The organism is Undibacterium sp. Ji50W (assembly GCF_049340445.1).
Classification (GTDB): Bacteria; Pseudomonadota; Gammaproteobacteria; order Burkholderiales; family Burkholderiaceae_D; genus Undibacterium.
Window position 1 is genome coordinate 57,672 of the sequence record NZ_JBMPOX010000009.1, and the last position, 57,332, is coordinate 115,003.

The 57,332-nt window shown below is 49.7% G+C and carries 49 protein-coding genes, 7 tRNA genes and 1 riboswitch (2 of these 57 cut by a window edge); of the genes, 37 read left to right on the forward strand and 19 right to left on the reverse strand.

The window, feature by feature from the left end:
- On the reverse strand, window positions 1-698 hold the 5' portion of the coding sequence (gene gudD / locus ACO0K9_RS14570) for a glucarate dehydratase (RefSeq protein ID WP_422986102.1). It extends 661 nt beyond the left edge of the window; only the first 698 of its 1,359 coding nucleotides appear in the window; it begins with the start codon at window positions 696-698; its stop codon lies off the left edge, out of view.
- A gap of 514 nt (window positions 699-1,212) precedes the next feature.
- Here gudD and ACO0K9_RS14575 point away from each other — a divergent pair.
- Window positions 1,213-2,751 (forward strand): phage tail sheath C-terminal domain-containing protein, encoded by a 1,539-nt coding sequence (locus ACO0K9_RS14575; protein WP_422986104.1) that lies wholly within the window; start codon window positions 1,213-1,215, stop codon window positions 2,749-2,751.
- Between the two features lie 62 nt (window positions 2,752-2,813).
- Here the strand turns inward: ACO0K9_RS14575 and ACO0K9_RS14580 are convergent, their stop codons facing one another.
- Complete coding sequence (locus tag ACO0K9_RS14580) at window positions 2,814-3,506, reverse strand: methylamine utilization protein (protein ID WP_422986106.1); 693 nt, start codon at window positions 3,504-3,506, stop codon at window positions 2,814-2,816.
- 171 nt (window positions 3,507-3,677) lie between these two features.
- Here ACO0K9_RS14580 and apbC point away from each other — a divergent pair, with 171 nt between their 5' ends.
- Both apbC and ribD read left to right on the forward strand, forming a co-directional pair.
- Window positions 3,678-4,766 (forward strand): iron-sulfur cluster carrier protein ApbC, encoded by a 1,089-nt coding sequence (gene apbC / locus ACO0K9_RS14585; protein ID WP_422986108.1) that lies wholly within the window; start codon window positions 3,678-3,680, stop codon window positions 4,764-4,766.
- A gap of 13 nt (window positions 4,767-4,779) precedes the next feature.
- Window positions 4,780-5,877, forward strand: a complete 1,098-nt coding sequence (gene ribD / locus ACO0K9_RS14590; protein ID WP_422986110.1) for a bifunctional diaminohydroxyphosphoribosylaminopyrimidine deaminase/5-amino-6-(5-phosphoribosylamino)uracil reductase RibD — start codon at window positions 4,780-4,782, stop codon at window positions 5,875-5,877.
- A gap of 61 nt (window positions 5,878-5,938) precedes the next feature.
- On the opposite strand, the gene ACO0K9_RS14595 is transcribed toward ribD, so the two are convergent.
- The 3 genes from ACO0K9_RS14595 to ACO0K9_RS14605 all read right to left on the reverse strand — a co-directional run bounded on the left by ACO0K9_RS14595 (window position 5,939) and on the right by ACO0K9_RS14605 (window position 7,177).
- A tRNA-Pro gene (locus ACO0K9_RS14595) sits at window positions 5,939-6,015 on the reverse strand.
- Window positions 6,016-6,132: 117 nt separating this feature from the next.
- Window positions 6,133-6,209, reverse strand: a tRNA-Pro gene (locus ACO0K9_RS14600).
- Window positions 6,210-6,292: 83 nt separating this feature from the next.
- Complete coding sequence (locus ACO0K9_RS14605; RefSeq protein ID WP_422986112.1) at window positions 6,293-7,177, reverse strand: pseudouridine synthase; 885 nt, start codon at window positions 7,175-7,177, stop codon at window positions 6,293-6,295.
- Window positions 7,178-7,393: 216 nt separating this feature from the next.
- Between ACO0K9_RS14605 and gltX the strand changes: the two genes are divergently transcribed.
- From gltX to ACO0K9_RS14630, 5 genes are all read left to right on the forward strand, one after another.
- Window positions 7,394-8,788 (forward strand): glutamate--tRNA ligase, encoded by a 1,395-nt coding sequence (gltX, locus tag ACO0K9_RS14610; RefSeq protein WP_422986114.1) that lies wholly within the window; start codon window positions 7,394-7,396, stop codon window positions 8,786-8,788.
- Window positions 8,789-8,852: 64 nt separating this feature from the next.
- Window positions 8,853-8,928 (forward strand) — tRNA-Ala (locus tag ACO0K9_RS14615).
- Window positions 8,929-8,959: 31 nt separating this feature from the next.
- Window positions 8,960-9,035 (forward strand) — tRNA-Glu (locus tag ACO0K9_RS14620).
- Between the two features lie 57 nt (window positions 9,036-9,092).
- Window positions 9,093-9,168: transfer RNA gene (locus tag ACO0K9_RS14625), tRNA-Glu, on the forward strand.
- A gap of 144 nt (window positions 9,169-9,312) precedes the next feature.
- Window positions 9,313-9,732 (forward strand): DUF1801 domain-containing protein, encoded by a 420-nt coding sequence (locus ACO0K9_RS14630; RefSeq protein WP_422986116.1) that lies wholly within the window; start codon window positions 9,313-9,315, stop codon window positions 9,730-9,732.
- A 70-nt stretch (window positions 9,733-9,802) separates the two neighbouring features.
- Here ACO0K9_RS14630 and ACO0K9_RS14635 read toward each other — a convergent pair whose 3' ends face one another.
- Window positions 9,803-10,855 carry a sulfate ABC transporter substrate-binding protein gene (locus tag ACO0K9_RS14635; protein ID WP_422986118.1) on the reverse strand — a complete coding sequence of 351 codons (1,053 nt, stop codon included), beginning with the start codon at window positions 10,853-10,855 and terminating at the stop codon, window positions 9,803-9,805.
- A 3-nt stretch (window positions 10,856-10,858) separates the two neighbouring features.
- Entirely contained in the window at window positions 10,859-11,167 is a 309-nt protein-coding gene (locus ACO0K9_RS14640; RefSeq protein ID WP_422986120.1) for a hypothetical protein, read from the reverse strand.
- A 105-nt stretch (window positions 11,168-11,272) separates the two neighbouring features.
- Between ACO0K9_RS14640 and ACO0K9_RS14645 the strand changes: the two genes are divergently transcribed.
- Window positions 11,273-12,832, forward strand: coding sequence for a thioredoxin family protein (locus ACO0K9_RS14645; RefSeq protein ID WP_422986122.1), 1,560 nt, complete (start codon window positions 11,273-11,275; stop codon window positions 12,830-12,832).
- Between the two features lie 148 nt (window positions 12,833-12,980).
- Here the strand turns inward: ACO0K9_RS14645 and ACO0K9_RS14650 are convergent, their stop codons facing one another.
- Window positions 12,981-14,558, reverse strand: coding sequence for an ABC transporter substrate-binding protein (locus ACO0K9_RS14650; protein WP_422986124.1), 1,578 nt, complete (start codon window positions 14,556-14,558; stop codon window positions 12,981-12,983).
- Window positions 14,559-14,910: 352 nt separating this feature from the next.
- Here ACO0K9_RS14650 and ACO0K9_RS14655 point away from each other — a divergent pair, with 352 nt between their 5' ends.
- Together ACO0K9_RS14655 and ACO0K9_RS14660 are read left to right on the forward strand one after the other, a co-directional pair.
- Window positions 14,911-16,491: a DUF1800 domain-containing protein gene (locus ACO0K9_RS14655; RefSeq protein WP_422986126.1), complete on the forward strand. Its 1,581-nt coding sequence runs from the start codon at window positions 14,911-14,913 to the stop codon at window positions 16,489-16,491.
- A gap of 103 nt (window positions 16,492-16,594) precedes the next feature.
- Window positions 16,595-17,848, forward strand: a complete 1,254-nt coding sequence (locus tag ACO0K9_RS14660) for a DUF1501 domain-containing protein (RefSeq protein WP_422986128.1) — start codon at window positions 16,595-16,597, stop codon at window positions 17,846-17,848.
- Window positions 17,849-18,006: 158 nt separating this feature from the next.
- On the opposite strand, the gene ACO0K9_RS14665 is transcribed toward ACO0K9_RS14660, so the two are convergent.
- The gene (locus ACO0K9_RS14665) at window positions 18,007-18,441 is read right to left on the reverse strand and encodes a hypothetical protein (protein WP_422986130.1); all 435 of its coding nucleotides are present in this window, start codon (window positions 18,439-18,441) and stop codon (window positions 18,007-18,009) included.
- Window positions 18,442-18,569: 128 nt separating this feature from the next.
- Here ACO0K9_RS14665 and ACO0K9_RS14670 point away from each other — a divergent pair, with 128 nt between their 5' ends.
- The 3 genes from ACO0K9_RS14670 to ACO0K9_RS14680 are packed head-to-tail and all read left to right on the forward strand — an operon-like array spanning window position 18,570 to window position 21,121.
- Entirely contained in the window at window positions 18,570-19,619 is a 1,050-nt protein-coding gene (locus ACO0K9_RS14670) for a methionine ABC transporter ATP-binding protein (RefSeq protein ID WP_422986132.1), read from the forward strand.
- Entirely contained in the window at window positions 19,619-20,278 is a 660-nt protein-coding gene (locus ACO0K9_RS14675) for a methionine ABC transporter permease (RefSeq protein WP_422986134.1), read from the forward strand. Before ACO0K9_RS14670 ends, ACO0K9_RS14675 begins: the two co-directional genes overlap by 1 nt.
- Before the next feature lie 30 nt (window positions 20,279-20,308).
- Window positions 20,309-21,121, forward strand: a complete 813-nt coding sequence (locus ACO0K9_RS14680) for a MetQ/NlpA family ABC transporter substrate-binding protein (protein ID WP_422986136.1) — start codon at window positions 20,309-20,311, stop codon at window positions 21,119-21,121.
- 95 nt (window positions 21,122-21,216) lie between these two features.
- Here the strand turns inward: ACO0K9_RS14680 and ACO0K9_RS14685 are convergent, their stop codons facing one another.
- The 3 genes from ACO0K9_RS14685 to gloB all read right to left on the reverse strand — a co-directional run bounded on the left by ACO0K9_RS14685 (window position 21,217) and on the right by gloB (window position 23,951).
- A complete protein-coding gene (locus tag ACO0K9_RS14685; RefSeq protein ID WP_422986138.1) occupies window positions 21,217-21,792 on the reverse strand; it encodes an elongation factor P in 576 nt (191 codons plus the stop codon).
- Window positions 21,793-21,906: 114 nt separating this feature from the next.
- Window positions 21,907-23,151 carry an elongation factor P maturation arginine rhamnosyltransferase EarP gene (gene earP / locus ACO0K9_RS14690; RefSeq protein ID WP_422986140.1) on the reverse strand — a complete coding sequence of 415 codons (1,245 nt, stop codon included), beginning with the start codon at window positions 23,149-23,151 and terminating at the stop codon, window positions 21,907-21,909.
- Window positions 23,152-23,168: 17 nt separating this feature from the next.
- Window positions 23,169-23,951 (reverse strand): hydroxyacylglutathione hydrolase, encoded by a 783-nt coding sequence (gloB, locus tag ACO0K9_RS14695; RefSeq protein ID WP_422986142.1) that lies wholly within the window; start codon window positions 23,949-23,951, stop codon window positions 23,169-23,171.
- A gap of 8 nt (window positions 23,952-23,959) precedes the next feature.
- Between gloB and ACO0K9_RS14700 the strand changes: the two genes are divergently transcribed.
- The 4 genes from ACO0K9_RS14700 (at window position 23,960) to ACO0K9_RS14715 (ending at window position 27,112) form a co-directional block, all read left to right on the forward strand.
- A complete protein-coding gene (locus ACO0K9_RS14700; protein WP_422986144.1) occupies window positions 23,960-24,733 on the forward strand; it encodes a class I SAM-dependent methyltransferase in 774 nt (257 codons plus the stop codon).
- On the forward strand, window positions 24,726-25,160 hold the full coding sequence (rnhA, locus tag ACO0K9_RS14705) for a ribonuclease HI (RefSeq protein WP_422986146.1): 435 nt from the start codon (window positions 24,726-24,728) through the stop codon (window positions 25,158-25,160). Before ACO0K9_RS14700 ends, rnhA begins: the two co-directional genes overlap by 8 nt.
- A gap of 77 nt (window positions 25,161-25,237) precedes the next feature.
- Complete coding sequence (locus ACO0K9_RS14710; RefSeq protein WP_422986339.1) at window positions 25,238-26,068, forward strand: AraC family ligand binding domain-containing protein; 831 nt, start codon at window positions 25,238-25,240, stop codon at window positions 26,066-26,068.
- 102 nt (window positions 26,069-26,170) lie between these two features.
- On the forward strand, window positions 26,171-27,112 hold the full coding sequence (locus ACO0K9_RS14715; protein WP_422986148.1) for a DMT family transporter: 942 nt from the start codon (window positions 26,171-26,173) through the stop codon (window positions 27,110-27,112).
- A gap of 245 nt (window positions 27,113-27,357) precedes the next feature.
- Here ACO0K9_RS14715 and ACO0K9_RS14720 read toward each other — a convergent pair whose 3' ends face one another.
- The gene (locus tag ACO0K9_RS14720) at window positions 27,358-28,158 is read right to left on the reverse strand and encodes a MipA/OmpV family protein (RefSeq protein ID WP_422986150.1); all 801 of its coding nucleotides are present in this window, start codon (window positions 28,156-28,158) and stop codon (window positions 27,358-27,360) included.
- Between the two features lie 720 nt (window positions 28,159-28,878).
- Between ACO0K9_RS14720 and ACO0K9_RS14725 the strand changes: the two genes are divergently transcribed.
- The 6 genes from ACO0K9_RS14725 to ACO0K9_RS14750 are packed head-to-tail and all read left to right on the forward strand — an operon-like array spanning window position 28,879 to window position 34,180.
- On the forward strand, window positions 28,879-29,913 hold the full coding sequence (locus tag ACO0K9_RS14725; protein WP_422986152.1) for a ferritin-like domain-containing protein: 1,035 nt from the start codon (window positions 28,879-28,881) through the stop codon (window positions 29,911-29,913).
- A gap of 17 nt (window positions 29,914-29,930) precedes the next feature.
- Entirely contained in the window at window positions 29,931-31,613 is a 1,683-nt protein-coding gene (locus ACO0K9_RS14730) for a PQQ-binding-like beta-propeller repeat protein (RefSeq protein WP_422986154.1), read from the forward strand.
- Between the two features lie 7 nt (window positions 31,614-31,620).
- On the forward strand, window positions 31,621-32,160 hold the full coding sequence (locus ACO0K9_RS14735; RefSeq protein WP_422986156.1) for a manganese efflux pump MntP family protein: 540 nt from the start codon (window positions 31,621-31,623) through the stop codon (window positions 32,158-32,160).
- A gap of 5 nt (window positions 32,161-32,165) precedes the next feature.
- A complete protein-coding gene (locus tag ACO0K9_RS14740; RefSeq protein WP_422986158.1) occupies window positions 32,166-33,428 on the forward strand; it encodes a PQQ-dependent sugar dehydrogenase in 1,263 nt (420 codons plus the stop codon).
- Complete coding sequence (locus ACO0K9_RS14745; protein WP_422986160.1) at window positions 33,425-33,649, forward strand: hypothetical protein; 225 nt, start codon at window positions 33,425-33,427, stop codon at window positions 33,647-33,649. The genes ACO0K9_RS14740 and ACO0K9_RS14745 overlap by 4 nt, the downstream gene beginning before the upstream one ends.
- Window positions 33,650-33,682: 33 nt before the next feature.
- Window positions 33,683-34,180, forward strand: a complete 498-nt coding sequence (locus tag ACO0K9_RS14750; RefSeq protein ID WP_422986162.1) for a lipocalin-like domain-containing protein — start codon at window positions 33,683-33,685, stop codon at window positions 34,178-34,180.
- 81 nt (window positions 34,181-34,261) lie between these two features.
- Here the strand turns inward: ACO0K9_RS14750 and ACO0K9_RS14755 are convergent, their stop codons facing one another.
- Entirely contained in the window at window positions 34,262-34,660 is a 399-nt protein-coding gene (locus tag ACO0K9_RS14755; RefSeq protein ID WP_422986164.1) for a VOC family protein, read from the reverse strand.
- Window positions 34,661-34,925: 265 nt separating this feature from the next.
- Here ACO0K9_RS14755 and ACO0K9_RS14760 point away from each other — a divergent pair, with 265 nt between their 5' ends.
- From ACO0K9_RS14760 to ACO0K9_RS14800, 9 genes are all read left to right on the forward strand, one after another.
- Window positions 34,926-35,792, forward strand: a complete 867-nt coding sequence (locus ACO0K9_RS14760; protein ID WP_422986166.1) for a TonB C-terminal domain-containing protein — start codon at window positions 34,926-34,928, stop codon at window positions 35,790-35,792.
- 6 nt (window positions 35,793-35,798) lie between these two features.
- On the forward strand, window positions 35,799-37,085 hold the full coding sequence (tolB, locus tag ACO0K9_RS14765; RefSeq protein ID WP_422986168.1) for a Tol-Pal system beta propeller repeat protein TolB: 1,287 nt from the start codon (window positions 35,799-35,801) through the stop codon (window positions 37,083-37,085).
- A 43-nt stretch (window positions 37,086-37,128) separates the two neighbouring features.
- A complete protein-coding gene (gene pal / locus ACO0K9_RS14770; RefSeq protein WP_422986170.1) occupies window positions 37,129-37,659 on the forward strand; it encodes a peptidoglycan-associated lipoprotein Pal in 531 nt (176 codons plus the stop codon).
- A gap of 103 nt (window positions 37,660-37,762) precedes the next feature.
- Entirely contained in the window at window positions 37,763-38,524 is a 762-nt protein-coding gene (ybgF, locus tag ACO0K9_RS14775; protein ID WP_422986172.1) for a tol-pal system protein YbgF, read from the forward strand.
- Window positions 38,525-38,592: 68 nt separating this feature from the next.
- Window positions 38,593-38,668 (forward strand) — tRNA-Lys (locus tag ACO0K9_RS14780).
- A 55-nt stretch (window positions 38,669-38,723) separates the two neighbouring features.
- Window positions 38,724-38,799 (forward strand) — tRNA-Lys (locus ACO0K9_RS14785).
- Window positions 38,800-39,279: 480 nt separating this feature from the next.
- Complete coding sequence (locus tag ACO0K9_RS14790) at window positions 39,280-42,537, forward strand: Eco57I restriction-modification methylase domain-containing protein (protein WP_422986174.1); 3,258 nt, start codon at window positions 39,280-39,282, stop codon at window positions 42,535-42,537.
- Between the two features lie 876 nt (window positions 42,538-43,413).
- The gene (locus tag ACO0K9_RS14795) at window positions 43,414-44,286 is read left to right on the forward strand and encodes a class I SAM-dependent methyltransferase (RefSeq protein WP_422986176.1); all 873 of its coding nucleotides are present in this window, start codon (window positions 43,414-43,416) and stop codon (window positions 44,284-44,286) included.
- A gap of 113 nt (window positions 44,287-44,399) precedes the next feature.
- Window positions 44,400-45,857, forward strand: a complete 1,458-nt coding sequence (locus ACO0K9_RS14800; protein ID WP_422986178.1) for a Ppx/GppA family phosphatase — start codon at window positions 44,400-44,402, stop codon at window positions 45,855-45,857.
- Between the two features lie 108 nt (window positions 45,858-45,965).
- Here ACO0K9_RS14800 and ACO0K9_RS14805 read toward each other — a convergent pair whose 3' ends face one another.
- Window positions 45,966-46,472: a hypothetical protein gene (locus tag ACO0K9_RS14805; protein WP_422986180.1), complete on the reverse strand. Its 507-nt coding sequence runs from the start codon at window positions 46,470-46,472 to the stop codon at window positions 45,966-45,968.
- 168 nt (window positions 46,473-46,640) lie between these two features.
- On the reverse strand, window positions 46,641-48,761 hold the full coding sequence (locus tag ACO0K9_RS14810; RefSeq protein ID WP_422986182.1) for a TonB-dependent siderophore receptor: 2,121 nt from the start codon (window positions 48,759-48,761) through the stop codon (window positions 46,641-46,643).
- A gap of 67 nt (window positions 48,762-48,828) precedes the next feature.
- Window positions 48,829-48,928: riboswitch (TPP riboswitch) on the reverse strand.
- 367 nt (window positions 48,929-49,295) lie between these two features.
- Here ACO0K9_RS14810 and ACO0K9_RS14815 point away from each other — a divergent pair.
- The gene (locus ACO0K9_RS14815) at window positions 49,296-49,778 is read left to right on the forward strand and encodes a hypothetical protein (RefSeq protein ID WP_422986184.1); all 483 of its coding nucleotides are present in this window, start codon (window positions 49,296-49,298) and stop codon (window positions 49,776-49,778) included.
- A 199-nt stretch (window positions 49,779-49,977) separates the two neighbouring features.
- Here ACO0K9_RS14815 and ACO0K9_RS14820 read toward each other — a convergent pair whose 3' ends face one another.
- Together ACO0K9_RS14820 and ACO0K9_RS14825 are read right to left on the reverse strand one after the other, a co-directional pair.
- Entirely contained in the window at window positions 49,978-50,994 is a 1,017-nt protein-coding gene (locus ACO0K9_RS14820; RefSeq protein WP_422986186.1) for a hypothetical protein, read from the reverse strand.
- 89 nt (window positions 50,995-51,083) lie between these two features.
- Complete coding sequence (locus ACO0K9_RS14825; protein ID WP_422986188.1) at window positions 51,084-51,866, reverse strand: C1 family peptidase; 783 nt, start codon at window positions 51,864-51,866, stop codon at window positions 51,084-51,086.
- Window positions 51,867-52,162: 296 nt separating this feature from the next.
- Here ACO0K9_RS14825 and ACO0K9_RS14830 point away from each other — a divergent pair, with 296 nt between their 5' ends.
- Window positions 52,163-52,825 carry a response regulator gene (locus ACO0K9_RS14830; protein WP_422986190.1) on the forward strand — a complete coding sequence of 221 codons (663 nt, stop codon included), beginning with the start codon at window positions 52,163-52,165 and terminating at the stop codon, window positions 52,823-52,825.
- A gap of 24 nt (window positions 52,826-52,849) precedes the next feature.
- Window positions 52,850-53,962 carry a YiiX/YebB-like N1pC/P60 family cysteine hydrolase gene (locus ACO0K9_RS14835; RefSeq protein ID WP_422986192.1) on the forward strand — a complete coding sequence of 371 codons (1,113 nt, stop codon included), beginning with the start codon at window positions 52,850-52,852 and terminating at the stop codon, window positions 53,960-53,962.
- A gap of 66 nt (window positions 53,963-54,028) precedes the next feature.
- On the opposite strand, the gene ACO0K9_RS14840 is transcribed toward ACO0K9_RS14835, so the two are convergent.
- Complete coding sequence (locus tag ACO0K9_RS14840; RefSeq protein ID WP_422986194.1) at window positions 54,029-55,864, reverse strand: ATP-binding protein; 1,836 nt, start codon at window positions 55,862-55,864, stop codon at window positions 54,029-54,031.
- Window positions 55,865-56,008: 144 nt separating this feature from the next.
- On the opposite strand from ACO0K9_RS14840, the gene ACO0K9_RS14845 reads away from it, so the two are divergent.
- On the forward strand, window positions 56,009-57,332 hold the 5' portion of the coding sequence (locus ACO0K9_RS14845; protein ID WP_422986196.1) for an FAD-binding oxidoreductase. It continues 38 nt past the right edge of the window; the window shows 1,324 of its 1,362 coding nt (coding positions 1-1,324); it begins with the start codon at window positions 56,009-56,011; its stop codon lies beyond the right edge, outside the window.

Here is a 57,332-nt window from a genome sequence, read left to right on the forward strand (position 1 = left end):
CGTTCGGCCAGTGCCGTCACTGCTTCCATTTCTGCTTCGCCACGGAACACGCCGCCTTTCAATTTGAAATCGTTGAAGCCGTAACGCTGATAGGTGGCCTCGGCCAGACGCACGATGGCTTCTGGCGTCAGGGCTGCCTGGTGGCGCAGGCGTGCCCAGTCGTCTTCGGCATCAACAGGTGTGGTTGCATAGGGCAGGTCGGTGACTTTACTGTCGCCGATATAGAACAGATAGCCCAGCATCTCGACCGCGGTGCGCTGCTGCCCTTCACCCAGCAAGGCCGCAACCGGCACACCGAGAAACTGGCCCATCAGATCAAGCAAGGCTGCCTCCAGCGCCGTGACGGCATGCACCGCAATGCGCAGGTCAAAAGTCTGCAAGCCACGACCGCCAGCATCGCGGTCGGCAAAGGCGGTGCGTGCCTGGTTCAGGATGGCATTGTACTGGCCTACGGGTTTGCCGATCAGCAGGCCGCGCGCATCTTCCAGCGTTTGTCGTATCTTTTCACCGCCCGGCACCTCGCCGACGCCGGTGTGGCCAGCACTGTCGGTCAGAATCACAATATTGCGGGTGAAATAAGGGCCGTGCGCACCACTCAGATTGAGCAACATGCTGTCACGGCCAGCAACCGGCACGACGCGCATATCAACGATGCGGGGAGTATCACCATAAGCGAGGGGAGAATGTTCAATTGACATCATGGGTTCCTGTTACCTGAAAAAGATCGCCAAATAATTAGTAGGACTTACGCAAAACCGCCCCAGCTGCGTTGCAGCTCCTCTCCTAGGAGCCGCGTACTAAAGTACTGTCTTCGTCGCTGACGGTGTAGTTGGGGTTTCTGACAACATGTTGTCTGCCAACGAAACGAACATCCCCTGCAAGGGATGTTCCCTAAAAGCGATAGCCTTGCTGGGACAATTTTGCGTAAGTCCTAATTAGGCTGTTATTTCCAATGGTAGCGCTGTCATTTTGAAATATCAATCATTATTTTGTTAAAAATTGAGCGCATGAAGATGTGGGAGAGAAGTCGCAGTGTCACGCCAGCCTCTTCGGGTATGCCGTCTTGGCTTGCAGCCCATCAATCACACATTCAAGGCTGATTTATTCCATCAATACTTGTCAATCAGTTCAGAAAGATGTCGCGTTTTGTGATTAAATCAGATTGTTTTTTTACCTATGCAAATACGATATTGCTTACCGGAGTAGCGACTCATGTCAATCCAAGAAACCACACCAGGCGTGTATATCACTGAAACGGGCAGTTTTGCCGGCAACGTGGTGCAGGCTGCCACCGGCATTCCTTTATTTATTGGCTACACACAGACGGCAAGTGCGAATGGGGAAAATGTCGTGGGGCAGGCGATTCCGATTACCTCGTTGGAAGATTATCAGCGCATCTTTGGTGGGGCGGCACAGGTGGACTATGATTATGTCAGTCAGTCCCAGGCTGTTCCGCCTTATGTAGCGAATGCGGCAACGCCAGCCTTCTTGTTGTATCCGGGCTTGCAGATGTTTTTCAGCAATGGCGGCGGTGACTGCTACATCCTTTCCCTGGGCACCTATGCAGAGGTGGTCAGCAATGGCGGTGTCTTTTCAAAAGATGCGTATACCACTGCGCTGGCCGGGCTGCGTGTGCTGCGTGACTTTTCCGGACCGGATACCTTGGTCTTGCCGGATGCTGTGAGCCTGACGCTGGATGACTGGGTGAGCGTTTCGCAGACCGCCTTGAGAGTATGCAATGAAGCCCAGAATATGGTGTATATCCTGGATGTACTGAACGGTTATTTACCCTCTGACGGCAGTAGCAAAGACCCGATCACGGGTAGTACCGGCAATGGCGGGTTGTATAAAATTGCAGGCCTGGGTGAAGACTTTAACCAGTATGGTGTCAGTTACTATCCCTGGCTCAACACCAATGTGGTGAGTGTCAGTGCAATTGACTATACCTGGATATCGGCTGCCAGCTTGCCGCAATTCAGCGCTGACCTGACTGCCGAAGCGCAGGTGCTGTTTGCCGGCCAGCCTGCAGATAAATTGCAGACATACCTGACTACCCTGGTTAATGTCTTGTCACAGGCAGCTGACCCGGCTACGGTCAGGCAGCGTCATCAGGGCTTGCAGGTGGCGTCACCTTTGTACCGGCAAACCATGCAAAACCTGGCGAGCAGTGTCAACCTGTTGCCGCCTTCATCTGCCATGGCGGGTGTGTATACCCGTAATGATGATACCAGTGGCGTATTTCACGCGCCGGCGAATACATCCATCATCAATGCTGTGTCACCTGCTGTCATGCTGGATGATAAACAACAAGAGGCAATCAACCAGCCGCAGAATGGTCTGGCAGTGAATGCGATTCGTGTTTTCCCGAATTACGGCATGCTGGTCTGGGGCGCACGTACCATGGCTGGCAATAGTGATGACTGGCGTTATATCAATACCAGACGTACTGCCAATATGCTGAACAAATCCATCAAAAGTGCATTGCAATCCTATGCGTTCCAGGCAAATGACGGTCAGACCTGGTCTACAGTGACCGCCAGCCTCAACAGTTTCCTGACTGCGCAATGGAAGGCGGGTTGCCTGGTGGGCGACTCTCCAGGAGACGCGTTCAGCGTCAATGTCGGTATGAACAGCAGCATGACAGCTGAGGACATAGTGCGAGGCATCATGCGTGTGTCAGTGATGGTGGCCCTGATCATGCCGGCTGAATTTATCGTGTTGAATTATGAGCAGAATATGCAGGCGTCCTGATCATCAGCCCAAGGGCTGATGATGGATTTTGGATGATCGCTGATTAGCTCATGCAGGGGGGGCTAATCGTAACCGAAGGGCGCTGCACCCTTGCTCAGGTTACGTGGTGCCGGTGGTGCCTTGGGGATAAAATTAAACTGGAACTTGATATTGCTGGGCCCGTCGCTGGCCACTTGCACGGTTTGCGTCATGGGCTCGCCCAGCATATTCGGTGCCCAGGCCTTGACTTCATATTTGCCCGCCGGCAAATTGTTGATGACAGCACTGCCTGACGCATCCGTCTTGGCGAAATACGGGGTATCGACGACATAGATAAAACCACGCATCCAGTCGTGGAAATGACAAACCAGCGCCACTTCCCCGGTTTTGTCGAAAAGAATCGGGGCAGGTTCTTCTTTTTTGCTATTTACGCGCAACTCGAAGGTTTTTGCTGGCGAAAATGATTTCAGGTGATGCTCGTGATTATCCTTGTTAGGGAAGCGTATCAGGCTACCGTTGCGTACCACCGTCAGGTAAGGGCTGAATGCATAGTTTTCTTGCGCCACGATGCTAGTGTCGCCAGCTTTTTTGGCAGGCATGGGAGTGTCCAGTGGTGTCGCAAACAGGACCGCATTGGCGACCGATTGTGCATTCTTGTCGGTCAGGTACCCCACCAGCAGGCCGGCATGGGCAGTCAGGGAATAACTGAGCAATCCCAGGGCAGATAACAACAGGCAGAACTTGCTGCGGGAAGGGGGTGCGGTCTGTGCTTGCATCAATGTCTCCTGATTTTCTTGTGAAAAAACAAAACAATAGCGAAACCATTATGCTTGAACTTGGCTCTGCGGGGAAGCTTGCGCCGGTTCAATATGCCCACTTACAACAAGGCTATAGTCGGCTAGCAAGGCAATTTGCGCTAGACTTGCGGGATATCTATGGAGAATTGCATGAGTATTACAGTTGACGACCTGAAAGCCGCATTGGCAAAAGTGATAGACCCGAACACGAATAAAGACCTGATTGCGAGCAAATCTGCAAAAAATATCAAGATTGAAGGCGCCGATGTCAGCCTCGATGTCGAACTGGGCTACCCAGCCAAAAGCCAGTTTGAATTGATACGTGCTGTCGTTGTCGCAGCCCTTGCCGCATTGCCTGGCGTGGGCAAGGTCACAGTCAATGTGACTTCAAAAATCGTCGCCCATTCCGTGCAGCGCGGTATCAAGCTGATGCCCAATGTGAAGAATATTATTGCCATTGCCTCTGGCAAGGGAGGGGTAGGTAAATCAACAACCGCTGTCAACCTGGCCCTGGCCCTGGCTGCTGAAGGTGCGGCGGTGGGTATTCTGGACGCGGATATTTATGGTCCTTCGCAGCCGATGATGATGGGCATTTCTGGCCGTCCTGAAACGATCGATGGCAAAACCATGGAGCCGCTGGAAAATCATGGCTTGCAGGTATCGTCCATCGGTTTCATGATAGACCCGGACGAACCCATGGTCTGGCGTGGCCCCATCGTCACCCAGGCCCTGCAGCAATTGCTGGAACAAACCAACTGGCGCGACCTGGATTATCTGATCGTCGATATGCCGCCAGGCACAGGTGATGTGCAATTAACCCTGTCGCAAAAAGTGCCAGTGACCGGCGCTGTCATTGTCACCACGCCGCAAGACATCGCCTTGCTGGATGCGCGCAAGGGTTTGAAGATGTTTGAAAAAGTTGGCATCCCTATTTTGGGCATAGTCGAAAACATGAGCATCCATATCTGCTCGAATTGCGGTCATGCCGAACATATCTTTGGTGAAGGTGGTGGTCAGAAAATGTGTGCTGACTTTGGCGTCGATTTTCTTGGTGGACTGCCTTTGACCATGGCCATACGTCAGCAGGCCGATTCCGGCAGGCCGACCGTGGTGGCTGATCCTGAAGGACAAATTGCCGGCATCTATAAAGACATCGCCCGCAAGCTGGCCATCAAGGTGGCTGAAAAAGCCAAAGACATGACCAGCAAGTTCCCCAGCATCACCATCCAGAATACCTGAGGTAGCAGTGGGTATGGATCAGCAGACTGATTATGCTTACATGCAGCAGGCGCTGGCGCTGGCTGGCCGCGCCACCATAGAAACTTCACCCAACCCCAAGGTGGGTTGTGTGATCGTGCGCGATGGCCAGGTGTTGGGGCAGGGCTGGACCCAGCCCGTTGGGCAGGCGCATGCAGAAGTGCAGGCCTTGCGTGATGCCGCCGCAAACGGCCACGATGTGCGTGGCGCCACCGCCTATGTCACGCTGGAACCATGCAGCCATTTTGGCCGCACGCCACCTTGTGCAAATGGCTTGCGCGATGCCGGTATCACACGCGTGGTGGCAGCCATGCAGGATGCCAATCCGCAAGTGGCGGGGCGCGGTTTAAGGGTCTTGCGTGAAGCCGGGGTAGCAGTGGAATGCGACCTGTTTCCTGACATCGCCCTGCAGGCACGCGAATTGAATATAGGCTTTTTCCAGCGTATGGAAAGCGGACGACCCTGGGTCAGGGTGAAAGTCGCCGGCAGCCTGGATGGCATCACCGCCCTGCCGAATGGCCAAAGCCAATGGATCACCGGGCCGGCAGCAAGACAGGACGGTCATCACTGGCGGGCGCGGGCAGATGCAATCCTGACCGGCATAGGCACCGTACTGGCGGATGATCCTCTACTGAATGTGCGTGGCATAGCGATGCCACGCCAGCCACAGAAAATCATCGTCGATTCGCAATTACGCATCTCGCCGCAAGCCAGGGTATTGCAAGGTGGTGCGCTGGTGGTGTGCGCTGTGGTCCATGCAGAAAAGCAGGATCAACTGGAACAGGTGGGGGTAGAGGTAATCTGCTTGCCAGGTTCGAACCAGCAAGTCGATTTGCCCGCCCTGATGCAAGAACTGGGACGCAGGCAAATCAATGAACTGCATGTTGAGGCGGGCGCAAAATTGAATGGTGCCTTGATGCAGCAAAGCTGTGTCAATGAATTATTGCTGTATCTGGCCCCCAAGCTTTTGGGCCATGGTGCAGGCTTGTTTTCCCTGCCGGAATTGACGCATGTTGACCAGGCAAAAATGCTGCGATTTCATGCAGTAAGCCAGGTAGGGGATGATCTGCGGGTGCTGGCCAGGTTCAAGTAAATCTGAATAAGCAAACGGAAAAGAAAAAAGGATCGTTGAATAATCAACGATCGTTTTTAACTGGTCGGAGTACAAGGATTCGAACCTTGGACCCCCTGCTCCCAAAGCAGGTGCGCTACCGGGCTGCGCTACACTCCGAAAAACTGGTCTGTCATTTTTTATTTCAGGTGATTCAACTTGATACAGCCAGGATCTGAATCTACTGAAACGAATCTACGGAAATAAAAGGGATCGTCTGTGACGATCCCTAGAATCTGGTCGGAGTACAAGGATTCGAACCTTGGACCCCCTGCTCCCAAAGCAGGTGCGCTACCGGGCTGCGCTACACTCCGAAGACCGCAATATTACCGCTTCAGAGACTTGCTGTCAACTCGTTTGCCAGTGTGGCTCTCTATGACAGGCATTCGGCAGGCATTCATAATGATTTTTTACTTTCAAAATAGCGTTGCTCGCCAGTAAGCGGGTCATCAAAACAGATGGACTTGGCCAGTAACTGCAAAGGCGCAGAAAAATCATCCGCCTTGCAGGGCAGGGCGACGGGATAGAAAGCATCGTTCAGTACGGGCGCGCCCAGGCTGCTCATATGCAGGCGCAATTGATGTTTTCTACCGGTCACAGGTTGCAATTGGTAAAGGCTATGTTCGCCGCGCCTTTCCCTGATGGCGATCAGGGTTTCAGAATTGGGCATGCCTTCTGCTTCATGCATGACGAAAAACTTTTCGGCTTCTTCCATCCGGCTGCAATGACGCATCGGGAACGACAATTCAGGTAAATGGGCAGCAATGGCATGGTAAGTCTTGGCCATGCTTTTGCTTTGGAACAAAGATTGATACCGGCCACGTGTTGCCGGATTATGTGAAAACAGCATCACGCCTGCTGTTTCCCGGTCCAGCCTGTGCATGGGGCTCAGATCCATCAGCCCGGTGGTTTTCTTCAACCTGACCAGCAGGGTTTCCTGTAAAAAACGTCCGGATGGAATCACGGGCAAGAAATGCGGCTTGTCCACCACCAGCAAATGCGCATCCTGGAACAGGATGTCTTCATAAAAAGGGATGTGGGTTTCATGTTCCAGCTCGCGGTAATAAAAAATACACATGCCGCGTTTGACGCTACTGTCTGCATGCAAGACAGTGCCGTGCTGATCGACGATTTCGTGTTTTGCCAGACGCGCTTCCCAGATGCTGACAGCAATATCAGGAAAATAATCTTGTAAAAAACGGAAGACATTGTCCCAATGGCCTTCAGGTATCCAGATATAGCTGGGGGCGATGCCATCGCGTACGGGAAGTGGGGCTTGCATGGGGGATGATGTACTCTTAAGCTGACAACTGACTGATTTTCAGCGCCATACTACCACGCAGCAAGCCTGTCATTGCCACCGTGAGGCTGGTCAGGCCAGGGCAAATGTTGAAAGCTATCCGTCCACGATGTTAAAACGGTAAAATGCTGGTTTTAACCATTAAAGCGTCTTGCCTGCCGGTGTTCAATTGGCGGTGGGATGCATGCTTGTGATCTCATGACTGTACGCACCCGTTTTGCTCCCAGCCCTACCGGCTATCTTCATGTTGGCGGTGCCCGCACTGCCTTGTTCAGTTGGGCTTTTGCCCGTCACTTTGGCGGCACCTTTGTGTTGCGTATTGAAGATACCGATCTTGAACGCTCCACCCCGGAAGCCGTGCAGGCGATTCTGGATGGCATGAACTGGCTGGGCCTGCAGCATGATGAAGGCCCGTTCTACCAGATGAAGCGTATGGATCGCTATAGCGAAGTGCTGGCCGACATGCTGGTGAAGGGTACTGCTTATCACTGCTATTCCTCGCCAGAAGAGGTAGAAGCCATGCGTGAACGTCAGCGTGCCGCCGGCGACAAGCCGCGCTATGACGGCACTTGGCGTCCTGAAGCAGGCAAAACCCTGCCAGCGATACCGGCTGACCGCAAACCCGTTATCCGCTTTAAAAACCCGCTGGATGGTGAAGTCAGCTGGACGGATGTCGTCAAAGGACAAATCACCATCGCCAATCGTGAGCTGGATGATCTGGTCATTGCCCGTCCAGATGGCACGCCTACGTATAACTTCTGCGTCGCTGTGGATGACTGGGATATGCAAATCACCCACGTTATTCGTGGTGATGACCATGTCAATAACACACCGCGTCAGATCAATATCCTGCATGCGCTAGGCGCGACCCTGCCACATTACGGCCATGTACCGATGATTTTGGGGACTGATGGACAAAAACTGTCGAAGCGCCGTGATGCGGTCAGCGTCATGGATTATCTTGATAAAGGTTATCTGCCAGAAGCCATGCTGAATTACCTGGCCCGTCTGGGCTGGAGCCATGGCGACGATGAAATCTTTTCCATGGAACAGATGTGCAGCTGGTTTGATTTACATCATTTGTCCGGTTCTGCCGCCCAGTTCAACCCTGAAAAACTTGCCTGGGTAAATAACCATTACATCAAGGCTGCCGACAATCAGCGCCTGGCAGATTTGATCAAGCCACAAATGCTGAAAGACGGGGCGCAATTTGATGGCGCACCGGCACTGGACGCTGTCATCGCGCTATTGAAAGAGCGTGCCAATACCACACTGGAGCTGGGTCAGGCTGCCATGCTGTTTTATCGCCAGCCAGCCGCTGATCCGGCGTTGCTGACCCAGCATGTAACGGACGCGGTATTGCCAGCCTTGCGTCAGTATGCCGAACTGTGCAAAACCGTGGAATGGAATAAGGCCGCCCTGTCAGCCGCCATGAAGCAAACCCTGGCTGACTTTTCGCTGAAGATGCCACAACTGGCCATGCCTTTGCGTCTGTTGCTGACGGGGCAATTGCAAACCCCATCCATCGATGCCGTGATAGAGCTGTTTGGCCGTGAAGTTGTTTTGCAGCGTTTAAGCCTTATTGCAGTTTAGTAAGGGCTAGGGCTTTACATCTTATGCAGCTTCCCCTATAATCTCGTTTCTGTTCTGCAGCGTCGGGGGTATAGCTCAGCTGGGAGAGCGCTTGCATGGCATGCAAGAGGTCAGCGGTTCGATCCCGCTTACCTCCACCAAAAGATGCACAGCAGCAGAACATAACTTGTTGTCCCCATCGTCTAGAGGCCTAGGACATCACCCTTTCACGGTGAGTACAGGGGTTCGAATCCCCTTGGGGACGCCAATCAACTTCACTGAGTTCATTGTGGGCAACAGGTTAAGGTCAGTACGGACAGAATATGTCCCCATCGTCTAGAGGCCTAGGACATCACCCTTTCACGGTGAGTACAGGGGTTCGAATCCCCTTGGGGACGCCAGTAAGCTCTTTTGAAGAGAATAAAAAGCCTTGAGAAATCAAGGCTTTTTTGTTTTTGCGGTATGCTTTTCTCTTCAGCTTATTTCGATAATATATGTCGACAATAAGCGTTCAGCACGGTGTGCCAGCGAGGAGGAGGGCAGAAATGAATAAAATTAAAAACCCCCAGGTCGCAAAAGTATTCAACAACTACCCACCGCACATACGGCAAAAGCTGATGTGCCTGCGTCAATTGGTTTTGGAGACCGCATCGGAATGTAAATTGGCTGACACGCTGGAAGAAACCCTGAAATGGGGTGAGCCGAGTTACCTCGCGAAGACTGGCAGCACTGTCAGAATGGATTGGAAGAGTTCGGCACCGGACCAATACGCCATGTATTTTCATTGCCAGACGAGGCTGCTTGATACATTCAAAGAGCTTTACAGCGATAAACTAAAGTTCGAAGGTAATAGAGCCATTATTTTTCATCAGGACGATGAAATCCCGGTTGATGAAGTGAAACACTGTATTCTTTTGTCTCTGACTTATCACGACAGAAAACATCTCCCCATGCTGGGTGTATGAGCAAAACATAGATAGTTATTTTGCCTGGATTGATTTCTGTCGTGTCGTCTATTGTGGGTTTAATGCACACCTATTTTTTCACATAAATCCTGTCAAACTCACCGCCATCATCAAAGTGTTTTTTCTGTGCCTGTTTCCAGCCACCGAATACCTCATCCACGGTAAACAGGCTCACCGGCTTGAAAGAAGCAGCGTATTTTTTCGCTGCGATTTCCGAGCGTGGGCGCAGGTAGTGTTTGGCGATCAGGTCCTGGCCAGCTTCGGTGTACAGGAACTGCAAATAACCGGTAGCAATTTTGCGTGTACCCAGTTTGTCAGCCACTTTGTCCACCACGGCAACCGGCGATTCTGCCAGGATGGAAATCTTGGGGTACACGACTTCAAAGTTGTCACCAAATTCCTGTCGCGCCAGTTGCACCTCATTTTCAAACGTCACCAATACATCACCGATTTCACGCTGGGTAAAGGTAGTGGTGGCACCACGTCCGCCACCATCAAGCACCGGCACATTCTTGAATACATTTTCTACCAGTTGTCGGGCTTGTGCTTCGGTGCCGCCATTTTTAATTACGGATCCCCATGCTGCCAGATAGCTGTAGCGGCCATTGCCGGATGTCTTGGGGTTGGGGATGATGACTTTCAGGCCGGGTTTGCCAAGATCATCCCAGTTGGCGATGTGCTTGGGGTTGCCCTTGCGTGTCAGGAACACCATGGTGGAGTAAAAAGGCGCGGCATTATTTGGGAATAGTTTGGCCCAGTCTTGCGGAAGCAAGCCCTTGTCTGCCAGGATATCAATATCATTTGCCTGATTCATGGTAACGACTGAAGCTTCCAGCCCATCGATGACAGAGCGGGCCTGTTTGCTGGAACCGCCGTGTGACTGATTGACGCTGACGGTTTCGCCGGTTTTCTTTTTCCAGTCGGCGACAAAGGCCGGATTGACATCCTTGAACAATTCCCTGGTGACGTCATACGACGCGTTCAGGATGCTATTGGCTGCCTGTGCCGAGGTATAGGCGGCAAACAGGCCGATACCGGCAATCAGCAGCACAACGCTGATGCTTTTGCGGCGCAGACTCTGCCGTTTTTCGATGAGTTGCTGGATGCGTTTAATTCTTGTCATGGATTACTCCTGTATTTTTTCAGAACCTGTTTGCGATCTGTAGCGAGCGAGCGTCAGCGGGGTGAAGAGCAGCGCAAAAAGCGGAATGTACTTGGGTACATGAGCATTTTGAGCAGCGCATGAGCCCCGATCACGCTCGCGCAGTAAGATCGTAAAAAGGTTCTCAGAAATTTGCCTGTAATGGGGTGGACGTATCTTGCGCAAAAATGCAGGCCTTGGGAACGATGATATTCCTGTTTGCTTGCTTGAAAAATGCATATCAGACTGCTTGATCAGACTGCTTGCCCAGCCTTTGGCAAACACAAAACGCATAAGCATTCACATAATCAGTCTGGCAGAGCGGCATGTTGATGGTGCAAAGCGGCGCTTAATTTTGTTACACTGTTTGCTTGATATATTTATTCTTGGTCTAATCCTATGAAGATGATCCCCTCCCTGATGGTGGCTTTGCTGGCTACAAGCCTGGCAAACCTGCCGGTATTGGCTGCAGACTCCAAGGCATTCGCATCCGCGCATGCTGCACAAAATGGTATTGATTGGCGTAAAGACAATAATGTCGACGCGGCTTTTGCCCAGGCCAAGGCCAGTAACAAACCCTTGTTCCTGTACTGGGGCGCAATCTGGTGCCCGCCTTGCAACCAGGTCAAGGCAACCATCTTCAATCGCCAGGAATTCATCGACAAATCCCGTCATTTCATCCCCGTGTATCTGGATGGTGATACGCCGGGTGCGCAAAAATTTGCGGCGCAATTCAAGGTGCGTGGTTACCCGACCATGATTTTGTTCAAACCGGATGGAACAGAAATCACCCGCCTGCCGGGTGAAGTCGATTCTGAACGGTATCTACAGGTATTGACGCTGGCCCTGAACACCAGCCTGTCAGTGCAAGACACCCTGAAGCTGGCGCTGGCCGGTGGCAAGAGCTTGAAAAATGAAGACTGGAGCTTGCTGGCCGACTATTCATGGGACGACCCTGAACAAAAACTGGTGGCCGGCAAAGACCTGGCCGCGACTTTGCTGAAATTGTCTGAACTGAGCCCGGCCGGTCTGCATGCGACACGTTTGCATCTGCGTGGCATTTATGCCGCAGCTACCACCAAGCCCGATCAGGCTGCGCCTGCGATAGACAAGGCGAAGGCCAGCGAGAAAATCCTGAAAGCCATTTCAGATGTAAACACCGCGCGTGACAATATGGATTTGTTGTCGAATGGGGCAGCGGAAATCACTGAATTTCTGACTGCGGCCAAATCAGATTCCCGTAACAAGCTGGTACATGCCTGGAATGCTGCACTGGTCAAACTGGCCGATGATGCGACGATTTCCAAGACCGACAGGCTGGGTGCAGTCGGTGCCCAGGTAGCCCTGGCCAGCCTGGACAATGCCAAGCCAGAAGCCGCTTTGCAAAAGGATGTGCAAAAACGCGTAGGCGCAATAGAGCAGGCGACTACCGATGCGTATGAGCGCCAGTCTGTCGTCAATGCCGCTGCCCACGCACTGGGTGATGCCGGTTTGCTGGATGATGCTGATACCTTGCTGAAGGCTGAACTCAAGCGTTCACACTCACCTTATTATTTCATGTCCACCCTGGGTTCCAATGCCAAAAAACGCGGCGACAAGCTGGCAGCAACAAATTGGTATGAACAGGCGTATAACGCTGCCAAAGGTCCGGCTACCCGTCTCCAATGGGGTTCCAACTACGTCAGTAATCTGGTGGATCTGGTACCGAATGATGATGCGCGTATAGCAAAAGCAGTGCAAAGCGTTTTTGGCGAAGCGGCGAAAGTGGACAATGCCTTTTATGAGCGCAATCGCGCCTACCTGGAAAAGATGGGTAAAAAACTCATAGACTGGAACAAAGAGGGCAAGCATCAACTCGCTTACCAAAAAGCCCGCACGCAACTCGATGGCATTTGCAGCAAGCTGCCAGCGACAGATCCGCAAAAGGCGGTATGTCAAGGAGTGCTTGTCAAATCCTGATCGGGCAGAGATCAAGCGCTGATCCAGTTCAGATAAGCGGCGTTAAAAAATCCCGCGTCAGTAATGGCGCGGGATTTCTTATTTGATGCCTGATTTTCAAGTGCTATAGGTGCGGCTTGATTGATGCGGCTTGATTGGTGCGGTTTGATTAGTCAGGTTTGAACTGGTGAGCAAAGGTAAATTCATCCGTCCTGGCCTTGTAGTGCAAGCCTTTGCGCAATGCCCAACTGGCATATTGATGATGCAGGGGAATGACGGCATAGTCTTGCAAGGCTGTGGCCATTGCCTTCCTGGCAAAGGCTTCGCGCTTGTCGGCTTCGACCGATGCCAGCGATGATTCTATGGCTTCATCCAGCGCACGATTGCTGTATTTGCCCCAGTTCCAGCTACCCCAGCCGTTTTCGGCATTGACGGTACCCACTACGGTGCGCAGCGCAAAATCACCCGCCAACGAACCCCAGCCCAGCAGGGCCATGCTGTAATCACCCTTTGCCGCTTTCGGGAAATATACTGCCAGCGCTTGCGTTTCTACCTTGGCCTGTATCCCCACCTTGCTCAGGAATTGCGCTACCGTCTGCACGATCTGCTCATCATTGATATAGCGATTATTTGGCCCATGCAGGGTGATGGCAAAGCCATTTGGATAGCCAGCTTCAGCCAGCAATTTTTTTGCGCCTTCCGGGTCGTAGGCTTCCACCTTCAAACTGTCGTTATAGCCAAACACACCAGGAGCGACCAGGTTGGATGCCGGTACAGCTAAGCCCTCGAGTATGCGTTCAGTCAATGCGTTGCGATTGATGGCCTTGGCTATGGCCTTGCGCACGCGTATATCCCTGAGTGGGTTGCTTGCCAGGGGTTTGCCAGCCTTGTCGGTGATGTAAGGTGAAACCCTGGCCTGGTGATCAAGTTGCCAGAACACGGTGCGCCAGGAAATCTTTTGTTCCAGCTTGAATTTCGGATTGTTTTTCAGCTTGCTCAAATCTGCTGGAGGTATGCTTTCTATGGCATCGACATCGCCAGACAGCAGGGCCGCCATGCGTGGCGCACCCGCGCTGATGATGCGGAAAGTGACTTTATCCCAGGCCGATTTTTCACCCCAGTAAGCGTCGTTTTTTGTCAGTGTGATGGCATCGCCGCGCTTGAAACTGGCGAATTTGTAGGGCCCGGTACCGATGGCTGCTTTACCGCTATTGAAATCTTCAGTGCTGGCTTGCAGCGCGGCTTTTTTTGAAACGATGAAGACAGAACTCATTTCCAGCGGCAGCGGACCATAGGGCCTTGCTGTCTTCAGGCGCAGGGTATAGGGATCAACAATCTGCTTGCCGACTATCTGCTTGGTGAAGCTGGTATAGGGACCAGGACTATTCTTTACCTGCGCCGGTCTGTCGAGAGAAAACACGACATCTTCCGCCGTCATCTCGCTGCCGTCATGAAACTTCACGCCGTGGCGCAATTTGAATTCCCAGGTGGTAGGGTTGATCGCTTTCCAGGACAAGGCCAGACCAGGCGCGATACGACCGTCGGAATCGACACTGAGCAAGGCATCAAACAAATGCGATGCCATGGCATTATTTGGCCCGCTGTTGAAATAATGCGGGTCCAGCGAATTGACATCCGCCGCCAAACCGATTTTGAGATTGGCAGCATGACTGAAGCTTGGTAAAGCAACACCTATGGAAACGGCAAGCAAGGCAGGGACAAACATTTTTTTTGAAATGGAAAACATGGACAACCTTCAAGCTTTAATGCTGCAAGCTTACCATTGCCTGAACATTTCATCCGAGCCGGGAATGCATTTGTATATATGAAACGTGTTCTGGCTGTTTTAACAAGGCCAGCTTACAAATTGAAGCATCTTCTACAAGAGCGACACGCTACAAATTAACGCGTGAGGCGTGGAGTGACTTGTCTGTAACAATCCACAGTTTTGCCTGATTTGATTTACATATCGTTACTTGTGAAAGTGCTTCCCATGCCTCTATATTGAGGACATCAGCAGAACAGATAAGCAAAGACATTTTTCTTCTGAGCAAATACTTCCACGGTCTCCACGGTATTAATAACGGGTATAAAAATATATGAAAAACCTGGCAAAAATTTCTGGCGTTCTGCTAGTGGCAATTACTGCAAATATCTGTTCTCTGCAGGCTTCTGCAGCCACTCAGTCGGCGGATGCAGAAGTGGTGCATGTATTGAACCGCCTTGCTTTTGGCCCGCGCCCGGGTGATATAGAGCGGGTAAAGAAAATGGGAGTAGACAGTTATATCGAGCAACAATTGAATCCGCAATCCCTGCCTTTGCCAGACGGCTTGCAGGCAAAATTGAAATCCCTTGATGTCATTGGACAGAGTGCGGGTTCAGTCTTGTTTGATTATCAAAAAGCCCTGAAAGACACCAAGGACGAATCTGACGCTGCGCAAAAGAAACGTCGTGAACTGGTTGGCCACATCGTTGAGCAAACCGCACAAGCCAGATTGTATCGCGCCATAGAAAGTTCACACCAACTGGAAGAAGTGATGCTGGATTTCTGGTTCAATCATTTCAATGTCTTCAATGGCAAGGGCCTGGACCGTGCACTGGTTGCCAGCTATGAGCGTGATGCTATTCGGCCCTATGTGTTTGGTAATTTCCGTGATTTGCTGGGGGCAACGGCCAAGCATCCTGCGATGTTGTTTTATCTTGATAACTGGTTGTCCACTTCGGCGGGTTTTCATGCAAATGGCCGTCAGGCCAAGGCGGCAGGACAGAAGGGCAAGTCGAATGGTTTGAATGAAAACTATGCCCGTGAAATCATGGAACTGCACACCCTGGGGGTTGACGGCGGCTATACTCAGAAAGACGTGACGGAACTGGCGCGCATGCTGACAGGCTGGACATTTGATCCGCGTGTCATGGTCAGGAATAATCAGAACTTTTATTTCGATGCTGACAGGCACGATAATGGCAGCAAGCAATGGCTGGGAAAAACCATTGCACCACGTGGTCAGGCTGAAGCGGAATTTGCGCTGGACGTCCTGGCCATGCATCCGGCCACCGCCCACCATCTGAGTTTCAAGCTGGCCCAGTATTTTGTGGCTGACAAACCTGCACCGGCACTGGTGGATATGCTGGCCAAGCGTTATCTGGATACCCGTGGTGACATCCGTGCGGTGTTGCAAACGCTGTTTGCGAGTGCCGAGTTTCGCGATCCACACAATATGGGAATGAAATATAAAACCCCGTACCAGTATGTCATATCTGCTATCCGTGCCAGTGATGTACCGGTGCAAAATGTCCGGCCTGCACTGGGTGTGCTGGCGCAACTGGGTATGCCCTTGTATGGTAGCCAGACGCCAGATGGTTATAAAAACACCCAGGATGCCTGGATGAACCCGGATGCCATTACACGTCGCATCAACTTTGCTACAGCCCTGGCGACAGGACGCCTGCCGTTTGATAAAGAAATCGAGGACGGCGACAAGATGGGTAAAAAGCAATTGGCAAAACAGGCAGACGAAAAGCCAGACAGGCCCGCAGTAATGCCCGCCGTGAGCGCAACTGCCTTGATCCAGACTATGGGAGCAGGCTTGTCTGGTCGCACCATAGAAATAGTGAATGGCAATCAGGAAGCTTTACGCGCAGCCCTGATCCTGGGCAGCCCGGATTTTATGCAGCATTGAAGGTGATCGCGAGCTGGTAACCGTGTTGTGATTGTGATGGTTGACAAGGCAAGCTAAGGCAAGCTTATTGAATGATGTGCAGCTTCTTAACGAAGAGAACGAGATGAAACGCAGAAATTTTTTATATTCCATGGCAGCCGGGGCAGGCTTGTTGATTCCTGTTGGTCATGGCGTATGGGCCGCCACCGCAAATAGCGATGCCACAGAAGCTGCAACAAAGAACAAATTGATCGTCATCATGTTGCGTGGTGCGGTCGATGGTTTGAATGTGGTGGCCCCTTATGGCGATGCAAATTATGCGCGACTGCGACCAAACATTGCGCTTGCCCGGCCAGGGCAAAGCGATGGTGCGATTGATCTGGATGGTTATTTTGGCCTGCATCCCGCACTGGCTGATATGCAGGAGCTATGGCAACAAAAGAAACTGGCCTTCGTGCATGCCAGTGGTTCACCAGACTTTACTCGTTCACATTTTGATGCCCAGGATTATCTGGAATCCGGTACGCCCGGTCGTAAAGGCACGGCAGATGGCTGGATGAACCGCTTGCTGGGGGCGCTGCCAGGCAATACAACGCCTACCCGCGCTATCAGTGTGGGCGCGGTCATGCCGCGTATTCTGTCAGGCAGTATCGCGGCGAGTAATATCGCCAGCGGTGCAGCTGGCACCAAGGCCAATGTGCTTGACAGACCCAAGGTTGGGGCAGCCTTTGAGCAGATGTACAAGGAAAACGATAAATACGCGAAAACCTTTAGCGATGCCCAGGAAGCCCACCAGGAAATGATGGGTGCTTCGATGGAAAAAGAGCAGCAGGCAGCCAACGGTGGCGCACCTTTGCCCAATGGCTTTCCTGATGACAGCACCCGTATCGCCACACTGATGCGCAATGATCCCAAAATCCAGATGGTTTTTATGGCATTGGGCGGCTGGGATACCCATGCCAACCAGGGCGCAGGTAAAGGTCAGTTGGCGAATCGTCTGTCGCCATTGGGGCTGGGCCTGGCCAATCTTGCCAAACGTCTGGGACCGATGTTTGACGACACCACGATAGTCGTGATGTCTGAATTTGGCCGCACAGCCAAACAGAATGGCAATGGCGGTACCGATCATGGGCATGGCAATGTCATGTGGGTCATGGGTGGCAAAGTCGCTGGCGGTAAAGTTTATGGCGACTGGCGCGGTCTGGGCAGTGACCAGTTGTATGAAGGCCGTGATGTGCCGGTGACAACGGATTTCCGCTCTGTACTGATACAGGTATGCGAGCGTCACATGGGCTTGTCGGATAATCAATTGATCAAGGTATTTCCTGAACAGGCTTATACCAGGACCAGCTTCAATTTATTCCAGAATAAAGCCTGATGGTGAGGCCTGACAGCGAGGCCTGACAGCGATAGATTTGCAGGCCTTATTCTTGTTCTCGTTGACGCCAATAAAAAGCCACTCTGAGATTTGTTCAGAGTGGCTTTTTTGTATGCCTTGGTATGTCCGGGTATGGCTAGGTATATCTGGATCAGGGGTCAGGCCGTCGTATTGATTGTCGTACCAGTTACCTGTCCGCTGGTATTGACGACGGGCTTAGGCTGTTCTGGCGGCTTTGATTCGGCTTGCTTCGCATTATTTTGCTTGGCGACTGCCTGCGCCTGTTGTTCAGCTTGTGCGTCTGTAATTCTTTTTTGATCTGCAATCGCATCGGCGGTGCTGGAATCGCGATCAGCCGCAGCACCTATGGTTTCGCTATTTTGTTTTGCCCGTGCATCAGCAGCTTGCTGGATAAGTTGCTGGTTTTGCGCCGAACTGGAAGAAGTGACTGAAGTAACCATAATATTAACTCGCTTTGCTCGCATGGAGAGTCTGATGAATCTCTTTCCAACATAGTAGTCATGCCTGGAATATACAAGCGATTTAAACACAAAATCATTTTTCTTGCCTGAAATAAACTTGATGCACGGCAAGTTCGTGATTTTTCCTTCTGTCTTTATGCGTCAGGCTTGTATATACAAGTTTGTTTATATGATTGGAAAAGCGCATTTCCTTTCGATACAGTGTCCTCCATCGGCTATATCTTTCGGTAGGGAATTCAGTGTTACGTATCGAGCAATTAGGCAAATATTACAAGGCAAATGGCCACGCAGTCAGGGCTCTTCACAATATCAATCTTGACATTCAAAAAGGACAAATTTTCGGCATCATAGGACGTTCAGGTGCAGGTAAAAGCAGCTTGTTGCGTACCCTGAATCTTCTGGAGCGACCAAGCAGCGGCAAAGTATGGATAGAGGGTGAGGATATCACCGCATTTGATCGTCAGCGCCTGCATGGTTTGCGTCAGCGTATAGGTATGGTGTTCCAGCATTTCAATTTACTGCATGCAAAAACTGTCATGGAAAACATTGCTTTCCCGCTCAAGCTCACGGGGGAATATACCAGTGACACCATACAGACAAGAGTAGAAGAATTACTGGATCTGGTGGGCTTGAAAGATCATGGTAGCAAATATCCTGCGCAATTATCTGGCGGTCAAAAGCAGCGGGTGGGCATAGCCCGTGCACTGGCCAATTACCCGCAGCTTTTATTGTGTGATGAAGCGACCTCGGCACTGGACCCAGAAACCACGCAAGCCATCTTGCGCCTGCTGCTGGATATCAATCAAAAGCTGGGCCTGACCATCGTCCTGATCACGCATGAGATGCAGGTGATACGCACGATCTGTGATGCGGTGGCTGTGATTGATGCCGGTGAAATTGTCGAAACCGGTGCGGTGGTTGATGTCTTCCTGCATCCGCAACATGCGGTGACGCAAAGTCTTGTGGCAGAAAACCAGGCGCTGGATTTGTCTGTGCTGGAGCGTAGTGAACAAAATGGTGATCAAGATCGAGATTGTCATTTACTGCGCCTGAGTTATGTCGGATCAAGCACGCATGAACCCATCATTACCCGTATCGCCGTACAAACCAGGATCGATATAGCCATCTTGCAAGGTGTCATAGGACGTATCAAGAATACGCCCTATGGGCAACTGCTGGTCGAGTTGCGCGGTACCCTAGAGCAAGCAGGCACGGTTGAACATTTACTGGTGAATGCGGGCGTCAGGGTGGCAAGGATCAATATCAGCGCTGTGGCAGAGGTGCATTGATGGATTTCTCTCAAATCGACTGGGCCGATATGGCATTGGCGACGCTGGATACGCTGACCATGACCGGTGCCTCTTTGTTGTTTACGGTGGTGCTGGGTTTGCCTCTGGGTGTGCTGTTATTTTTGACCGGTAAAAAGCAATTGCTGGAACAGGGTGTTTTCTACGCGGTGTTATCTGTCGTGGTGAATGTGCTGCGTTCCATTCCTTTCATCATCTTGCTGATCGTACTGATTCCTTTCACCCTGTTATTGATGGGCACATCACTGGGTGTGCCGGGCACAATACCGCCCCTGGTCATCGGCACGACACCATTCTTTGCACGCCTGGTGGAAAACGTTTTGCGTGAAGTGGATAAGGGAATCATAGAAGCCTGTCAGGCCATGGGAGCCAGGACCTGGCAAATCATCTGGCATGCCTTGTTGCCCGAAGCCTTGCCGGGTTTGCTGGCTGCCGCCACGGTGACGACGATTGCCCTGGTGTCGTATGCGGCCATGTCAGGGGTTATTGGTGGCGGTGGCCTGGGTGATCTGGCACTGCGTTATGGCTATCAACGTTTTCAAACCGAAGTCATGGTGGTCACGGTATTTATTTTGATTGTGCTGGTGCAGTCGCTGCAATTTGTTGGCGACAAGCTGGTGTTGAAGTTCACCCGGAAGTAAGTAGTTTTTTATTTTTTTAATGGAGTCTATATGTCTTTAAACTTGAAACGTCGTCTTAGCTTCGCTCTGGCAGGTGGCCTGACAACTGCTGTCTTGCTGGCACCTGCATCCGTATTCGCGCTGGAAACTTTGAACATTGCTGCCAGTCCGGTGCCGCATGCAGAGATACTGGAATTTATCAAACCGCAGCTCGCTAAAGAAGGCGTGGATTTGAAAGTTAAAGTCTTCACCGACTATATACAGCCAGCAGTGCAGGTCAATGAAAAACATCTGGATGGTAATTTCTTTTTGCATCAGCCTTATCTGAATGAATTCAAGAAAAGCCACAAGAACGATATCGAAGTCCCTATCGCCAAAGTGCATGTCGAACCATTCGCCGCGTATTCCAGCAAATACAAGAAACTGGCCGATTTGCCTGACGGTGCCACGGTCGCCATCCCCAACGATCCTTCGAATTCTGGCCGTGCCTTGTTATTGCTGGCCAAGCAGGGATTATTGAAGCTGAAAGATCCAAAAAACATCTCGGCTACCCAAAAGGATATTATTGAAAATCCTAAAAAGCTGAAATTCAAGGAACTGGAAGCTGCCACATTGCCACGCGTGCTGGGGCAGGTGGACCTGGCTTTGATCAATACCAATTATGCGATAGAAGCCAAACTGAATCCTGTGAAAGACTCGCTGTTCATAGAAGATGCCAATTCACCTTATGCCAATTTATTGGTGGCACGTGAAGACAATAAAAACAGCCCGGCATTCAAGAAACTGGTTGCTGCGCTGAACTCGCCTGAGGTGAAGAAATTTATCGAAGAGAAATATAAAGGTGCAGTCGTTCCTGCATTCTGATACCGGGTTTGAGCTTGCCAGGATGGTGCAAGCTAAATGTAGACCAAAAAAAACGCTGCTTGAGAAAGCAGCGTTTTTTTATGCGTCTTTACGTATTAGTTACGTACGACTTTTTTGTATTCGTTAGTGCGGGTATCGATTTCGATCATGTCGTCCTGGCTGACGAACAGTGGCACTTGAACGATATGGCAATTTTCTTCAATTGCATTTTCGATCTTGGCTTCTTTCAGTACGTTACCGGAAGTATTGCCTTTGACTGCTGGCTCAGAGTAAATGATCTGGCGAACGATGGTGGTCGGCAATTCAACAGAGATTGCTTTACCGTCATAGAATACGGCTTCGCATTCCATGCCATCTTTCAGGTAATTCAGGGATTCACCCATGTTTTCGGCTTCGATTTCATACTGGTTGTATTCTTGATCCATGAATACGAACAGTGGGTCAGCGAAGTAAGAATAAGTAACTGGTTTTTTGTCCAATACAACTACATCAAACTTGTCGTCGCCACGGAAGACGTTTTCTTGTGGGCTGTTAGTCAACAGGCTTTTCATTTTCCACTTGTAAGTGAAACCTGTGCGGCTGGAGCCGTTGACGTCAGAACGCAACACGATCATAGGTTTGCTATCAACCATAATAATGTTGCCAACACGAATTTCTTTTGCAAATTTCATAGCGAGTATACGTAAAAAGTAGGTTGCATAAAAATCATCTGTCGCCTACTGGCAAAAAGCACCGCAAGCCCACGTTTGATTGTGATTTAAAACAGGTTAAAAATTAACCCAACATTATACTGCATCTTTTTGCCTTGCCTGCTGAACTGAACCCACAAACTTCAGCAAATTTGACGTCAGATCACCATTTTCGCGCATTTTTTGCTGCCATTCAGTAGATAAATCTGCAATGTGGGGCATATCCGCCTGCAAGGCGGGCCATAGTTGTGACCAGTCCACCGTTTCCACGCTGGCCTCATTCCATGCCCGCGCAAAGGCTGCCAGGCTGGCAGTGCTTGAGGTACAGGTTTTCAGGAAGGCATTCAGTTTGACATGATGCAGGTTCTTGTCTTGCGGATAGATGTGCCAGATAAAGGCCTTGTTTGCCCACTGCGCCCGGACAAAAGAATCTTCACCGCGCACAAAATTGAGGTCGCAAGCCCATAGCAATTTGTCGTAATCTGCTTGCGGAATAAAAGGCAATACCCGGACGGTCAGCGCGCCATGCGTGGCACTGCTGCCGACTGTGGCTGGCTGCCCCAGAAATGCCGCAACGGACGCAGCGGCAACACCTTCCGGCACCAGGCAGGTGATGGCCTGGCCATTGTTTTGCCATTCTTTAAATAATGCCGCCACCGGTGCCTGCGGGTAACAAAACAGGGAGACTTTGGTGGCTGCCATTTCGGCTGGCGTGAGCCCCAGGCTTGACAGAAATTTTTCCATCGCAACTGGGTCTGCCTGAAAGGCGGGTCTTTCCTGATCCAGTCTTGATTCGCGCAACAGGCCACCGGTTTTGTTATTGAAGCCCGGAAAGAAAAAGTGCTTGGTCAAAGACAGCGAAGGATGGGGGGATGGCAAGGTATGGCAACCTTCTACCCATGCTTCTGCAGTCAGGCCTTCCAGGTTCAGCCATACTGGTCTGGGCGTGCATTCTGCCATGGCACGGATATATCCCGGTGGTATATCACAGGCAAAAAATTCAATGACAATGTCTGCCACGTCGGCGGCGCTGAACACGCCATCCTGGTTGCGCCAGTGGCGGACATGGACATGGGCAATCTCTTGCTGTTCCTGATCAATGACAATGTCCGGGCATATCCGGCGAAAGCTGGGTAAATCATCGACCCACAATGTGACGGCAATACCGTGTTCGCTTTCCAGCTGTTGCGCCAGACGCCAGCAAATGCCGATATCGCCAAAGTTGTCCACGACTTTGCAAAACAGCGCCAGCGTGGTGGCGGTTTTGACAGACTCGCGGATGGGCTGGTCGTTGAGCTGATTGTTGGGCCGATTGTGGGGCTGTTGTTCTTCTAATTGCATTTTCTTTTGCTATTCGTTCAGAAATGATTCTTCCATTCGCGCAAGGCGGCAAAGTGACTGATGTCATCCCCGCCTGCACTGATTTTTCCGCTTTCCAGCAAGCGGGCGATGATGCTGCTTTCCCGGCATCGCAAAAAGGGATTGGTTTGCTTTTCCAGCGCAATATTGCTGGGTACGGTAGGAATACCCAGGTCGCGTTTGGTTTTTTCTTTCTGTATGCGTGCCAGCAAGGCTTGATTGCCTGGCTCCACCTCTTTGGCGAAGCGCAAATTCGACATCGTGTATTCATGCGCGCAATACACGGCGGTGTCATCCGGCAGGCCCGCAAGCTGATCCAGCGACGTCAGCATTTGTGCCGGTGAGCCTTCAAACAGGCGGCCGCAGCCACCAGCAAACAGGGTGTCGCCACAGAACAGCCAATGCTGCAAGGGTGCATAATAAGCGATATGGCCCAGGGTATGGCCGGGTACATCGAGCACTCGCAGTTCCAGGTCCAGTTGCGGCACGGTCAGTATTTCATCTTGCTGCAACTTTTGGGTAACCAGGGCGATTTTATCCTTGCTGGGGCCAAATACCGGCACCTGGTAGTGCTCCAGCAGGCTCGCTACACCGCCAATATGATCAGCATGGTGATGAGTGAGTAAAATAGCGGACAATGTCAGGCCGTGCTCTTGCAAAGCCTGCAATATCGGTTTGGCATCACCCGGATCAACGACCGCAGCATGCTGGCCATTGTGGATGATCCACAGATAATTGTCGTCAAAGGCAGGGACAGTCAATATACTCAGGGAATTCTTCATAAACGCGCATGGAAGCTTTGGAAAAAAACATTATAGACCTGGGTGCCTGGTTGGAGTTGCCAGCCGGCCTGTATATCCGTGAGTGGGAGCAAAATCTGCTCGACACGCTGACGGTGGATATCTTTGGCTATAATGCGCTGCAAATCGGTTTGCCGCAAATCGATGCGCTGGCAGCCAGCCGCATGCCACACCGCTGGCTGACCGATTCGCGTTTCCCTGATCCGGATGCACTCAAGCAAAACCGGCCCACGGTCGTGGTGCATGATTTTGCCGAATTGCCTTTTGAATCGCAAAGCATTGATCTGGTGGTGCTGCCGCACGTGCTGGAATTTGCCGCCGAACCGCATCAGATCCTGCGTGAAGTGGAAAGAGTGCTGATACCTGAGGGCCGGGTCATCATCAGTGGCTTCAATCGCACCAGCCTGTGGGGTGCAAGACAGGCCAGCGGGCGTCTGAGCAAGAATTATTTCTTACCCACAGAAGGTGAATTCATCAGCCATCCACGGCTTAAGGATTGGTTGAAATTATTGGATATGGAAATCGGCAGCAGCGACTTTGGTTGCTATGCGCCCCCCTTCAAATCGGAAAAATGGTTGCAGCGCAGCCGCTTCATGGAAAAAGCAGGGCAGCGCTGGTGGCCTTACCTGGGGGCCGTGTACATGCTGCAGGCGGTGAAACGCATTAAGGGCATGCACCTGATCGGTCCCGCCTGGAAACAGAAACGCATAGCCGCCGGGCACGCGCTGCCGGTCGCCAACAAATCAAAAAATGGACATGGATAAAATAGATATTTATACGGATGGCGCCTGCAAGGGTAACCCTGGCGTAGGTGGCTGGGGTGCCTTGCTGGTTGCCGGTGACAAGAAAAAAGAATTATTCGGTGGTGAGAAAGACACCACCAATAACCGCATGGAATTGATGGCCGTGATACAAGCCCTGGGTGCCTTAAAGCGGCCTTGCCAGATCACCCTGCATACCGACAGCCAATATGTGCTGAAAGGCATTACTGAATGGATTACCGGTTGGAAAGCCAAAGGCTGGAAAACGGCTTCCAAGGCACCCGTCAAGAATGTTGACCTGTGGCAGCAACTGGATGAAGCCCGCAACATCCACGAAATAGACTGGCGCTGGGTGCGCGGCCATACTGGCCACCCCGGTAATGAGCGCGCCGACCAGCTTGCCAATCGTGGTGTTGAAACCGTCTTGTAGCCACCATCATGCCGCCGCCAGTAATCAACGCCGATAGCCAGTTGGAGCGACCTGATCATCAGGCTGGTAATGTGGGCATGGTGTTTCCTGGTGTGCCGCAAGTGTTTGAGCATGTATCTGACCGGGCCGAATTCAAGCGTGTTGCGCACCGTCCGGGCGTCGAGTTATACCGCGCCCATATCGTTGCCCATGCGTTTGAACCACATACGCATGAAGCCTTTGGCCTTGGGGCGATAGAATCCGGTGTTGAACGATTCCGTTATGCTGGCAGCGATCATCTGGCCCCCAAGGACACCGTGGTGATGATGAATCCGGATGAATTGCATACCGGCAGGGCAGAGACGGCAACCGGCTGGCGTTATCGCATGCTGTACATAGACCCGCAAGCGATAGCGGAAATGACCGGTGAACATGGCTGGTGGTTTCGCGACGCCGTGGCCCACGACGCATTGAGTGCCCGCAAGCTTAGTCATCTGCTTGAACAGTTGTGGCAGGCAGAGGATGAACTGAGTTTTGACAGCCTGATGTTTGAACTGTTGACCGGGTTTCGTCAACATGCCTGCGTAGACAAACCCCTTGCCGCAGAAGCCAGACAACGCTTTGCCGATGTACTGGATTTTATGCGCGCCAATCTGGCAGAGGTGCTTAGTCTGGACAAGCTGGCGCTGGTGGCGGGCCTGAGTCCTTTCCATTTTTTGCGCAGTTTCAAAACGCAATATCACGCAACCCCCCAACAAATGCTGATGGCCTTGCGCCTGTTTGAAGCCAAATGCCTGCTCGGTAAAGGGCTGCCGCCAGCCCAGGTGGCGGCAGCGACCGGTTTGACAGACCAATCCCACCTGAACAAGGCATTTGTGCGTCGCTACGGTGTCACTCCGGCACGTTATCAGCAGCAGGTGCGTAGCTGATATCTGCTACCTGATTCCTCAGAACTATTTTTTAAGCGCAATCTGGTACAAGACAGAATGCGGGCAGGCTTATAAGCTGGCTTTATTTTTGAAGGGCCAGAAATGTGGGCAGGTATTCTTTATGCGTTGGCAGCGGGTTTGATGTGGGGGCTGGTATTTATCGGCCCTCTGTTATTGCCTGAATATCCGGCGGCCTTGCAATCGGTGGGGCGCTATCTGGCTTTTGGCCTGATTACCCTGCCTTTGGCCTGGCTGGATCGGCGGCAATTGCGTTTGCTGACCAGGGCAGACTGGCTGGAAGCACTGAAGCTGGCAGCCGTGGGCAACCTCCTGTATTACCTGTGTCTTGCCAGCGCCATACAGCGTGCCGGTGCGCCTTTGCCTACCATGCTGATAGGTACTTTGCCGGTAGTGATAGCTATCACCGCCAACTACCGTAATGCCGAACGTGATGGCCGCATTGCATGGCGCCGCATGCTGCCGTCTTTATTGATGATAGGTGTCGGTGTTGCCTGCGTCAACCAGGCAGAAGTCGCCGCCATGAAAACGGCAAACCGTGCCGATATGTTGACGTATCTGAGCGGTGCGGGCCTGGCCATCATCGCCGTGGCTTGCTGGACCTGGTATCCCTTGCGCAATGCGGACTGGCTGCGCCATCATCCAGATCGCCATCCACGTGTGTGGGCCAGCGCGCAGGGCGTGGCAACCTTGCCACTGGCTATGCTGGGTTATCTGCTTTTGTGGGGTGGGATGAGTGCAACGCAGGTGGATTTTGCCATGCCGTTTGGCCCCAGACCGCAGTATTTCATAGGCCTGATGCTGATCATAGGATTGTTTGCATCCTGGATCGGTACCCTGTGCTGGAACAAGGCCAGCCAGTTATTGCCCACCAATCTGGCCGGGCAACTGATTGTCTTTGAAACCCTGGCAGCCCTGACGTATGCGTTTATCCTGAAGCGACAATTTCCTGAACCCGTTACCTTGCTGGGCATTGCCTTGTTAATTGCCGGCGTCATGACGGCCTTGCGTAACAAGCCGGAATAGGGCACAAAAGGTATCGACAAAAAAAAGCGGAACTGCGAGGGAGGGCACAGTTCCGCTGTTAAACACACTTAGAACCAGTTTACGATCTTACTGCGCGAGCGTGATCGGGGCTCATGCGCTGCTCAAAATGCTCATGTACTTAAGTACATTCCGCTTTTTGCGCTGCGCTTAGCTACCCTTACCCCGCTGACGCTCGCTCGCTACAGATCGTAAACAGGTTCCTACAAGTAAAACACTGAGGGGAATCAGAACGCGTAGTTCACTGTTGTGATTACCAGTGGATTGGTTTTCTTTTTGGTCAGTGGGCTGTCACCCGCATCGCCTATTACCTGCGAGACGCCGGCAGCTGTGCGGACTGACCAGTTTTTGTCAATCACATGCGTCCATGCGACGGTGCTGGTGGCTTGTGAGAAGCCGGCTTTGGCGGTAAATGCCTTGTAGCCAGAATTGGTACTTTGCGTAGGTGTCACGCCAAAATAAGTTTGGTTGTATTTGGCGTCACCATAGTTGAGCGATGCGCCAATTTCCACTCTGTCGGTATTGGTCTGCAGCAGCGGTGCCGACAAACCGAAGCGGTACATATTACCGTTTTCACGATTCGACAAGGCCAGGTTGGCATCGACGGTGGCATTGATCAGGCCGGCAATATTGGTACCTGCATGCAGGTTGGCAGTGGCGGAACCTTTGATGTCGCCCATGCCTTTCAGGTCATCCGAGCTGAACAGGGATGTTGACGTACGAGAATCTTCACGGCCTGCACGATAACCGACTGCTGCGCTGAAGTTGAAATCATCGACTTTCTTGGCAAAGCCTACGCCACGCGTGGTGCTCGCAAAAAAGCCATTCTTGTTTTTGTATTCGCCGAAAATGGCCGGGCCAAAGCGGTTCTTTTGCGCGCCTACATATTCTGGTCCATAAAATACGCCAGCACCGACGACGGCTTCAGATTCTGCTTCAGGCGCAGTCTTGTCTTCTGCATGGGCAGAAAAGGACATGGCCATAAAAGTTGAGAGAGCAATGGCACTGAGTTTGAAAATGGTGTTCATGGTGTTCCTTTAATCGAGAGACGCAAAAATGCTTGTATTCCTGGCGGCCTGTTTGCCGCTGCAAGCTCTCCGGCGGAGAGTTCGAAGCGAAGTCTCGCAAAGAATGAATACCAATGCCATTTGAAAATGACAGGCTTCGTCTGTTTGCACGTGAGGTACTGAAATGCAGTACTTCGTGTTGAAATTTCTGTGATATGTAATAGAAGAATGAACTTTTTTGAACCTGTTTACGATCTTACTGCGCGAACGTGATCGGGGCTCATGCGCTGCTCAAAATGCTCATGTACTTGAGTACATTCCGCTTTTTGCGCGGCTCTTCACCCCGCTGACGCTCGCTCGCTACAGATCGTAAGCAGGTTCTTAGACAATGCTCGTGCAAGCATGCCCGCTGCCTGATGAAAAATACGATTGCATAAATGAAACGAAATTGTTAATTTTTCTCTTATTTATATGTTAATGCCTTGCATATTTTGCAATCGTGAACGATGATAATAAAGCCATGAAATTCTGCTTGTATTTAGTTGCCTTTACGGCATCAAATTGGCTTTGCCACATCATCGCAGTACCAATCGGGAGATGTCGATGTATCACCCACCTGCCAGGCACCAACCGCCGCTAGCACCAGCTATCGGCAGTCAGCCCATGACAAGCTCACCAGGCTTGCGATGCCTATCCCGGAAGTGAAATAACCGCAAGTTCTGATCCCTGTAAGGAGAATTCATGATTCGCCTCAAACATGCACTGATTGAAAGTCATGACAATAGCTTTGAAGGCAGGCTGAAAGCACTCAAGCATTCATTGCAAACTGCCATCGAGCTGGAGCATTCGACCATTCCGCCGTATCTGTATGCCTTGTATTCGATCAAGACTGATCAGAACCTGGAAATCGCCTATCTCATCAAATCCATAGTGAAGCAGGAAATGCTGCATATGGCGCTGGACTGTAATGTCTTGAATGCGATGGGTGGCCATCCAAAAATCGACCATCCGCGCTTTATCCCGCACTACCCTGGTCATTTGCCGGGTAGCGTGGAAGATAGCTTGATCGTGCCGCTGGCGGCATTGTCCAAGCAATTGGTGCACGACGTTTTTATGGTGATCGAAGAGCCGGCAAAAACGGTAGATGGCGTTGATCCGCCGCCAGAAGGCATGACGATAGGCCAGTTCTATCAACACATACAGGATGAAATCACGGCACTCGGCAAGCTCGGCAATATTTTTACCGGCAACCCCGAAAAACAGCTGGTCACCGGTTTCCCGGAATTGCAGTACAAGGGTGTCACCGATGAAGCCAGTGCCCTGGCAGCCATAGACATGATCGTTGAGCAGGGTGAAGGCAGTGATACCAGCCCTATTGATCCCGAACATGAGCTGGCTCACTATTACAAATATGCCGAAATTTATTATGGCAGGAAGCTCATTCCCAACCCTGATCCGCAAGCCGGCAAACCGGCCTGGGTATTTGAAGGCCACCGCATAGAATTTGATGCCGGTGGCATCTACCCCGTCATCAGCAATCCGCAAAGACTGAACTATGCACACCGGCCGCGCATTGCCGACCTGAACCTGACTTTCAATAGCACCTATTCGGACATGCTGCGCAAATTGCATGCGGTATTCAATGGTCAGCCAGACCGGTTGGCACTTGCCCTGTTGTCCATGCAAGCCCTGCGTGAACAGGCGCAATTGCTGATGACGCAGGAGGTGGTGCCTGGCCAGACTGCCGGTCCGACCTTTGACTATATTCCCGCCTGATTTTTTGGAGAACATCAATGACGCAAACTAACTGGTGGATGTTTCATGGTGACACTGCCCATACCGGCGAGGTACAGGGCAGCGACATCAACCGTGACAGCCTGGAGCGTTTTACGCTGCTGCACGATGTGCCGATTCCTGGCCCGGTATTGTCAGTACCTGCCATCGTGGACGGTTATCTGTATGTCGGCCTGGCCAACAACCATGATTTGCCGGGTGCAAATGGCGGCAAGTTTATGAAGATTGAACTGGCCAGCGGCAAGACAGTGGCACACTATGAATGGCCGATAGACCCGACAGAAGGCGATACCCATGGCTTCATGGGTATGGGTTGTACCCCGGCGATATGGAAAAATAATGTCTATTTCAGCGCCTTCAACGGCAAATTCTATTGTCTGAATGCGACGGACCTCAGCCTCAACTGGGTGGTGGATTTGCGGCATGCTGATCCTGATTATAATCAGCCCACATCCAACCTGGGCGATGTCAGTGTCGGTGTGCCGGCTGCGGGCTGGTCGTCTCCTGTGGTCGCTTCGCTGGATGGCAATAACGGGATGGTGTTTGTCGGTATGGGCGAGGGTGAAAACCCCGGCTGCTTCGGCTTTGTGTATGCGCTGGATGCGCTGAGCGGTCAGGTGCAATGGATATACTGCACCTGCCAGTATGAAGAAGGCGTACCCAATTTGCCAAACGTGCTGCCGCCCGAATCGGTATCCGGCAGCTTGCCGGAAATGTATTCCATGGGGCCGAATAATCCTGCCATACGCGGGGCCTCGGTGTGGTCATCCATTGCCTATGATGAACGGCTGGATCGTTTGTATTGCGCGACGGGCAATCCGGTGCCGGACAGTGCCTTGCCCAGCAAGGGGTTTTCCAACGGCATTTTGTCGCTGGATGCGGCGACCGGTACTTTCCGTGGCTTTTTCCAGCCGCCACCTGAAAGCAGTTATCGTTCTTCCGACGTTGACGTTGACTTTGGCGGTTCACCCACACTGATGACCGTCAATGGCCAGCGCGTGGTCACCGCCGGTTGCAAGAATGGTGGCTTCTTCAGGCTCGATGCCGCCACGCTGGAATTGCTGAACTGGCGTCAACTGCTGCCTTACTACAATGATGGCAGCCAGATACCCACTGTCGATCCGCATGTGTCACCGAATGATCCGCGGCTTGACCCTTACGTGTCGAATCAGGCGTCGGATGACGAGGACCAGGAAAACTATTCCGGCACCTATAGCACGGCCGCTGTGCATACAAAACTGGGACGTCTGTACATGGGTGTCGGCGGCAATAATTATCACAATGTCGAAGCTGGCATTGATTACCGCACCACGCCTTTCATGCGCGCGCTGGATTGGGAAACCCTGGCAGATGCCTGGGCCATGGATGACAGCGACCCCAGGCTGTACATCGAAGCACAGCCACCCATGTACAGAACCCCTGGCGAATCCGGCCTGAGTTCGCCGGTAGTGGTGAATGACCTGGTGTTCTTTTCCACCTCCAAAGTAGCGGTGTATGCCTTTGATGCCTATACCGGAAAAGTGCTGTGGCAAGACCAGTTGGGTGACCAGACCGGCGGCATGAATGGCGGTTATGGCTATTGTCTGGGGCCAGCCGTTGCTGGCAACTACATGGTGGCTGGCGCACTGGTATTTGGCAAACAGGGCGGTGTGCTGCGTATCTACGGTTTGAAAGACAAGTGAGGCTATGATGCTTGAAGTCATTTTATTTGGTGTTGCCGCTGGCCTGGACAATTTGCAGGTATGTTCTTCCATCGGTCTGATGCCCATGCAGCGCCGACGCCTGCATCTGCTGGCCCTGGGGTTTTGTATCTGTGAACTGGGCGGTGCCGTACTTGGTCTGTTCTTGGGGCAGGCTTTCCTTGCGCAGATCGGGCCGCTGGCAAATGGCCTGGCACCGCTGGTGATGCTGGCTTGCGGACTGGCGATTTTGTGGCTGGCTTTTCGCAACCAGCTTAAGGTCTTGCCGGATTTTGTCAATCACAAGGCTGTCTTGTTCGCGTTGCCGATATCGCTGTGTTTCGACAATGTGATTGCAGGTGCAGGTATCAGTTTTTCCAGTACGCCGGTACTTGCTTCTGCCATGGTGATCGGGGTGATCAGTGCTGCCATGGCTTGTTCAGGATTGTATCTGGCCAACTGGTTGCGGCGGTTTATGCCAAGGCGCATAGAAATGATAGCTGGTGCTTACCTGTGTTTTCTTGCCGTGCGCATCATGATCGCTGACTGATGACCATGCGCGCATTCGTTACCGAACTTAATTTTCCTACTAGTCTGGCGCTGGCGCCGGATGGCCAGGTGTATGTGGCTGAATCGGGTTTGCCGTTTGATCATGCACCCAAAGGCGGGCGCGTATTGCGTGTCAACGAAGATGGCAGCGTTGCCGAGTTGCTCAAGGATTTGCGACAACCGGTGAATGGCCTGGTCTGGCATGACAACAGTCTCATCATCTCTGAAGGCGGTTTCCCCGGCCGCATCAGCCGCCTGGATCTGGCAACTGGCCAGCGCCATACCCTGCTTGATGATTTGCCCGGTTTTGGTAACTACCATACCAATATGGTGGCCATAGGACCCGATCATAAAATCTATTTCGGTCAGGGGGCCATGACCAATAGCGGTGTCATAGGTACAGATTCGAATGATCTTGCCTGGTTACGCGAAATCAAGCATGCGGCGGATATTCCCGGCTACGATATCCGCCTGAATGGACAGGTGGCAACCATCACCGATCTGGAAGGGAAGCAGGTGTCCACCAGCGCCTTTGCCCGCTATGGCCATGTGCATGCAGCAGATACCCGCATGGCTGCGCAATTGCCGTGTACTGCCAGCGTCATGCGTTGCAATCTGGATGGCAGTGACCTGGAACTAGTGGCCTGGGGTATACGCAATGCCTACGGCTTGCTGTTCTTGCCGGATGGCCGTTTGATCGCGACCGAGCAGGGTACCGATGTGCGCGGTGTACGTCCGGTGTGGAATTGCCCTGATTTCCTGTTTGAGATCAAACAGGGAGCCTGGTATGGCTGGCCAGATTACCAGGGAGGGAAACCCATCAGTTCGCCGGCTTATCGTAGCCCCGACGGTAAGGCGCAGGAATTTGTGCTGACCAATCATGCAGAATTGCCACCACCAGAATCGCCGCTGCTGGCATTTGATGTGAATGCCTGTGCCGTCAAGATGGCACTGATACCAGACAAGCTGTCGCATGCCGGTGATTTGCTGGTGGCGCAGTTTGGGGATGAACGTCCGATGACCGGGCCACCCGGCCCACGGGTAGGGCGCAATCTGGTACGGGTGAATACGCGTGACTGGAGCCTGCATACCATGCCGCAACTGCCGTGGTACCGCCCCATCGATGTGGCGTTTTCTGCCGATGCTGCCTTTGTCTATGTGGTGGACTTTGGTGATTTTGAATTTACTGCAAAAAAAGACATTATTGCGCGCGCCGGCAGTGGCGGCGTCTGGAAAATACCTGTTGATTTTATGGAGCTGAGATCATGAGCATGGTTTCTTTTGAAAAAGATATTGCCCCGCTGTTCAATCAATTTCGCGCCTCCATGATGTGGCGGCTTGACCTGACGGATTATGAACAGGTCAAGGCCAATGCCGCCATGGTCTTGACGCAGATTCAAGGTGGCATGCCACCACCACCATATCCGCCCCTGACCGCCGCACAGGTGGCCATGTTTCAGGCATGGATCAACCAGGGTTTTCCGAAATAGCTTATTTCCAATACAGGAAGAAAGAGAGACGCCATGAGTCTGAATGCACAATCCATTATCGGTACCTGGGAAATGGTAGAAGCCTGGGATATAGGCGATGATCCGAGTGACCCGACCAAGAAAACCTACCCCTGGGGTCATCCATCCGCTGGCTACTGGGTGTATGACAAAAGTGGACATTTCAGTCTGATGATTTCACAAAATCCGCCACTGGCGATACCGGCGGACCCCTTCAGCGGTGCGCCACAGCCAGCATGGCTGACACCGACCAAGCCATGGGATGTGCCGCATTCACTGCTGATCGACAGCTTTGCCACAGCCAGCCCCTACGCCTACTTTGGTACCTATACGGTGGAGATGGATAATAACCATCCGCATCTGGGCGGCACCATAGTCATGAATGTGTTTTCTGATGTCATGCGGGCTTACACTGCTACCGTGCAAAAACGTAGCTTCCTGTTCGACGGGCATGATTACCTGAATGTGGGCACGCCTGGTCAGTATCTGCGCCGTTTGAAACGGCTGACCTGAAGCTGTCCTGGCTGACCTGTCCTGCCCCGCCAATTCGGGGGGGCGCATGGCTGCACCCGGTCAGATTTTTTATTTCCCTTATCAGGGTAAAGTTGCCCTGACTTGAAATACATTGCCTTCTGGGTCATGGCCGTCGCAGATGCGGCAATGCTGGAATTCCCATTCACGTTCAGGCGCATCAATTTGCCCACCCAGGCGGGCTGCGGTTTGCCGTGCCTGGCTGATATCTGTAACGGGCAAGATCAATTTGATGGCGGTATCTCCCCTGCGTTCAGGCGGGGTTTTGATGTTAATGCTCTCGGCAATATGACGCGGTATGGCGTGTATCACTAACTGGAACTGGGCCAACGTAAGAATTGCATACGTGGCGTCGGCCTGGCTTACGTCACAATGCGTGATTTGAGCATAAAAATGACGTAGCCCGGTCAGATTCTTTGCATAAATGACTGCGCCTGGAATAGCTAGGGGTAAGCTGGACATAATGTACATAAATTACGCAAAACAGCCCCGGTTGCGTAAGTCCTAGTGAGGTGCCTGCGTGGGTTGAGATGCCGCAAAATGAGCGCAAATGATGGTCAAATTCTACATGAATAATTTTTTGTTACGAATGAACTTGTCAAGTCTTGGGGAGAATCTCACTTTGCAGTTTATAATTTCAGCTGTTACAACAATTTGATTGGCACTTTGTTACTGATATGGCAAACAATTCCCGGAACCAAGTCAGGCAAATGAAGTCTCATCGTCTATGAATCAGGTTTCCCAGCAAGCGTATCCAGGTTATCACCGGCATCAGTCAGGTCAATTACGGTCCATCGTATTGGCTGCACTCGTGCATATTCTTTTGATCGGCTTTCTGTGGATAGGCATACGCTGGCAAAACAAGGAAAGCACAGCGGTTGAGGCCGAAGTGTGGGATCTGACCACCCGTGAAGCGGCGCCCAAGCCTGTTATCCAGCCGGACCCACCACCGGTTGTCGAAAAACCCATAGAACCGGTTCCTGTGAAAGAAGAAGTCAGGCAGGAAGACCCGGAAATCGCAATCGCCCAGGAAAAAAAGCGCAAGTCGCTGGAAAAGAAAAAAGAAGAAGAACTGCAACGCGAACTGGCTGAGAAAAAACGCAAGGAAGAGCAACAGGAAAAACTGGCCGAGCAAAAGCGCAAGGCTGAAAAACTGGCGCTGGAAGATGCGGATAAAAAGAAACAGCAGGCCAAGGATAAGCTTGCCAGCGATAAATTGTTTAAAGAACAAATGCAGCGCATGACGAATCAGGCCGCCAATACGGGTAGCGGCGGCTCAGGTGTTGTTGCCAAATCGACAGGGAATAATCGCGGCGACCCCAGTTATATTGCAAAAATTGCTGCCAAGGTTCGTTCCAACACCAATTTCAGTGCAATTGACAGCACGGCCGGTAATCCTACAGTCGAATATCGTATTGACCTATTGCCAGATGGTTCACTCCGTGGTGCAATACGCAAACTTAAATCATCGGGGATACCCGGCTTTGATGAGGCGGTGGCAAAAGGCATAGAAAAGTCTGCACCTTTCCCCCGCGACAAGTCAGGCGAAGTACCTCCCAGCCTGGAGCTGGTCTATCGTATGAAGGAAGAATAAATACCAATGATGTCCATGTTGAAGAAAATTGCGGTCTCCGCTGTCCTGGCCGCAGTAGGTAGTTTGAGCGTTCTGGCACCTGTGCACGCACAGATCAGGGTTGAAGTGTCTGGCGTCGGTTCCAACCAGATCCCCATTGCCATTGCCGGTTTTACCGATGAAGCGCTGACACCCCAGCAGGTGACCAGTATCATCAGGGATGATCTTACCCGCAGTGGTTATTTCCGGCTGATTGATACCAATATCGTGCTGAATGAAAATTCCGTTATTAATTTTGGTGACTGGAAATCCAAAGGGGCCGATGCCCTGGTCGTGGGTAGCGTCCAAAGCCTGAGTGATGGGCGTTTTGATGTCCGCTATAAATTGTTTGATACCCTGAAATCGGCTGCCCTGGCTGGCTTTTCGGTATCCGCGCCACCGGGTAATATCCGCCTGACAGCCCATCGTATTGCCGACGATATTTATGAAAAACTGACGGGTGTGCGTGGTGTATTTTCAACCCGCATCGCCTATGTCACCAAGGCAGGCTCTGAATACCGTCTGGAAATCGCCGATGCCGATGGCGAAAGCACCAAGGTAGCCCTGCGTTCTGCCGAACCCATCATTTCACCTTCATGGTCACCAGATGGCACCAAGGTGGCCTATGTTTCTTTTGAATCACGCAAGCCCGTCATCTGGGTACAAAACCTGATTACTGGTGAGCGCTCCATCATTGCCAACTTTAAAGGCAGCAATTCTGCACCTTCCTGGTCGGCTGATGGCAGCAAACTGGCGGTGGCGCTGTCGCGTGACGGTCAGACCCAGATTTTTACCGTTAGTGCGAATGGCAGCAATCTGCAAAAGCTGACCAGCAGCTCCGGCATTGATACCGAGCCGCAATTTTCTGCTGATGGGCAGTCGATTTACTTCCTGAGTGACCGTAGTGGCGGCCCGCAGATTTATCGCATCAGCACGGCAGGTGGCGAAGCAAAAAGGGTGACTTTTAGCGGCACTTACAATATCACACCAAGAATATCCCCGGATGGCAAGACTTTGGCTTATATTTCACGTCGTGATGGCAAATTCCAGTTATATGTCATGGATTTGGCCAGTGGTCAGGAGCAACGATTGTCCGACACCACCAAAGACGAGTCACCGAGTTTTTCACCCAATGGCCGTTATATCATGTATGCCACAGAGTCAGGCCGTCGCGGCTCGCTCGCTGTGGTATCGGTAGATGGCAAGGTGAAGCAAAAATTGACGGTTCAGGCCGGAGATATTCGGGAGCCCACCTGGGGTCCTTTCATGAAATAAGCCGTATTTATTTCGGTGTTCATTTATTTAATCAGGAGAGAAAATGCGTTTCACATCCCAATCCAAGACTCTGGCCATGCTGATTTCCAGCATTGTTCTGATGACAGCCTGCGCTTCCAAAGTGCCGCTGGAAGAAAAAGCAAAAGTGGAAGATAAACCAGTTACCACTACCCAGAACAACCAGGCTGACCCGAATGCCGTCAAGACAGTGACAACGACAGTTGATCCGTTGACACAAGGTGCACTGGCAAAACGTAGCGTGTATTTTGACTACGATAGCTATACCGTCAAAGATGAATTCAAACCAGTTATCGAAGCGCATGCCAAGTTTTTGGTCGCCAATAAAAATCGTGGCATCCTGATTCAAGGTAATACCGATGAACGCGGCGGTCGTGAATACAATCTGGCACTCGGCCAAAAACGTGCTGAAGCAGTACGTAAAGCCCTGAGCCTGTTGGGTGTACCAGAAGCGCAAATCGAAGCCGTTTCTTTGGGCAAGGAAAAGCCAAAAGCAACTGGCAGCGACGAAGCTTCCTGGGCTGAAAACCGTCGTTCAGACATCCTCTACAAGTAATCTTCGTGCCTGAAGACCTGACAGCGTCCGGTCTTCATTTGCGTTCAACGCCGGATAGCTGCCTTAGCTGTTCCGGCGTGCTTCCATTTTTTTGCAGATCGCCATGAAACTCAATTCCATACGCACTTCTTTTATTGCAGCGGCTTTCGCCATTGCACTGGCACCTTCTGTCGCGTCAGCCGGCATTTTTGACGACGACGAAGCGCGCAAGGCCATACTGGATCTGCGCAACAAGGTCGATGCCGTGAGCAACAAGCTGGATTCCAAACTGGAAACCAAGGCAGACAAAAGCACGGCGCTTGAACTGGCGAATGAAAATGAACAGTTGCGGGCAGAAATTGCCAAACTGCGCGGACAAATTGAAGTGCTGAGCAATGACCTCGCCAATACCCAGCGCCGCCAGCAGGATTTTTATGTCGATCTGGACAACCGCGTACGCAAGCTTGAACCCAAGCGCACGACGGTGGATGGCAAGGAAGCGACTGTGGATCCCAACGAGCAGCGCTCCTTTGATGCTGCCATGACCCTGTTCAAGGGGGCAGATTATAAAAATGCAGCAAACGCATTTTCCAGTTTCCTGGTGAATTATCCGCAATCGGCGTATGCCGGTTCTGCCCAGTACTGGTTGGGTAATTCGTATTACACGCAACGTGATTTCCGCAATACCATTGCAGCCATGCAGCAACTGGTGAAGACCTATCCCGATCATCCAAAAGCACCGGAAGCCATGCTCAATATCGCATCTTGCCATATGGAGCTGAAAGAAAAAGCCGCCGCCAAGAAAGTGCTGGAAAGCCTGATTGCCCAGTATCCTGAGACAGAAGCCGCACAAGCCGCCAAGAATCGTTTGTCTGCCATGAAGTAGTCGCAACGGGCGATAATCTGCCAGCAGCGTTGACAGGGTACTGGGAACATACTATAATCTCGGTCTTCGGGTCGTTAGCTCAGCTGGTAGAGCAGCGGACTTTTAATCCGTTGGTCGCAGGTTCGAATCCCGCACGGCCTACCACGAATACCAAAGACTTAGGTCACATTACTAAGTCTTTATCTTTTTTAGCAGTTTTGGGTCGTTAGCTCAGCTGGTAGAGCAGCGGACTTTTAATCCGTTGGTCGCAGGTTCGAATCCCGCACGGCCTACCAAAATATAGTAGTACAGAACAGGGTTACCCGCTTCGGCGTGTAACCCTTTTTTGCGCCCATATATGAAAATATTCCCCAATTGGGGAATATTTTTTTGTCGCCGTTCCCCGAGTTGTATATCAATTTGGTTATTCTGCTACTTTAGCGTGATGCGACGATAGGAAAATATACGGCCAGATTGTCTATTTTTCTGTCAGAATTGCCGTCATTTTTCATGGCTACAAAGATAGATGGGACGCTGTCTACTAGACACATCTATGATGTTGTATTTGTCAGCAATATACATGCGTAACGTTGAGGGCTTTTTCTTTGACAAATCGGATGGAAGAAATAGAATTCTGGCAACATACAGATGCTGAACTAATACAGACTAATGATGTAACAGTGAATTTGTTTTATAAGACGTGTTGCCTATATTCTGACAAATTCACTATGAAATATGATACTTTGAGCACCAACCTAAGCAGAGAGAAATACTGAATGGACGACCACACAAAAAAAGGCTATAGCCTCATCAACCGCCGCAAAAATCAGTGGTCAAATGAAGAGGAAGTACGCCATGCGTGGATGAAGGGACTTGAAGAAGCATTACAAATGGATCTCGACGCGGAAAGAGCAAAGCGCGATTCCAGCTACAACAATGTCATTATTGAATTTAAAGCCCCTTCGCTCTTCAAGGGTAGCGAGAAGAGTCCAAAGTTTATCGAAGCAACTGAAGGCCGACTTTTAAAGTATATACAGCATCTCGCTGGAGTAGAAGGACTGGACGAGAAGGACTACATCGGTGTGGCCATAGATGGCGACCATATTTCGTTTGCACAGGTTCAGGATGGCAAGATCATCCACCAACCGCTTATACCGTTCTCGCCTATTTCCTTTCAAATGGTGGTGGATGCGCTCAAGGCGAATTTTCGTCGTGCTATTACTGCTGAGAACTTGGCCGAAGATTTCGGTCATGACTCACAGACTGGACGCGAGTTTATGCAGGAGTTATCTGATGCCCTTGCAGATGCTTTGAGTCCAACTGCTGGAAATCGAAAAATCAAAATGCTCTTCGAGGAATGGGTAGCACTTTACGGGCAGGCTGCCGACCTCAGTATTCAACAACGTAAAAAAATAAACGGTTCACTGGGTTTCGATTTTTCTGGCCAAGAAGAGATAGATCTCCCTGCAAAACTTTTCGTTACGCACAGCTTCCACTCATTGCTAATGAAATTGATTGCGGCCGAAATAGTTGCTGCTCATGGCATGGGTTCGAGTACATCACTCATACACGAGCTATTGGCCCTTGAAAAAGACGAGGCCATGATTGCAGCGCTTTTGGCTGACATTGAGAATGGAGGTTTTTTTAATGCCGTTGGCTTGCATGGCTTTGTCGAAGAGGCGATATTTAGTTGGTATTTGGACGCGACAAGCAAAAAATCAATTCGCGTGGCTTTGTGCCAAGCTATTCGCGTGCTCATGGCGCAACTCTCCGTTTACCGATTCGATACGATCAAGAAAACAGGCCGTTCACGCGACGTGCTACGCGATTTCTACCAAGATCTTGTGCCTGAAGAATTACGGAAAAGTCTTGGTGAATTCTATACGCCAGATTGGTTAGTCGAACATTCCGTTGCAAAACTGGGCTACGACAGCGAAAAATGGCTTGTCGCCCGCGTGCTTGATCCGACGTGCGGATCTGGATCATTTTTGTTAGAAGCCATAGAACAAAAACGTCGTGCTGCACGGGGAGCTAACTGGGACGCCACTCGTACATTGGAAATGCTCACAAGTACCGTATGGGGCTTCGATCTCAATCCTTTGGCCGTTCAGTCATCCCGCGTCAATTTCTTGATTGCGATTGCAGACCTGTTGCAGCAATGCAAAGGCAAAGATATCGAAATTCCGGTGCTGCTGGCCGATGCTGTTTATTCACCTGCGCCAAATCCAGATGGCGACCAGAAAGTCATCGAATACAGTATCGGAAGCGAAAAAGCAAACCTGAAAGTCATCTTACCTGCTGATCTAGCGAGAGACCGCATCCTACTCGACCAAGTGTTTCAACTCATGGGAACTGAAGTCGAGAACGATAGTGAATATTCGGTGGTAGCTGCAAAATTGGTGCGCGCATCAATCCTGACTGCAAACCAATCAGCAGAATGGGGCGAAAATCTGAAAATAACGTACGATCAGGTTCTTGATCTTCACCGCCAGAATTGGAACGGTATTTGGTTCCGAATCGTGCGCAATTTTTTCTGGTCGGCAACAGCAGGACAATTCGATGCAATCGTGGGAAATCCACCATGGGTACGATGGTCAAATCTCCCAGAGGCATATCGAAATCGAGCGAAACCAACATGCGAAAAATATGACATTTTTTCAGACACCAAATTCCATGGTGGTAATGAACTGGATATTTCAGCGATCATAACCTACACGACCGCTGACAAGTGGTTGATAGAAAATGGACGTTTGATTTTTGTGATTACCCAGACCGTATTTCAATCACCCTCGTCGCAAGGGTTTCGGCGCTTCCGTCTCAATGCGACAGATCGTCTCGTCCCTCTGTCCATTGATGATATGAAGGAATTGAAGCCATTTCCAGATGCGGCAAACAAAACCGCCATCGTGATGTTCACTAAGCAAGAAGGTGGTATTGCCAAATATCCGTTAGATTATCGCGTTTGGATGGGCAAGCAAAAAGTAGATCTTTCTGGCAAGCCGAAAATGGGTCGTGGTGGCAAAACACAGCGTTCGAAAGCAATACACCCACGGCTACATTTAGGTGATGTACTTGATATAGTGGATATTGTCAGAATGGAGGCAACCCCTGTTTCTGAAACGATGGAAGGAGCACCGTGGGCAATTATGAAGCCAGGGCATTTTGAAGCATGCAAAACACTCTTCGGGCCTTCTACTTGGGTAAATGGCAGAAAGGGAATTACAACCGATCTGAATGGTGTCTATTTCGTTGAAATCATTGACTCTAATGAGGCCGATGGCACTGTTAAGGTACGAACACGTCCACATGAAGGAAAAACCGAACTCGGAAATGCTCGTGATTTTTGGGTAGAGGCTGAGAGTTTATATCCACTTGCTAAAGGGGCAGGTGATCTGCATGCCTGTTATTTTCTCTCCGAAGATAATCTATACACGTTTGTCCCGAATAAAGGAATTAATAAAGCCGAACTTGAACTAGCCGCAGATACATTCAATACAAACACAAACCCGAAGACGTTTAAATTTTTTAAAGCCTACAAGTCATTCTTGGAATCTCGTTCCACCTATAAGACTAGAATGAAGAATGCACCTTTCTTTTCTATCTACAATGTGGGCGATTATACGTTCGCACCATACAAAGTTATTTGGGCAGAGATGACTGGTGATTTCAGTGCAGCGGTAATTTCAACTCATATGGTTCCAGCATTTGGAGCACGTACGTACGTGCCAGATCACAAACTGTATTTCGCTGACTTTGTAAAACCAGAACCAGCCTATTTTCTTTGTGGTTTACTGCATGCTGAGATAGTCAAAGAGATGATCGAAGCACACAATGTGTCCACCAATATGGGCGATATTTTCAAGCATGTTAGTTTGCCGAATTTCGATCAAAATAATATAGATCATATTGAACTAGGTAAGTTGGTGAAGCAGGCACACACCCAACATGATTCAACTAAAAGAGCCAAAATTGTCAGCAAAGTTCGCCTTGCAGCTGAAAAACTCATTCTGGCAGAAATAGCGCATCGAAGCTAAGAGATAGAAATCTCTCCAGTGGGGCATCGTTGTAAACGGGTTTTCTTTGACAACTCATGGAAACTATTGGCAACTTGGTTGTCTCCAATTTGCGTATTTTGGTTGCCAACTGGTTCCGATTCTTTGCTAACCTTGAACCTGTCAGGAAAAACCCTGAGGCATTCGGAAAGGTCTATATATGGCATTCAACGAGCGTCTTTGCTTACACTCAGTTTTCATTTGTTGATGTATGTTTTACGGAGGTTCTGAACACTCATCATGACGATACGGGCAACATGGCTATTGGAAAGTTGCGTCGGGTTAGTTTGCATAAAAAAAGGATGAAAAAGTAGATTGGCAACCATTGGTAACTATTGGTATCTTCTTTGAAAATTGGTTGCTAGTAACCAGTATATGCATGATGTGCAAGTTTGCAAATGAAGGTGTTACATGGATTTACCTTAAAACTGTGGGGAATATTTCGAGGTTGAAACTGAACACAAGGGGCAAGAAATAGGATAGAATACGTTTAAATATTCCCCACAGTTTTTATTTAAACCGTGGCTGGACGTGGTTTATATAGGGATAGCAGCGCGGACTTTTAATCCGTTGGTCGCAGGTTCGAATCCCGCACGGCCTACCAAAACAAAGGACTCAGGTGTCATACCTGAGTCCTTTTTTGTTTTCCTGCGCAGATATCTGTAATACTGAAGCAATGGCTGCGGTGTGAAGAGTGCTGCCCATCCATTAAAAATGTTGTTACATCATCGACAGCTTCAGTATCCACGTGCCATGATCGACAGATGGCGCAGGCTGTCGGGTTTTCTTGTGCGGGCTGTGGAATTATCATGCCCCTATGTGGGATGTATAAGAAGTATAAGATGCGAGTAGATCATCATGAAAAAGACAGGTAGTAAAGTGGCAGAAATGCAAGAGAAACAAGAGAAGCATGAAATACGTCCTGGTCAGTCTCTGGAATTGCTGAAAGAGCTGCATATACTGACACGTGACGGCAAGATGAATCAGGATAGCCGTCGCAAGCTCAAGCAGGTGTACCACCTGTATCAGTTCATTGAACCTTTGCTGCTGAAACTGCAGCAGGACCATGCAGACATCAGCCTGGTGGACCATGGTGCCGGCAAGTCTTACCTGGGTTTTATTTTGTATGACCTGTTTTTTAAATCGGCGCAGGCGCAAAGCAAGGCCAGGATTTATGGCATAGAGACCAGGGATGAACTGGTGCAGCGTTCGACCGAGTTGGCGCAAAGGCTGGATTTTCCTGGCATGTCTTTCCTGAATCTGTCGGTTGCCGATTCGATTAGCTCGGATGCCTTGCCTGAAAAAATTGATATTGTCACTGCCTTGCATGCCTGTGATACCGCAACCGATGATGCCATCCAGTTTGCGCTGAAGAAGAAGGCGCAGTTCATGGTGCTGGTGCCTTGTTGCCAGGCTGAAGTGGCGGCCGAACTGCGCAAGGACAAGGGCGAGGCAGTGCGGAATAATCCACTGTCGGAAATGTGGCGTCACCCTATCCATACGCGTGAATTTGGCAGCCAGATCACCAATGTGCTGCGTTGCCTGCAACTGGAAGCGCACGGTTACCAGGTCCGGGTCACGGAACTGGTAGGATGGGAACATTCCATGAAAAACGAATTGATCGTGGCTGAATATAAAAACCTGCCAGCAAGGCGACCAGCAGAGCGTCTGGCTGAAGTCTTGAAAACCACGGGCCTGGAAGCCATGGAAAGACGTTTCTTTGTGCATTAGTCTCTTATTGTGACATGTTGCAAGCTGGTCACCGTCAGGTCATAAAAAATGATTAATATCATTTATGTTTAATTCAGTTCAATCATCATTATCATCAATAAAGGATAGAAAACATGCTGGCCGCCGTTGATCTGGGTTCCAACAGTTTTCGCATGCACATCGCCCGACATGAAGGCGATGTCATTAAGGTCGTTAAAAGTGCACGCGACCCCATACGTCTTGCCGCTGGCCTGGATAAGAATGGCAACCTGACGCCAGAGGCGATGCAAAAAGCTATTTCCTGCCTGGCCCGTTTTCGTGAAATCCTGGATACCTATCCGGTAGAAAACCTGCGCGTCGTCGCTACCAATACTATACGCATCGCAAAAAATGCCGCGCAATTATTGCCGCTGGCAGAAGCAGCGATAGGCTGCCCCATCGAAGTGATTTCGGGCGAAGAAGAAGGCCGCCTGATCTACATGGGTGTCTCGAATGCAGTGGCGATTCCTGGTGAACGCCGGCTGGTGCTCGACATCGGTGGTGGTTCTACCGAGGTGATACTGGGGCATGGTCATGAGATACTCAAGGTGGAATCCTTCAGCATTGGTACGGTCAGGCATAGTACTAGTTTCTTCCCGGATGGACGCCTGACAGATGCGGCTTTTGAAGCGGCGATCTTGTCTGCCCGTTCGATGTTTGAAGATGCGGCACCACCTTACCAGCCTCAGCATTGGCGCAAAGCCTATGGGTCTTCCGGCACCATGCGGGCAATTTCAGATGCCATCAGCAAAGGTGGTCTGGGTGATGGCACACTGACGCTGAAAAACCTCAATCTGCTCAAGCAATATTGCGTACAGACCGGGCAAATAGCGCAACTGGAATTAAGCGGTATCAAACCTGAACGGGTAGCTATGGTGGTGGGTGGCCTGGCCATCCTGATAGGCTTGATGATGGAATTCAATATCGCTATCTTGCTGCCGGTAGAAGCCGGTCTGCGCATGGGGGTGATGTGGGATTTATACCTGCGTGCCACCAAGCGTGACCGTCGTGAGCTATCGGTGCAAACAGTGGCCAAGTTATTCCACAGCGATGTGTCGCGTGCCAACCGGGTGGCGGATATGGCGAAGTCGCTCTACCAGCAATTGAAACCTGCGTCGGAAACCTATGCGCGCCTGTTGCAATGGAGTGCGATACTGCATGAGGTCGGCATGGTGATATCGCATACCGGCTATCACAAGCATGGCGCTTACATGATAGAAAATGCCGATATGGCAGGTTTTACCACGCGTGAACAAAGGGTGATGAGCAAGCTGATCCTGAGTCAGAAAGGCAATCTGCGCAAGATCGGTGATGGCCTGGCAGACGTAGATTTTGCCAAGGCAGTATTGGCCCTGCGACTGTCGGTCATGCTCATGCATTCACGTGCAGAGATTGATTTTGAAGATGTGCGTCTGAAAATGAAGGGCAGGGTTGAACTGGAAATGAAACGCGACTGGGTCAGTGTTCACCCAACAGTGGCTTACTGGTTGCAAAAAGAAATTGAAGCCTGGCGTGAGATCGGGATAGATTTCCTGGTCAGGGCGAATGTGTAAATTTTTTCGTCAGCCATACTGGCAATTCCTTGCCCTGTGATTTTGTCCGGGCAAGGATGCCATTGTGTCAAAGCCATATCAAATGCTGTCACATGCTATCAAATGCTATCAAATGCAATCGGCCACCATCAGTGACCTGAATACGCGTCCCAATAATTTGCCGGATTGATCATAGGCTTCAAATAATACCGTGCCGCCAAACTTGTTTGGTTTCCCGCCCAGCAGGTCATAAAAGTGGATCTTGCTGACTGCTTCTAACGGGAATGAAATGATAGGCCGGTTTCCCAAATACGGGTTGTGTTGCAATTTGTAGATATGGATAAGCGAGACTTCCGCCTCATTGAGTTTGCCATGGGCTGCTGAATTCGGATCGGTGTCATAGTCAAGATCGCTGGATACAGCATACACTTTCATCCTGATGTCTTGATTGACTGCCTTGCCATCAATTTTCCCTGCCAGTGCTCCATCGGTCAATTTGTCGATTTGTATTTCAAACTGATGCTTGCCATTACCAAAGTCGGGAAAACTGGCATGGCATTTTAAAACTTCTTCCGCACTCGCAAGATTGACCAGCAAGGCGCTTGCGATAGCAAAAATATACTTGAATGTGTTCATCATGCCTACTCCACATTGGAAATGTCAGGCTCAGGATGACATAGTCTGCGTGCGGAGGCACGCATTGCTTGCAAAGTATTGAATATCAGTACCAAGGGTAATACCAAGGGCAATAAAAAAGCGATGCCAGATCAATCTGGCATCGCTTTTTGCATCGGGTAAGCTGTATCAGAAATCGAATTGTGCTGACACTTTGTAAGTACGTGGCGCACCAGGGAATAAATAACCACCCAGTGACTGGGTCACATCGCGCCAGTAAAACTTGTTCAGCGCATTGTCGATATTAAAGCGCAGGGCCGTTGCCGTATTACCGATTTGTGTCGCATAGCGAGCCCCCAGATTGACGACATGGTAACCGGGCACGGTCACACTATTATCCGGGCTGAATACCTTGCTGCTGGCATATTGCCAGCTTGCATTCACATTCAAACCCTTGATTTCAGCTACAGCATAATCGGCATAGACAGTAGATTTGAAGCGCGGCACATTCATGACGCGCTTGTCGTCCAGGCTGCTGATGCCGGTGTTTTGCTGTTTGGCATCAAGGGCAGTCAGGCTGGCTCCCAGATTCAGTTGTGATGTCAGCCTGCCTTGTGCCGAGAGTTCCACACCTGTATGCAGGGCTTCACCATTGCTGACATAGGTATTGCTGCTATTGGTATATTCCAGCGGCTTCTTGATGCGGAAGATGGCTGCAGACAGGCTCAGGTCACGCTGTACATCTGCCTTCACACCGAATTCAACTTGTGTGGATTTGCCCGGGTTCAGCATTTTGTTTTCATTGCTGGTACCGAAAGGGGCAATGCCGCCATGCTCCAGGCCTTGAGCAAAACTGCCGTAGACAGAAACTTGTTGCACAGGTTTGAATACCAGCGCTGCCGTCGACAGGAACTTGTTCTGGTCATAGCCAGGATTATCCAACTGAGTGCGTGAAATATTCAAGCGACGCAGACCCAGATGCAGTTTCAGATTGTCTTGCAGGCTGATGATATCTTGTACAAAGGCAGACCATTCCTTGTCAGTACGACGCAATAAAACCGGGCCGGTTTTATTGGTGGATGGTGCTACTGCAACAGGGCGTAACAAATTACTGCTGCCCACATAGTCATACACGTAGTCACCAAAATAATCTTTACGTTGTGAATTGCTGAGGCCGACAGCCAGCTCATGCTGCATACCACCAAGACTGAATTTACCATTCAGTTGTGCTTGTGTACCCCACTGTGATTTGGATTCATTCACGCTCTGGTAGTCATACACATCATAGTCACCATTTGCGCAATAGCCGGGGTAAAGATTCGCTGCGCCACAGCCATAAGGGAAGGCCGTGTAATCATCACGTTTGAATTCATGCTTGTTGGCAGACAGGCTGGCTTGCCAGTCCTGGTTGATCTGGTATTCAAAACGCAAGCCCAGATTGCTGTTGCGGGTATCCACCGGTTTGGCCCAGGGCTGCGCATTCAGCATCAGGTCTGCTGGCACGCCGCGTGGCAAATCTGTGCCATTGAATAATTGAAAACCGGGAACCGACAACTGCGATTTATGTTGATAGTCAGCATCGATCTGTAGCAGTGCCTGTGGTGTGATATGCCAGTCAAATGCGGCGGATACAAACTGGCGTTCGCCATCCGCACCTTTGACATACGAACGCAAACGTTCACCGGCGGCATTGATGCGGATACCAAACTGGCGGTCGCTGGAATTATCGCTAATATCTGCTGCGCCATACAGCGTGCCACGTTCACTGATTTCCAGATTGACGGAACGCAACGGTGCACTGGTCGGGCGTTTGGTCACATAGTTGATGATGCCGCCCGGCGTTGCAAAGCCAGCCTGGAAACCGGCGATGCCCTTGAGTATTTCTATGCGTTCCTTATTTTCCAGCGGGATGGAGGCATCACCTGGAATGGCGAAACCATCCTTGCGGTAGCTGGATGAATTGTCGAGGGCAAAACCGCGTATCGAGAATTGTTCGGCATAGCCAATGGCATTGTAGGCGTCATTCACGCTGGCATCGAATTTCATCGCATCCGTGGTCTGGCGCACGCGCAAATCCTGCATCTGGCTACTGGTTATCACATTTACCGAAAAAGGGGTATCGACCAAAGCCGTTTCGATAAAACCGGATGCCTTGCTGCGTTCTGCTTTGCCTTCGGATGTCTTGTTGCCCGTTACCACGACTTCAGGCAGGGGTTTTTCTGTAGTCTGGGCCTGTGCCTGGGGTAATAATGCAAATGCCTGTGCAATGGAAAATGCCAACAGGGCAGGACGAAATGATGGTTCAGACATGGTGTGCTCTTTATTTGCGCTTTAATGCGTTGTGGATGGCAGCGCGGGAGCAAACAAAGAAACGGAAGGACGGGACTTTGCGCTTCCCTTCGCTGGCATTATCCAGATCAGGTAGAAGGGACTCTCTCACCCGGAAACATTTGCTTCCAGGACCCCTAGCGAAGCCCCTACTTTACCATGAAAGCGGGTACAAGACTTGTAACGTGACTTGAACAGTGGTTTGGTGTCTAGTGTAGTGCTGCAACACTACACTAGCGGAATCTCAATGTTATCAAGGAAAATTCCTTTAGGACTTACGCAAAACCGCCACAGCTGCGTTGCAGCTCCTCTCCTAGGAGCCGCGTACATTCGTCTGTCTTCGTCGCCGCACCTTGCTGGAACAATTTTGCGTAAGTCCTATCCTAAATAGTTGTTGAAACAACTGCATGTATAATTGGCAAATGATATTTGTTCGGGTCGCCCTTTATTCACGCTAGCCACATCCATCTCAATATGCTTATGTCCAATTTTCAGCGGTTATTTTTAAGTTTTTGCTTGCTCAATGCTACTTCAGCCATCGCCCAAGAAGCCACGCCTGCGCCAGAATACACACTGAAACGCGAAGACCCCTCGACTGGCTCGCGTATCAGGCAAGATGCAGTGACGGGTATCAGGGTACCTATCAATAAATCGTATGCTGAGTTGACGAGCGAGCAAAAAACCAAGGTGCGTTCATTGTATGAACACCTGGATGAAACGGATGAACCACCGTATCCATTAAAAGGTACCAAAGAAATTCTCAGGGCGATTTCAAATGCCCAGGATGTACTTCATCTACAAGGGGATTTGTCGGTCTTTGTTGAAGTCAATGCGGATGGAACGCCGAATGCCGTTGGCGTCATAAAATCACCGGATGAACGGATGACAAACTTGGTGGCGACGGCATTGATACATGAACGATATAAGCCAGGCTTGTGCAAGGGAACACCATGCAAAATGCAATTTCCCTTGCGTATCAAATTAGGCGTAACACAATGAACGTTAGTGGGCATAACGTTAAAAGCGGAGTGTCTTCCGCTTGCGCGAAGCCAAGCGGCACTAGTGAAATGGACTGTTAAAACCAAAATGTAATTGGCATATATTAACTTCGATATCGCGTAAACATTTTCTTGTAGTTTAACAGTCCATTCTCAGTTGGTTCAGACACCTATTTTGTTATGTTTTCTGGTTTTACAGATTATTTGACAAGTAATTTCTGCTCCAGTTGATTCAAGCGCGAGTCAATCTTTTTGTCGTTGTTCGCTGTGGCTGCATCGATAGCATTTTGTAGTTGGTTAGCATTTTTAATATTATCTTTTTGAACAATTTCCACTGTGCTTTGTAATTGATTTAAAGTATTTACGATATTTTTCTGAAATGAAATTGCATCTTGAGATAGCTGACTAGCTGCTTTGTCCATACTTGTTTGTGTACTTACTGTGGAGACTTTATTTCCTTGATCAGACAAAATTTTAGTTTGTGTTTGATCCAGGGACGCATTCACGATAGCCTTTGCAGTTTGCTGGGTGCAAATATCTGCATAACGTTCAAGAGCCATATACGCTTCTGTGAATGTTTTTGGTCGCAATGAAGAAGTTGTATCTGCAGTGCTGATAGTTTTTTCATTTTCTTTTTTTCGCATAAGCAGTCGTTCGGCTTGTTGATCTAGCGCTGTGAAAATGTGGTCTTTGACTTTGCTGGCGTTCGGAGCAAGAAGGAATGACTGTGAAAAATTATTTTCCACGCCATTTAGACCCGTGAATAATGCGCCAAATGTTCCGACAATGATTGAATTGGCTTTGCCGATACCTAGTAAAGTTGTGCCCAAATTCTGTATGACATTCTGATTATTCTGTGTATATGCAAACCTTGACTGGGATTCGGAGAGACTTGTAAACCAACGTAGACAGGATATATTGACGACGGTAATTCCTTTAGCTACGTAGTCGTCGATTGAGGTTTCGTTGGCCTGTGCATTAGCGGCTTTTGTTAGAGCCTCATAATATTCAACAAACGGGCGAGCTTCTGCTGAGTTAATTGTCTCTGTAGAAATACCCATTTTGTTTTTTAGCCGTCCATCATCATCTTGCCTGTGAATTTGAGGTGGTGAAATTCCGGCAAATGTTTTGTCTGTTGTAAATGGATTGAGGGCTGAGGCACAGCCTGTCAGAAAGACAGTCAGTGCTGTTGAGACTATTGAATTTACGGTTTTCATATTGACCCCTTAATTTATTTGCTGTATTGGCGGTAAGCCCTGTTAATTTTTTTGTGCTAGCTGAAACAGACTGGCATGGAAGACATCCATCAAACTTCAACCAAACGTAAAGTCCAAATGTCATCCGCCAGCTTGTTGTCTGTTACATAGCTATAAGGTATATAAAAATAACCTTTGTCACCCCAGTCAGCACCCCAGGAATTTTGAGCTATAAAATTTTGTGTGCTATCGTCATAACCCACCGCTAACACAGCATGTCCACCTATCGACTTCTCACCGCTATTTGGCAGTGTTAAGTGACCTGTATTGCGGACTTCTTCGCTAATTAAATTGCCGTAAGCTGTGAACCCGAATACGAATGGATAACCTTCTGCAAGACAGGCTTTGAGTTGACTTAAGGACTGAGTCAGGCGTTGATATTCGATGGATTGGGAGTTGCTTGCTTTTTCATAGCAAACCTGGTCTGGTTGGACGTTGAAGCGCTTGATGTTGTAACTCCAATCTACCTCTGGGCAGACGCCATCTTTGGCGATGGTTTTAAAGCCATCTCTTATGTAGGCTCCATGGTCGATTTCTTGTGTGCCCTCGATTACTCTTTCGTTGTAATAGATAAATAAACGTGAGGGCTGAAAAGCAGCTTCCGGCTTTTGGCGTAGTTGGCAAAAAAAATGCGCACTAGAAATTGCATTCGCAGTGCAAGACCCTAGTTGATCCTGGTTCAATATCTGTGGACATTTGTCACGTAAATCAATCTTGGGAGGTAAATTGTTGATTAACTCGAATGAAGCAGAATATGTGCGGTCCCGAATATCTGGTAGTTCTGGTTTCCATCCGAAATAGTAAGTAGTTTGAGTGCTGGCAAAGTTAGGCATGACGGTTCCTTTGTGAGGATATGAAATTTTTTTTCAGAAATAGGAGTTTTTAAGCATTGTTTGAGAACGTCTGGCACACGTTAAGTCTGCTCTTTCTTTCTGTATTGCTAATACTAGGATGGCAACTATTGATGAGGAATAGCTAGAAATGGGGAGGGGCTTGCCTGTAACTGTGATCTAAGATGATCAGAACGGATCTTGTCTCAGCCTGAAAATGGCAGTGCGCTTCGTGTGTTTTTCCGTATATCCCCATTTCTGGTAGTGACATTTATCAGGAAATCACGTATTTTTCTGTTATGAGCAAAATGACATCAAAAATAGGCGTAGTGTTAGTCGAAGATGATTTGGCAACCGCACAGCGATTCAGTGCTTCCATTGCGCGTTCTGATCATATGCAGCTTTTGTTTGTGGCTTCGACAGGTCGGGATATGTTGAACTGGCTTATGAATAATCGTGCCGATGTATTGCTGAGCGATCTGGGCTTGCCTGATATCAGTGGCATTGATGTGATTCGATATTGTGCAAGCCATCATCCTGAGACGGACATTATGGTGATAAGCATGTTTGAGGATGAGCAGCACGTAATGGCCAGTATCGAAGCAGGGGCATCTGGATATTTATTAAAGGATGCTTTGGACGATGATATTGAAAAGCAGATTCTGATGCTGCGCGCGGGTGGCGCACCGATGACGCCATTAATTGCCAGGTTGGTTTTACGTAAGTTCCGTAAGGAGCAGACCGTAGTTGCTGATGAGCCGCCAGGAGGTGCATTGACTCCGCGTGAAATGGAGGTATTGAACTATATCTCGCGTGGTTTTAAATACGCAGAAGTGGCGCGATTGCATGAAGTATCGATACATACGGTGCACGCGCATATCAAGAATATTTACGTAAAATTAGCAGTGCATTCTAAGAGCGAAGCAGTGTATGAGGCCAGCAGGTTGGGGTTATTAAAATAATTCAAATTAATATTGGGAGGAGTCATGCCGATCGCTATACAGAGTGCTTTTCCAGCACCGGAATCCTTAAGGACTGGTGATTTATTATTTCCACGACCACCAGACGCCGTAATTCCCATGATTCAGATGCTGAGTCAAAACTTGCTGAGCCCGGCTTTCAATGCTGATTTTGTTTCAGGAGCGCAGCTTAACGACGACCTTGTACTGGATCAAACAAGTAGTCAAATCTGGACTGCATCCGACGTTGGGAATTTGCTTGAAAAAACTGTCGAGCAATTGAAAGATGATATGCAACCTTTCAAATTTGTTGAAAATAATTTGCTCAGTGAGGCTTTTGCTGTACATGACTTGCTTACGTCTTTTTTTCCTGAAATGGACGGCATTTTTAACCCAGGTCAAACGCTTGCTGAATTCTTGAAAAATCCTCTTGCAATGATTTTTCGTGCAGGACTAGGCGGGCCGTTTAATGAACTAAGTTTAACGAATTTTGATGGACATCTGGGACCGTATTATATTGGTCATGTAGCTATGGTTTTGAAACAGGGCAATGAGGTATTCGTGATTGAAGCAAATGCTTCGGATTTTAGCCACTACCGTGTTGCACTTCATCCTTACCTAATGCAAGATGAACCGATTGTGAAGGACACAGATCCCAATAATGCTCGCATAGAGCGCATGCGTGGTTGGTGCAATCGTAAATTGGCCAAAGGAGACCTAATTTGGGCTGCAAGACCCAAACTTGATGAACCTCAATGGGCAGCAGTAAAAGAAGAAATTGAAACTCAAGCCAAGTTAATGCTAGGCAGGCCATATGATATGTTTGATTCCAAGATACTTGGAGATGATGACTGTATCTACTGCAGCGAGTTTATTTACAATGCCTGGTTGAAAGGTGCAGGTCTGGATTTATCGGATCAAGCCATATGGAAATGGGTGCTGGAACTGACACTTAACTTGGCGAATCTAAGTGCTGGTGCAACTAAAGTACTTTCTGACTTATTGCAGAAAGAACTAAGTAGGGCTGGCATTGACTTGGCCGCTAAATTTCCGTGGATGACACCAAAGATGCTGTATCACAGTCAAAACTTGGACACCAATAAATTCAGGCCTTTAGGTCAAAATGTACCGTACGCCTGACGTGCAAAAATAAGGGTGATTTGTGTGTTCGATACTGAATTGCCCCGTTTAATTTTTTTCGATTTTTCAATCTCTAATTTCTCGCTGAGCTTCAGAAATTGGCAATATCAAATTAAGTACACTCCCATTTGAAGAGGATTCCAACTGCAATTGCATCCCGCATTCACTTGCCCTCTTATGCATATTAATCAAGCCTCGACCTGTAGAGAGAGCGCTTGTATTAAAACCGTTTCCATTATCCTGAATTGACACGCAAATAGATTCCGCATTTACCGCTGTAGTGACAGATACAACACTTGCCCGAGCGTGCTTAATAATGTTTGTAAATGCTTCAAGAAATATTCTTTGAATGTGCTGCACTTTTACCGGCGTCATGTTCTGTATTGCCGGAAGTTCGTCAACTTGCCAAATTAACTCAATGCCAGCTACGTTAAACCGATGCTCAAGGCGATAACGCAAAGCGCCCAGCAAATTGCCTAAATCTCCTTCCATAGGTTCTAATGCATCGATGATTAATCTAAGTTCGTCAATTAACTCCCTTACTTGCTGTTCCATGACAGCTGGGTGCATCGTTTCTGTCCGAACGTGATTTAACATGCCTACAAGTTGAGAGCCAAAACCATCATGCATATCTCGCATAATTCGTTGGCGCTCTAAAATTACTGCTTCTTTAATTTGAGCGGACTTCTTTTCCGCATTGGCAATTTCAAGTTTGCTTAGAGCTTTACTCAAATTATTCCGGGTTCGTAACAGGCTGCGACGAGCAGCTTGCACAGAACGCGCAAACCGGCGAGCCATGATGATACTCATCGCCAGCATAAAAAAAAGAATTGAAAATCGTGCTAGCGCAAATGTCTGATAACCTTGTCTGGTATATAGCACGACAATATGATCATAGATACCAAAAGACAATGCAATGACTGCTGCACCCAGTAAAATATTGTTTTGAAAGGTAGTATTTTTCTTCCATTTTATAAATAGCAAAATAACGGTCAGAAAAACATAAAGCAACATTAACAATAACCATAAATTCCTGGCCTGGTAATTCTCGCCAAAGCTATACAAAAAAGTTAGCAATGCTGTCAGAGACATAAAAATAGTCACGCCTTTTTTAGTCCAGACTGGCTTCATTCTTAGTATATTGACAGTGCTAACAATCAGGCAGGCAACAGAGCCACCGTAAGCCATGTCGATGATCCACCCCCACCATTTGTATGGCAGGACAGGTTCTGTCGTTAAGGCATAACTGGTACGAAACCCCCACAACAGAGCAGATAAACCAAAAATCACATAAGTACGAGACCCTGACGCCCATCCAAAGCCACAAAAAAGCAATGATAAAAACATGCAAATACTGATCGTGGCTAACGATCCTCCCACTTGCCATGCCATACGCTGTTCAAACATGGGATTAATCTCTGTGAGAGGCCCGACCCAAACTTCTGATAACCCTGCATAGCGTGCTGCCTCGCCAGCAACCGTCACGGTAATATGATTTATACCCACATTCAAAATATGCTTTGCGATGTGGAACATATGGGGAGTTTGAACAAAATCTTTTTTGGAATCCGATAGCTCACCCTTACTTCCTATGATGTGACCGTTAATTTCCACCAGCAATCTATTACCAGCCCTTGGCAAGTAGATAGCATATGTCTGTGAGATATTGTCTTTGAGATTTATAGACATGGAATACCTAAAAACTCCAGATCGCATGGGTTTATATACATTCCAGGAATCTGGCAAGTCTATAAGTGTTTCTTGTTGAACCCCGCCGCTCAAATTGCTCAAGTGTGCTTTGTCCAAGCGCAACACTTGTCCATGTGCAAAACCGTGCCCGCCCAGCAAGAGTATCAGTAGCCAGAACACAAAAACCACAGGTCTTTGGAAGAAGGCAATCATTGCGCAAGCATCCCTAGTTCTGGTGATTCAATCAAAATAAAACAAGCGGTAGACTATTGACATTAAACTATGTCAATATAAATTAAGCAACACCCGTGTGTGTTTCACACACACTTTCCACTTCACTTCTATAGGGAGATAAGCATGATCACGATTCGGGACTTGACCGGGCTCAATCAGACTGAGATTTCATCCATGCCTCTCATTACCGATCAGGTACCGGTGCAAACTCATGTTCAAAATCTTGCAGCTGGAGAAAAACTGTCGGTTGCAGGTTCACGCCACAGTCAAGGTGGTCAAGCGACGTGTACGGGGCATGTAATGCTTGTAAGTGAATTGATGGACAAAATTATTGCGGTTAATGTCAATGACAACACGATTACAGTAGAAGCGGGAGCTACATGGTCACGTGTGCATCACCAACTCAATAAGTTTGCATTGGCCCCTTTAGTTCATCAGTCATCACCTGGCTTTTCTGTCGGCGGTTCACTCAGTGTCAATTGTCATGGACGCGATCCACGTATGGGACCTCTGTCGTCTACAGTAAAGAGCTTAAAACTGCTTTTGCCAGATGGCAGCATACAATCAAATGTAACGCCTGACAGTGATCTGGCGAAGGCTGTCCTAGGCGGCTACGGTAGTTGTGCCATCATATTGGAAGCCAGCTTGCAGGTTTGCCCAAATGAAATGCTGGAACAAGAATCTGAGCTTATGAGCCTGGCTGAATATCAGACCTTCATCGATAGCAAGGGAAGTGGAAGTGACCCTTGGCCAGATATGCACTATGCATGGTTGTCCTTTGACCCAGATAAGCTCTACGAAAACGTTCTGAGAGTGAGCTACAAAAATAAACAAAAACTCGCATGGAAAGACGAGAAACTGGACATAGAGCAATGGGTAACCGGGGAATTTACCCGTGGAGTCTGGAGTAAGGCACGTGAAGATAAAGTAGCACGTAGCAAATTATGGAAAGGCATCGTAAGCTATTATACAAATTCAAACCCCATCAAGAGTCGCATGAACTGGATGCGTTCATCCATTTCTTTTGTCATGCACAAGGGTGAAAAAGAAACTGATTTATTGCAGGAATATTTTGTACCTGTTGCGAATCTACAGTCATTCGTAGAAAAACTGAAAACCATTATTTACCCAGGAGACGGGAGTGTTCGCGTGATGAGTACAACCGTAAGAATAGTGCAGGCAGAAAAGAACGGGGAAACGACATTCTTGTCCTATTGCCCGACACAGACCATGGCATGTATTGCGGTCGATCTCAATGTGGATATAGAAAATGGCAAACCCAAGCCCTCAGTCATTGGTTGCTTCAACAAAGCCATACAATTAGCAATGGCAGAAGGCGGTACGTATTATTTACCTTACTATCGCGCTGCTGACAAAGCACTTTTTCAAAAAGCTTATCCAGGCTATATAAATCAACAAAAAATCATCACCAGCACTAACCCACATC

Excerpts from the sequence above, each read along its gene's own strand:
- ACO0K9_RS14575 (WP_422986104.1), top strand. The coding sequence starts at position 1,213 with ATGTCAATCCAAGAAACCACACCAGGCGTGTATATCACTGAAACGGGC.
- ACO0K9_RS14580 (WP_422986106.1), bottom strand. The coding sequence starts at position 3,506 with ATGCAAGCACAGACCGCACCCCCTTCCCGCAGCAAGTTCTGCCTGTTG.
- apbC (WP_422986108.1), top strand. The coding sequence starts at position 3,678 with ATGAGTATTACAGTTGACGACCTGAAAGCCGCATTGGCAAAAGTGATA.
- ribD (WP_422986110.1), top strand. The coding sequence starts at position 4,780 with ATGGATCAGCAGACTGATTATGCTTACATGCAGCAGGCGCTGGCGCTG.
- ACO0K9_RS14605 (WP_422986112.1), bottom strand. The coding sequence starts at position 7,177 with ATGCAAGCCCCACTTCCCGTACGCGATGGCATCGCCCCCAGCTATATC.
- gltX (WP_422986114.1), top strand. The coding sequence starts at position 7,394 with ATGACTGTACGCACCCGTTTTGCTCCCAGCCCTACCGGCTATCTTCAT.
- ACO0K9_RS14630 (WP_422986116.1), top strand. The coding sequence starts at position 9,313 with ATGAATAAAATTAAAAACCCCCAGGTCGCAAAAGTATTCAACAACTAC.
- ACO0K9_RS14635 (WP_422986118.1), bottom strand. The coding sequence starts at position 10,855 with ATGACAAGAATTAAACGCATCCAGCAACTCATCGAAAAACGGCAGAGT.
- ACO0K9_RS14640 (WP_422986120.1), bottom strand. The coding sequence starts at position 11,167 with ATGCGTTTTGTGTTTGCCAAAGGCTGGGCAAGCAGTCTGATCAAGCAG.
- ACO0K9_RS14645 (WP_422986122.1), top strand. The coding sequence starts at position 11,273 with ATGAAGATGATCCCCTCCCTGATGGTGGCTTTGCTGGCTACAAGCCTG.
- ACO0K9_RS14650 (WP_422986124.1), bottom strand. The coding sequence starts at position 14,558 with ATGTTTTCCATTTCAAAAAAAATGTTTGTCCCTGCCTTGCTTGCCGTT.
- ACO0K9_RS14655 (WP_422986126.1), top strand. The coding sequence starts at position 14,911 with ATGAAAAACCTGGCAAAAATTTCTGGCGTTCTGCTAGTGGCAATTACT.
- ACO0K9_RS14660 (WP_422986128.1), top strand. The coding sequence starts at position 16,595 with ATGAAACGCAGAAATTTTTTATATTCCATGGCAGCCGGGGCAGGCTTG.
- ACO0K9_RS14675 (WP_422986134.1), top strand. The coding sequence starts at position 19,619 with ATGGATTTCTCTCAAATCGACTGGGCCGATATGGCATTGGCGACGCTG.
- ACO0K9_RS14680 (WP_422986136.1), top strand. The coding sequence starts at position 20,309 with ATGTCTTTAAACTTGAAACGTCGTCTTAGCTTCGCTCTGGCAGGTGGC.
- ACO0K9_RS14685 (WP_422986138.1), bottom strand. The coding sequence starts at position 21,792 with ATGAAATTTGCAAAAGAAATTCGTGTTGGCAACATTATTATGGTTGAT.
- earP (WP_422986140.1), bottom strand. The coding sequence starts at position 23,151 with ATGCAATTAGAAGAACAACAGCCCCACAATCGGCCCAACAATCAGCTC.
- gloB (WP_422986142.1), bottom strand. The coding sequence starts at position 23,951 with ATGAAGAATTCCCTGAGTATATTGACTGTCCCTGCCTTTGACGACAAT.
- ACO0K9_RS14700 (WP_422986144.1), top strand. The coding sequence starts at position 23,960 with ATGGAAGCTTTGGAAAAAAACATTATAGACCTGGGTGCCTGGTTGGAG.
- rnhA (WP_422986146.1), top strand. The coding sequence starts at position 24,726 with ATGGATAAAATAGATATTTATACGGATGGCGCCTGCAAGGGTAACCCT.
- ACO0K9_RS14710 (WP_422986339.1), top strand. The coding sequence starts at position 25,238 with ATGGTGTTTCCTGGTGTGCCGCAAGTGTTTGAGCATGTATCTGACCGG.
- ACO0K9_RS14715 (WP_422986148.1), top strand. The coding sequence starts at position 26,171 with ATGTGGGCAGGTATTCTTTATGCGTTGGCAGCGGGTTTGATGTGGGGG.
- ACO0K9_RS14720 (WP_422986150.1), bottom strand. The coding sequence starts at position 28,158 with ATGAACACCATTTTCAAACTCAGTGCCATTGCTCTCTCAACTTTTATG.
- ACO0K9_RS14725 (WP_422986152.1), top strand. The coding sequence starts at position 28,879 with ATGATTCGCCTCAAACATGCACTGATTGAAAGTCATGACAATAGCTTT.
- ACO0K9_RS14730 (WP_422986154.1), top strand. The coding sequence starts at position 29,931 with ATGACGCAAACTAACTGGTGGATGTTTCATGGTGACACTGCCCATACC.
- ACO0K9_RS14735 (WP_422986156.1), top strand. The coding sequence starts at position 31,621 with ATGCTTGAAGTCATTTTATTTGGTGTTGCCGCTGGCCTGGACAATTTG.
- ACO0K9_RS14740 (WP_422986158.1), top strand. The coding sequence starts at position 32,166 with ATGCGCGCATTCGTTACCGAACTTAATTTTCCTACTAGTCTGGCGCTG.
- ACO0K9_RS14745 (WP_422986160.1), top strand. The coding sequence starts at position 33,425 with ATGAGCATGGTTTCTTTTGAAAAAGATATTGCCCCGCTGTTCAATCAA.
- ACO0K9_RS14750 (WP_422986162.1), top strand. The coding sequence starts at position 33,683 with ATGAGTCTGAATGCACAATCCATTATCGGTACCTGGGAAATGGTAGAA.
- ACO0K9_RS14755 (WP_422986164.1), bottom strand. The coding sequence starts at position 34,660 with ATGTCCAGCTTACCCCTAGCTATTCCAGGCGCAGTCATTTATGCAAAG.
- ACO0K9_RS14760 (WP_422986166.1), top strand. The coding sequence starts at position 34,926 with ATGAATCAGGTTTCCCAGCAAGCGTATCCAGGTTATCACCGGCATCAG.
- tolB (WP_422986168.1), top strand. The coding sequence starts at position 35,799 with ATGATGTCCATGTTGAAGAAAATTGCGGTCTCCGCTGTCCTGGCCGCA.
- pal (WP_422986170.1), top strand. The coding sequence starts at position 37,129 with ATGCGTTTCACATCCCAATCCAAGACTCTGGCCATGCTGATTTCCAGC.
- ybgF (WP_422986172.1), top strand. The coding sequence starts at position 37,763 with ATGAAACTCAATTCCATACGCACTTCTTTTATTGCAGCGGCTTTCGCC.
- ACO0K9_RS14790 (WP_422986174.1), top strand. The coding sequence starts at position 39,280 with ATGGACGACCACACAAAAAAAGGCTATAGCCTCATCAACCGCCGCAAA.
- ACO0K9_RS14795 (WP_422986176.1), top strand. The coding sequence starts at position 43,414 with ATGAAAAAGACAGGTAGTAAAGTGGCAGAAATGCAAGAGAAACAAGAG.
- ACO0K9_RS14800 (WP_422986178.1), top strand. The coding sequence starts at position 44,400 with ATGCTGGCCGCCGTTGATCTGGGTTCCAACAGTTTTCGCATGCACATC.
- ACO0K9_RS14805 (WP_422986180.1), bottom strand. The coding sequence starts at position 46,472 with ATGAACACATTCAAGTATATTTTTGCTATCGCAAGCGCCTTGCTGGTC.
- ACO0K9_RS14810 (WP_422986182.1), bottom strand. The coding sequence starts at position 48,761 with ATGTCTGAACCATCATTTCGTCCTGCCCTGTTGGCATTTTCCATTGCA.
- ACO0K9_RS14820 (WP_422986186.1), bottom strand. The coding sequence starts at position 50,994 with ATGAAAACCGTAAATTCAATAGTCTCAACAGCACTGACTGTCTTTCTG.
- ACO0K9_RS14825 (WP_422986188.1), bottom strand. The coding sequence starts at position 51,866 with ATGCCTAACTTTGCCAGCACTCAAACTACTTACTATTTCGGATGGAAA.
- ACO0K9_RS14830 (WP_422986190.1), top strand. The coding sequence starts at position 52,163 with ATGAGCAAAATGACATCAAAAATAGGCGTAGTGTTAGTCGAAGATGAT.
- ACO0K9_RS14835 (WP_422986192.1), top strand. The coding sequence starts at position 52,850 with ATGCCGATCGCTATACAGAGTGCTTTTCCAGCACCGGAATCCTTAAGG.
- ACO0K9_RS14840 (WP_422986194.1), bottom strand. The coding sequence starts at position 55,864 with ATGATTGCCTTCTTCCAAAGACCTGTGGTTTTTGTGTTCTGGCTACTG.